This window comes from Bradyrhizobium sp. MI1.7, assembly GCF_055811795.1.
Window position 1 is genome coordinate 57458 of record NZ_JBVVPO010000019.1, and the last position, 57671, is coordinate 115128.

The window sequence follows — 57671 nt, forward strand, 5'->3', positions numbered from 1 at the left end:
ATGGCGCCCCATGACGGGGCCGGGGGAAGCTGGCCAAGCCCCAGAAAGGCCAGGCTCGCCTCGGCGAGAACTGCAATCGCCATGGTCAGCGTCGCCTGCACAATCGTGGGGGCAAGCACGTTCGGCAGCACCTGTCCGGTCAGGATGGCGAGATGGCCGAGGCCCTGGGACCGGGCCGCGGCGATGTAATCCTCGGTGCAGACAACCAGCGTCTCGGCACGCGCGACACGAACGAACACCGGCACGGCGGAAATGCCGATGGCAATCATCGCATTTTGCAGGCTGGGGCCCAGGAACGCGGCGAGCGCAATCGCCAGCACCAGAAAGGGGCAAGCGAGCAGCGCATCGGCGAAGCGCGAGATCACCATGTCGGTGAGGCCGCCGAAATAGCCGGCCATGAGACCAAACGGAAGGCCGATCAGCACCGCGACCGTCACGGAGACGATGCCGGCGGAAAGCGAGGCTTGCGTGCCGAAGATCACGCGCGACAGCACGTCCCGACCGAGATCGTCGGTGCCGAACCAATGTGCCGCACCGGGTGCCGCGCGAATCGCCATCCAGTCCGGCGAGTTTGGATCGTACGGCGCAATCCACGAGGCAAACACCGCCAGCACGACGAAGAACAGGATGATCGTGGCCCCGATGACGGCGGATGGTTCGCGCAACAGGCGACGAATTTCCGAAGGAGCGGCGGCGCGTGCCTGACTTGCGACCGGCACCGTCTCAATCGAGCTCATGACCTGAGCCTCGGATTGAGCAGCACATAGGCCACGTCGGCAATCAGGCTCATCAGAAGGAATACGGCTGCTGTGCAGAGCACGACCGCCTGAACCACGGCATAATCGCGGCTGAACACGCCGTCGACGACCATCTTGCCGAACCCCGGGATGGAAAAGACCTGCTCCGTCAACACCGCGCCGGCCAGCAGTTCGCCAAATTGCAGTGTGCCCAGCGTGACCACGGGAATCAGCGCGTTCGGCAACGCGTGACGCATCACGATGGTGCTTTCGCGGACGCCCTTCGCGCGGGCGGTGCGCACGTAGTCCTGCTTCATCGCCTCGATCATCGCGCCGCGGACATGGCGCATCATGATCGCAGCGGTGCCCGTGCCGAGCACCAAAGCGGGCATCAGCATCGAAAGCAGGTTGCCTCCCACGCTCTCGGACGGCGGAACGAAACCTCCGGCCGGAAGCCAGCCGAGATTCACCGAGAACAGAAGGATCAGCATGATCCCCAGCCAGAAATGTGGGATCGACAGTCCGGCAAGCCCGAACAGACTGGCGCCGTAGTCGAAGGGCGTCCCGCGCCCCAGCGCCGCGAAGATCCCGATCGGCAACCCGACGAGCAGCGCGACCAGCATCGACAGGATCGCGAGCTCAGCGGTCACCGGCAATTTTTCCGCCAGCATGGTGCCGATCGGTAATCGGGTGCGTACCGACGTGCCGAAGTCACCGTGCACCAGGGCTTTCAGCCAGACGGCGTATTGCACCGGGATCGGATCATTGAAGCGATACTTCTGCCGAAGATATTCAACGACTTCGGGATTACGCTCTTCTCCGGCGAGCGCCAGCGCAGGATCGCCGGGCAGCAGTTTCTGCAGACCGAACACCATCATCGACACCAGCAACAGGGTCGGCAGCAGGACGGCAAGCCGGCGCAGAAGCAAGCTCTTCATCGGGGCAGACTGGTCCTCACCAGGGCGAGCGCATCGGCGGGCGCGAGGCGTTGCGCATCAATTCACAGGCCTGACACCGACCAGACGCAACAGACCGTCCGGCACCATGACGATGCCGCCGACCGATTTGCGGGCCGCAAAGAACCAGTTCGGGTGATGGAGGGGAATCGACGAGAGCGCCGTCAGGTAAATGTCCGTCGCTTTGGCGTAGAGTGCCTTGCGCTTGGCTTCGTCAGCCTCGCCCCGGGCCTGGTTCAGGATCGCATCGAGATCCTTGTTGCAGTACTTGTTGACGTTCTGGGAGCCCGCGCAACTGAAAAAGGCGACCAGCGTCGGGTCCGGGTCAGCGCGGCCGCTCCAGTTGCCGATATAGGCTTCGAAATTGCCGTTCATGTAGCGCTCGATGGCCGTGGTCGTTTCCATGGGCAGCAGCTTGACGTCGAAACCGGCCTCGCCCGCCATCGACTGTATGATCTGTGCGACCCGGGAATCGCCGGCCGTATTCTCGTACTGGATCTCGACCGGCACGCGAGTCATTCCGGCGGCGGCAATCATTGCCTTTGCCTTGGCAACATCGCGAGCCGGCGCCTTGCGCGCGCTATCGTAGAACGGAGATGACGGCGGGATCATCTGGTTATCCGCCAGGAACTCGCCGTTGAAGGCGACGCGGTTGATGACATTGCGATCGATCGCCAGCTCAAAGGCCTGACGCAGCGTCGCGTTCTTGCCGAGTGGCGTATCGGCCTTCGCGCCCGCGCCGACATTGAACATCAGATGCGAGACGGCAAGTCCCTGGCCGGAATGCAGGGCGAGGTTGGGATCGTCGCGTACGGTCTTGAGATCGGTCGGCGCGATACGCTCCGCGAGATCGAGATCGCCCGCCCGGACACGCGACAACCGCACGGTCGAGTCGGGAACGTAGTAGTAGACGACCTCGTCATAGCCGACTCGTGCAGCGTTCCAGTAGCCGGGATATTTCTTGACGCGAATGAGGTCGCGCGACTTGCGCTCGGCAAATTGATACGGACCGGCACAGACCGGCGCGGCTGCAAATTCCCCGGCTTTCTCCGTGGCGGCCTTGGGCGAGACCATCATGCCGGCACGATCGCTGAGATTGGCAAGCAGCGGCACGAACGGCTCCGACAGGTTGAACTTCACCTTGTCCGCGGCAAGCGCTTCGACGCTCGCGACCGGCGCCAGCTCGGCCTTGCGCTTGGAATCCGGCATGGACTTCATGCGCTCGATATTGAACTTGACTGCCGCTGCATCGAACGCGGTGCCATCGTGGAACGTGACGTTCTGGCGCAGCGTAAAGGTGATCGACTTGCCGTCCGCGGACCACTCCCATGCCTCCGCCAGCTGCGGCACGATCTTGAGGTCGGGGGAGATATCGACAAGCTTGTCGCACAGCGCCGCAAACACGAAGCGGCCGGAGTATGTGCCGCTGAGTGCCGGGTCGAGCGCATCGGGATCGTCCTGAATGCCGACCCGCAATGTCGCGGCACTCGCCGAGACCAGGCCCGATGCGATCATCAGAATTGCCGCCAACGCCGTGCCCGTCCGCTTCATACGGAATTCCTTTCGTCGCACGCCTATCCCAAGGCTTCCAAGGCTCTGCTGTTGAAGGTCAAGACAAGCACGACTGAACCTATTTGTAAACATCTCGAACAAATCACCCTAGGATATAGAACTAAATTACAATACATCGCTTTTGAAGGCGAAAAATCCTTGCACCACGCCCCTTGACGGCAGATCATGCGACGTATTAGTTCGGCATATTGACTAATTGGATTGAGGCCCATGCCAGACGCCCCCTCATCGCCCGTTGCGCGACAGCAATCCGTGCGCCTTGTGGTTGAGCGCCTGCTGCGCGATCGCTCGGTATCGCGCGCCGAAATCGCCCGCAGCACGGGCCTGTCCAAGCAGACCATCTCCGAAGTGATGCGTGATCTCGAGCGCGACGGCTGGGTCCATGAGGACGGTCAGATTCAGGGCAGTGTGGGGAGAAGCGCCGTCACCTATGCGCTCCGGCCGGACGCCGCCTTCGTGTTGGGTATCGACCTTGGAGGCACGAAACTGCACGTCGCACTTGCCGATCTGCACGGTGAGATCGTCGCCGAGAGCATCGAACCGACATCCGGCGACGGCGGCGCTGCCGTGGTCGCACAGATCGATCGCATGAAGGATGCCCTGCTTCAGCGTGCGTCCGTATCGGCGCAACGCTTGCGCGGCGGCGTGATGGGAAGTCCGGGGATGGTCGACCCAGCGTCGGGCAGCATCGCCATCGCGCCCAATATCCCCGGACTGGATAGCCTGGACGTGAGGGCCGCGCTGCGCGAACGGCTCGGAATCGACGTCGCCATCGAAAATGACGTCAATCTCGCCGCAATCGGGGAGCATTGGCGCGGCAATAGCCGCAAGGCGCGCAGTTTCGCCTTCATCGCAGTCGGCACCGGCATTGGCATGGGCATCTTTTCGAACGGCTATCTCGTGCGCGGCGCACGCGGGGCGGCCGGCGAGATAGCCTACCTGCCGCTTGGGGGCGATCCCTACGATGCGCGCGGTCTTCGGTTCGGCACCCTGGAAACCGCGATCGGCAGCGCCGGCATTGTCGAACGCTATATCGCGCTCGGCGGCGCGCCCGGCAGTACCGTGCGCGATGTCTTCGATCGGCTCGCGGTCGAGGAGGCGGCGCGAGTGACGATCGACGAGATCGGCCGGATCCTCACGACCGCGATCCTGGCGGTGCACAGCATCCTCGATTCGGAAATCATCATCATGGGCGGCAGCATCGGCGCGCGGCCCGAGTTGAAGGTCCGGATCGATAAACATCTGGCACGCTGCATGCGCGAGCCTGTTCGTATCGAGCTCAGCGCGCTCGGCAATCGCGCCACGCTGATCGGCGCGATCGGCAGCGCGATCGACCTCGTGCATCGCTCGCTGTTTGGCATCGGCAAGGATGCGGGCCCACTGGCTCTTCCTTTCACGGCAGCAGATGTCGCGGCATGAGAGAGCAGGCGCCGAGAATCGAGATTGTCGGCAATGCCGCCGCCGTCGCGGAACGAGCAGCCGCGCTTGTCATCGCGCGGCTGCACGATCGACGGCCGGTTACCCTCGGTCTTGCGACCGGAGCGACAATGGCGCCGCTCTATGCCCGCCTTGTCGCCGCGACCCGCGCCGGCCTCATCTCATTCCGAACGGTGTCGAGTTTCAACCTCGATGAATATGTGGGCGTCGCCCCCCAATCGGCCGGAAGCTTCCATGCCTACATGCAGCAGCATTTGTTCGGGCATGTGGATATGGAAGCCGGTCGGGCAAAGATCCCCGATGGCACGGCCGACGACGTCGCCGCCGAGGCCGCGCGCTATGAGGCGCAGATTGCGGCTGCCGGGGGCATCGACCTCCTGCTCCTCGGCATCGGCGCCAACGGCCATATCGGCTTCAATGAGCCAGGTTCGGATTTCGCTTCACGTACCCGCGAGGTCAGACTCGATGAAGCAACCCGCATCGCGAATGCCATCAATTTTCCCGATCCGGCGTCGGTTCCCGAACGTGCGATCACAATGGGCATAGCAACAATCCTGGAGGCTCGGAGCATCCTCCTGATCGCCAAGGGGCCGGAGAAAGCAGCCGCACTCGCAGCCGCGATCGAGGGTCCGATCACAGCAGCTTGTCCTGCCTCGGCACTCCGCCTGCACGGCAACGTCGATATCCTTTGCGATGAACCGGCTGCCGCAGCCCTCGCCACGCGGCCCCACAACAACAATCGGAGAAGGGCATGAGCTGGGGACAGCGCGATTTCATGGTGCCGGGGCGCTCGCTGGCGGTGGGCGACCGGGGCATGGCCGCGACCTCTCATCCGGCCGTCACGCTCGCTGCGGTCGAGATCCTGCGCAGTGGCGGCAATGCGGTCGATGCCGCCATTGCCGCGATCGCCCTCCAGGGTGTCATTGATCCGCATATGACCGGCATCGGCGGCGACTGTTTTGCGATCTATGCTCCCGCCTCCGGCAAGCCCGTCGCTGTCAACGGCTCGGGCCGAGCGCCGGCGAAGGCCGAACTCGGCTGGTTTCGGCAACGCGGGCTGGCGTCGATCCCGGACGATTCACCCCATGCAGTCACAGTTCCGGGTGCGGTCGATGCCTGGTGCCGCCTCTCTGGCGACTATGGTTCAAAAGGCCTGGACGAGGTTCTGGCGCCGGCGATCCGCGCGGCCGAGACCGGCTTTGTGGTGACGCCCCGCGCCGCGCTGGATTGGGCACGCTACGCCGATCGCATCGAACGACATCGGACTGGCGTACCGGTCTATCTGCCCGGTGGCGCTGCGCCCGCCGTCGGTAGCAAGCTCAATCATCCCGCACTCGGCGCGACGCTGCGCCGGATCGCACGCGAGGGGCGCGCCGCGTTTTACGAAGGTGCCGTCGCCGAAGAAATCGTCGCGACATTGAAGGCGCTGGGCGGAATGATGCAGCTTGAAGATCTCGCAAGTGCCCGATCGGAGTACGTCGAGCCGATCAGCGCCGACTACCGCGATCATCAAATCCTGCAATGTCCGCCTAACGGACAGGGCGTCGCGGCGCTGCTGATCGCCCGCATCCTTGCCGGCTTCGACATGGCCAATCCGGCGCTCGGCGAGGCGGATCGCATTCACCTCCTTGCCGAGGCAACCAAGGCGGCCTACCGGCAGCGCGACGCGCTGGTCGCCGATCCGGAATTCCGTCCGCTCGATGTCGACTCGCTGCTCTCGGAGGCGTCAGTCGCGGCATTGCGCTCCTCCATCGACCGGAAGCGTGCCGGCGCATCAGCAGATTTTGACATGCCTGTTCATCGTGACACGGCTTACGTTGCGGTCGCCGACCGCGACGGCAACATGGTATCTTTCATCAATTCGCTTTTCTTCGCGTTCGGCAGCGGCATCTACGCTCCGCGCGCTGGCGTGCTATTACAGAACCGGGGTTCGGGATTCTCCCTTCTCGAAGGACATCCCAATGCGATTGCGCCGCGAAAACGTCCCTTTCACACCATCATTCCGGGTCTGCTGGCGAAGCATGGCAAGCCGATCATGGCCTTTGGCGTGATGGGTGGACAATACCAGGCGGCGGGACATATGCAGATCCTGAGCGGCGTGCTCGATCGTGGGCTCGACATTCAGCAGTCCTCGGATACGCCGCGCAGCTTTGCGTTTGATGGCACGCTGAGCCTCGAACCCACGATTCCCGGCTCCGTCGCCGACGAATTGATTGCGCGCGGTCATCGCGTGATCTGGGCGGACGAACCGCTCGGAGGTTGTCAGGCCGTGCACGTCGATCTTTCCAGGGGCGTCTTTCTCGGCGCGTCGGACCATCGCAAGGACGGCATTGCACTGGCGGCGTGACCAGGATGAGAATGACGTGATGTCGGATCGGGCAGCATGAGCGAGACAACAGAGGCGATCCTGTCGATCGAACGGCTGACGCTGGCGCTGCCCGCCGGCGGGGATCGCGCCTCTGCCGTCGAGGATGTTTCGCTTGCTCTGCATCCGCGACAAATTCTCTGCGTCGTCGGTGAATCCGGCTCCGGTAAATCGGTCTGCGCCTCAGCTGTCATGGGCCTGCTGCCCAGGGCCATTCGCCCGGTTGCAGGGGCCATACACTTTGAGGGGCGCGATCTGCTGAACCTCCCCGCAGCAGAATGGCGGACGCTGCGCGGGCGACGCATCGCGATGATCTTCCAGGAACCGATGACAGCGCTCAATCCTGTGATCAGGATCGGCGACCAGATCATGGAAGCGTTCGAGGCGCACGGACAATTCACGCCGACTGAGCGGCAAACCCACTTGCGCGCCCTCCTCGAAGAGGTCGGCATGCGCGACCTCGAGCGGATCATCCGCAGCTACCCGCATCAATTGTCGGGTGGCCAGCGTCAGCGTGCCATGATCGCAATGGCCCTTGCGCTCGAACCATCGATCCTGGTCGCGGACGAACCAACGACGGCACTCGACGTCACGACACAGGCGCAGATCCTTCGATTGATCCGGGACATTCAGCAGCGGCGCGGCATGGCGGTGCTGTTCATCACCCATGATTTCGGCGTCGTCGCCGACATCGCGGACCGCGTCGCGGTCATGGAGAAGGGTCGCGTCGTCGAACAGGGGTCCGTGGAGGACGTGCTCGAACGCCCGCAGCATCCCTATACGCGCCGGCTGCTCGCCGCGGTGCCCGGCGGGACCCCGCCGGTTCGGGTCCGGGTCGAGGACGAACCGATCGCCTGCGCCGCGACTGGACTTGCGAAGATCTATCGTGGCAGCGACTGGTTCAACTCGCAGACCGAGGTCGCAGCCGTAAAGAATGTGACCTTCGAAATCCGGCGCGGCGAGACGCTCGGCCTCGTCGGAGAGTCCGGCTCGGGCAAGAGCACGATCGGTCGGCTGGTGATGCGTCTCACCGACGCCGATGCGGGCGTGGTCCGTATCGGCGAGCTGGATTTCTCCGAGGCTCGCGGTGCCGGCCTGCGGGCCGCCCGCAAGCACGTCCAAATGGTGTTCCAGGATCCCTTCGCCTCGCTCAATCCGCGTCGCCGCGTCGGGCGAATTATCGCCGACGGACCGATCGCGCACGGCGTCCCGCCGGCGCAGGCCTTCGCGCGTGCCGGGGAACTGCTGGCGCTCGTGGGTCTCGACCCGAGCGCCGCGCGACGCTTTCCGCATGAATTCTCCGGAGGGCAACGCCAGCGGATCGGAATTGCGCGCGCGCTGGCGCTCGACCCGGAGGTGCTCGTGGCCGACGAACCGGTGTCAGCGCTCGACGTCTCTGTCCAGGCGCAGGTGCTCACCTTGCTCGAGACATTGAAGGTGCGGCTGCGGCTGGCGGTGCTGTTCATCACCCACGATCTCAACGTCGCGGCCCAGGTCTGCGATCGGATCGCAGTGATGCGCCTCGGAGAAATCGTCGAGATCAGGCCGACGGTAGATCTGCTGGAACGGCCGGAGCATCCCTACACGCAGGCACTGCTGGCCGCGATCCCGGGCAGGCAACGCAGAACGCCCACGTCGGTCTGAACCACCACATTTTCATTGAAGGAGGTCTCTGACATGCAGAAGCTCACGGAACTTCCAATGCTGCGCATCGGCCTTGTCGGCAGCGGCTTCATCGCCGCGTTCCATCTGCAGTCCATGCTCGGCGTGCGCAACGTCAGCGTCGGCGGCGTCTACAGCCGTTCCGCCGAGCGGCGGACACGCATTGCCGACAAGGCGCGCAATCTTGGCCTTGGGCCGGCGCATGTGTTTGACAGCATCGAGGCGATGGCAATGTCCGGCGAGGTCGATGCGCTTTGGCTGCTGACGCCGAACGACAGCCGCCTCGACATCATGCGCGAGATCCACCGCGTGACCAAGGCCGGGGCTCCCCTGCGCGCCATTGCTTGCGAAAAGCCACTCGCCCGCACGCTTGCCGAAGCACGGGAAATGCGCAGGCTCGTCCAAGATGCAGGCCTGCTTCACGGTTATCTGGAGAACCAGCTTTTCTCGACCGCGGTGATGCGCGGCAAGGACATCATCTGGCGGCGAGCCGTACCCGGAAGTGGACGCCCCTATCTCGCGCGTGCCGCCGAGGAGCATTCAGGACCGCACGAGCCGTGGTTCTGGCAAGGCGACAAACAGGGAGGGGGCGTGCTCTCCGACATGATGTGCCATTCGGTCGAGGTCGCACGCTTCATGCTGACCGCGCCCGGCGCAAAGCGCGACTCCCTACGGCTGGTCAGTGCCAGCGCCACGACGGCCAATCTCAAATGGACGCGCCCCCACTACGCTGCCGACCTCAAGAGGCGAATGGGTGTCGATTTCACCAAACGTCCGGTCGAAGATTTTGCGCGCGGGATGCTTACGATGGAAGATACCGACGGGCATCAATTGATGATCGAGGCGACAACCTCATGGGCGTATGTCGGCGCGGGCTTGCGCATCCAGCTTGAATTGCTTGGTCCCGAATATTCGATGGAGTTCTCCTCGCTCTCGACTGGCCTCAAGGTCTTCCTCTCCCGCGCGATCAGCGGATCAGAGGGCGAAGACCTCGTCGAGAAGCAGAATTCCGAGCAAGGTCTGATGCCGGTTGTCGAGGACGAAGCCGGCATCTACGGCTACACCGACGAGAACCGCCATATGGTGGAGGCATTCAGGCGAGGCATGAGTCCGGCAGAAACCTTCGATGACGGGGTCGGCGTCATGGAAATGCTTATGGGGCTCTATCGCTCCGCGGAACTTGGCCGGACCATCCACTTCCCCGATCCCGAACTCGAACGCTATGTCCCTCTCGTGGCGCGCTGACGGCGTGACGCCCTGCCCTCCAGGCTGAGGAGTCGAGATCATCGATGAGAAGCTCGGCTTCAACATCGCGTCTTCCCGAGGATGGCGCGCTGCTATTTCGCCAAGCGGAACTTCCCACCCTCGACCTTGATCAAAAAGGCTGAGCGTTCATCATAGCCGTTGTGGTCGGTCTTGCTCATGTTCGACAGCCCGTTGTTGAGATAGATGTTCTCCCCGCGCTCGAGTTCGTCCCGCAGAGCTGCACGAAACTCGGGCGTGCCCGGCTTCGTCGTCTTCAGCGCGTTCGGAGCAGCTTTCCCGATCAGTGCGACGACATCCCAGAGGTGAGCCGCGAACATATTGGGTTTCTGACCGTTCACCGCCTCATAGGCGGTCACGAACTGCTCCGTCGCGTGACGGAACGGATCTCCCGCCGGAAGATCGGCCGCAATGGTAAAGGCCTCGCCGGCAAAAATAGCGCCTTCGACGGTCGCGCCTCCGAGCTTGATGAACTCCTCGCTGGCTACGCCATGCGTCTGAAAGATCTTTCCGGTGTATCCGCGCTCACGGAGCGCCTGTTGCGGCAGGACCGCCGGGGTGCCTGCGGAAGCAATGAAGACGGCGTCAGGATTCGTCGACATCACCTTCAACGCCTGGCCGGTGACGCTGGTGTCCGCACGCGCGTAGACTTCATGCGTCGTCACCGTCAGGCCCAAGGTTGGCGCAAGGCGGCTCACCTCTTTATAGTAACCTTCGCCATACCCATCCGAAACACCGATAAAGCCAAGCGTCTTCGCGCCGGATTTCGCGATGTATTTGAGAATAGCGCTCGCCATCAGGTCATCGTTGGGGACGACCTTGAAGGCCCAGGCCCGTTTGTCGTCCAGCGGCTGAACGATGGCGGTGGCGGCCGCAAGCGATAGCAACGGCGTCTTCGACTCCAGCGCGACGTCGAGCATCGGCATGGTCACCGGCGTCAGAGAAGACCCGACCAGCACGTCGACCTTGTCCTGGATCACGAGCCGGCGCGCGTTCTGGATCCCTTTGGTGGAGTCAGACTCGTCGTCCAAGATGATGTAGGTCACCTTCTCTCCGCCGATCTCTTTTGGCAGAGCTGCGACAGTCTTGAGCTGGGGTTGCCCCAACGCAGATCCCGGGCCGGTGGCCGAAATCACAATTCCGACTTTAATTTCCGCATGCGCCGCGTATCCATAAAGTACGCAGGCCACAACAAGACAAACGCGCGTGAAACCGATCGTCATGCAGCTCCTCCCTGTCCGCCCCAGTGCTTCGGCCGGTTGCATCGGACCCCGCGGGGCAGCATCAAGGACCCGGAGGAGATCGTCCGATGTTCAAGCCCTGTCCCGGGGTTACGAGCAACCAGGCGAGCGACCCTAGGCGGATCGCAGGGCCGTGTCTGTCCCTATGCCTAGGGACAAGGACCAGCGTCTCAAGCCAGGCGCCGGCCCAAGCCGCAGGAGTACGGTTCGTTGCGTATGTTTTGCTTCGGACTATTGGCCTAACAGCTTCCTGATACCTGTCAAACCGGCACGCAGGAACGGATCTGAGTGGATGTAGAAATATTTGACGCCGCGCTCAAGCCGCTCGGCGCGATGCGAGCGCGGCGCGCCTCGATCAGGCAGAATGGGCACGCGACCTTACCAATGGTCCATGCCTGCGGCCGCCGGATGCGGTCATGCTATCGGCCCGATCGTGCGATCGGGCTACTCAGCCGAGGCGATCATCGATGTAGCGCCTGAGTGCGGACGCGGCATTCAGCATGTGCGCACGCATTCGGCGCGCGGCAGTCTCTCCGTCACCTTCCGCGATCGCCTGCATGATGGCGTCATGCTCGTCGCGGGACTTGCGAATGCGATCGCCCTGCCGCAATTGGGTGCGGCGGAAGGCGCTGAGCCGCGAACGCACGTCCTGCGCCTGCTCGGCGAGAAACGAGTTGTGCGTTGCGCGATAGATGCATTCGTGGAATTCGCGGTTGAACGTGTCATAGGCATCGACATCGTTGGCCTCGACCATCTTCAACGAGGCGTCATGGAGTTCGATCAGATGGCTCCGCTCGAGCGGGGTCATGCGGTAGGTCGCGAGCCTGACGCACATGGCTTCCACCTCGGCGCTGGTCTCGAACATGTCCATGATGCGCTCCGGCGTCATCCGCGCAACGACGAGGCCGCGGCGGCCGCGCACCTCGACGAGGCCGCTGACCACGAGCTGGCGAAGCGCCTCCCGCACCGGCGTGCGGGAAGCTCCAAAACGATCGGCAAGCTGCTGCTCTTCCAGGGCCGAACCGGCGACGAGCGCACCTGAGGCAATCTCGTCCGTGAGCGCATTCCGGATGCGATCGGAGAGCAGCCCGCCATAGTCCTCCGCGTCGACTGCGACCTTCAATATTTCTGCCATTCAGCCTCCCGTGATCGCGCGCACCGCGAAGTAAAGGATCGAGGGCGCGACCAGGCATCCGAGCCCGGTGTGGAATGTCGCCGTCAGCGCACCATAGGGCACCAGACGCCGGTCCGTCGCCGCCAACCCTCCAGACACGCCGCTGACCGTTCCCATCAAGCCGCCAAACACCATCGCGCTACGCGGATTGTTCAGGCCGATCATCTTTGCCACAAAGGGCGTGCCGATCATGACGATCACTGCCTTGAATACACCGGTCGCGATCGAGAGCGCAATAACCGGTGAGGATGCGCCGATCGCCGCACCCGTGACCGGGCCCACGATGTAGGTGACCGCACCGGCGCCGATCGTCGTCAGCGATTCCGCGTCAGTGTAGCCAAACGCCGCGGCGACGAACACGCCGAGAATGAACGGCACCACCGTTCCCAGTCCGAGTGCGACCGCACCGATCACCCCGGCCTTGCGCGCATGGACGACATCGACCTCGAAGGCGGTGGCGACGATGGCGAAATCGCGCAGCATCGCTCCACCCATCAGGCCGATCCCGGCCAGGGCCGGCAGGTCGGCCACGCCCTTCTCGCCGCCGGTGGAGATGCCTCCCCAAAAGGCTAGCGCAAGGCCCAGCATGATCGCGATCGCCGAGGCGTGAATGCGCCCGAAGGTGAGATATTTCGAGATCGCTCCGGAGATCCACATCAGGATTCCGACGACCGCGAACGCAGTGATCAGCGCATTGGCGGCGAGAATGTGAGACATCATGATCATCCGATCCTCCCGGACTTGAAGTGGGGCACAGGTGCAGCGAGCGCCTCGGCCTCTCGCGCCTCGATCTCGTCCATGGTCTCGACACGACCGCTGAACCGGCCGATCAGGGCCACCATCGCGAAACACACCGCGACCGCGCCGATCCCCGCAATGACGACAATCGGACCGCCTTTTGCCGCGGCGACCACATTCTGCTGCGCGGCCATGGCGACCACGATCGGAATGTAGAAGCTGCCCCAGAACTCGACGCCGGTCTTGAGCCCGTGGCTGAGTATGCCGTGCCGCACCAGCCAGAGCCGGGCCGCGATCAAGAACATCATGGCGATGCCCACGCCGCCAACATTGGCCTTCACACCGAGGGCGACGCCGAGCAGGTCCCCCAACAGGCCCCCTAAGAGGGTGCAGATCGCGAGCAGCGCTACGCCGGAAATGGTCACGGGCGCCTCCCCTCGGCGAGCAAGGCACGATCCCCAGGACTTGGACTACCTGCATGCATTCTCATCGTAAATTCCCTCCTGTGTATGCGAGTATCCATCGCTTATGGATTTGTGCATACACTAATTGATAAAAGGAGGCAATACGCATACATTAGGCCAATCGAAAGCCAACCCCGCATGCCAAGGAGCCGAAATGAGCGATTGGGGTATGCAAAAGGCCGCCCTGGCGGAGCGCCTGGCGGCCGGCGGCCAGCACGCGAAGGGCAAGATGGTGCCCATCGCGAACCTGCCGGCATTTCTGAAGGCGGTGATCCGGTCAGGGGACCGGGTGTGCCTGGAGGGCGATAATCAGAAGCAGGCCGACATCCTCGCCTCGGCGCTCGCGAACCTCGACCCCCAGGATGTCCATGACCTGCACATGGTGCAGTCGGGGGTGGTCCTGCCCGCACACCTCGACATCTTCGACAAGGGAATCGCGCGGCGCCTCGACTTCTCCTATTCGGGCCCGCAATCGGCCCGCATCGCGCGCATGCTGTTCGGCCGCAAGATCGAGCTCGGGGCCGTGCACACATACCTCGAGCTGTTCGCCCGGTATTTCATCGATCTCACGCCGAACGTCGCACTCATCGCGGCGGTGAGCGCCGACAAGGACGGCAATCTCTATACGGGGCCGAACACCGAAGACACGCCGACGGTGGTCGAGGCGACGAGCTACAAGAACGGTCTCGTCGTGGCGCAGGTCACCGAAATCGTCGACAAGGTGCCGCGCGTCGATATTCCCGGCGACCTCGTGCATTTCGTGGTCGAGGCCGGCAGACCGTTCTATGTCGAGCCGCTCTTCACCCGCGACCCGGCCGCGATCACCGAGACCCAGATCCTGACCGCAATGCTCGCGATCAAGGGCATCTACGCGCCCTACGGCGTGCGCCGGCTCAACCATGGCATCGGCTTCAACACCGCCGCGATCGAGCTGCTGTTGCCGACTTATGGCGAGAGGCTCGGCCTCAAGGGCAAGATCTGCACCCATTTCGCGCTCAACCCGCATCCCACGATCATTCCGGCGATCGAATCCGGCTGGGTCGACCAGATCCACTGTTTCGGCTCGGAAGTCGGCATGGAGGATTACGTCGCGGCGCGTTCCGACGTCTTCTTCACCGGGCCCGACGGCTCGCTGCGATCGAACCGCGCCTTCTGCCAGACAGCGGGCCTCTATGCCTGCGACATGTTCATCGGATCGACGCTCCAGATCGACCTCGAGGGCCACAGCTCGACGGTGACGACCAGCCGCATCGCCGGCTTCGGCGGCGCGCCCAATATGGGCTCCGATCCGCGCGGCCGGCGCCACCCGAGCGAACCCTGGCTCAAGGCCGGCGCCGAAGCCGATCCCGACTCCAACGCGGCGCTGCGCCGCGGCCGCAAGCTGGTGGTGCAGATCGGCGAGACCTTCGGTCAGCGCAATGCGCCGCTGTTCGTCGAGCGGCTCGATGCGCTCGACCTGGCACGCGAGCTCAAGCTCGATCTCGCGCCGGTCATGGTCTACTCGGACGACGTCACCCACATCGTCACCGAGGAAGGCATCGCCAACCTCTTGATGTGCCGTAGCAAGGACGAGCGCGAGCAGGCGATCCGCGGCGTTGCCGGCTACACCGACATCGGACGCGCGCGTGATGCGAAGCTGGTCGAACAGCTCAGGCAGCGCGGCGTGATCCGGCGCCCCGAGGATCTCGGCATCGATCCGCTCGACGCCGACCGGCGCCTGCTGGCGGCCCGCTCGATCAAGGACCTCATGCTGGCCTCCGGCGGTCTCTACCGCCCGCCCAGCCGCTTCCGCAATTGGTGAGGAGTTTTGCATGGAAAAGCTCAGCTTCAGACTGACTGCCCCGAGATGCGCCGGCGGCACCCGCCCCCAGGCGATCGTCGGCGTCGTCGCCTCCGGCAATCTCGAGGTCCTGCTGGAACGCGTCTCGCCGGCCGACATGTGCACGATCGACATCGCAACCGCAGCCCATGGCTTCGGCACGGTCTGGGACGCTGTGGTCCGCGACTTCGTCGCCCGCCGCTCTGCCGGAGGCTTACGCATTTCCATCAATGACGGCGGCGCGAGGCCCGACACAGTCGCGCTGCGCCTTGCGCAAGGCGTCCGCAAGATCGAGGAGCCCGAACAATGACAGCGGCCACAGCCGACAATGTTTCGCTGAGCTGGTACGAGGCCAGCGCCCGCCAGCGCATCGACGCGCTCGTCGACGCCGGCAGCTTCCAGGAATTCATCGGCCCCGAGCTGCGCGAGATGAGCCCGCATCTGGCAATCTTCGACCTGCCGGAACAGTTCGACGACGGCATCGTCGTCGGGCGCGGCCGCCTGGACGGCGCGCCCGTGCTCGTCGCGGCGCAGGAGGGACGCTTCATGGGCGGTGCCTTCGGCGAGGTCCATGGCGCCAAGCTCACGGGCCTCTTGCGCGCCGCGCGTGCGCTTCATCAAGACGTACTGATCCTGTTCGACACCGGCGGCGTGCGGCTTCAGGAAGCCAATGCGGGCGAGCTCGCCATCGCCGAGATCATGCGCGCGATCATCGAGGCACGGCGCGCCGGCATCCACGTCGTCGGCCTGATCGGCGGCCGTGCCGGCTGTTATGGCGGCGGCAGCCTGATCGCCGGCACCTGTTCGCACCTGATCGTATCCGAACAGGGGCGGATCAGCGTCAGCGGCCCCGAAGTGATCGAGACCAACAAGGGTATCGAGGAATTCGACTCGCGCGATCGCGCGCTGGTGTGGCGCACGATGGGTGGCAAGCATCGCTACCTCATCGGCGGCGCTGATGCGTTCGTCGACGACGAGGCGCAGGCGTTTCGTCAGGCGGCGGTCGACGCGCTCAAAGCCAACAGGCGATGCGACGTGGCGGTGCTCGAAGCCGAGCAGACGCGCCTCGAGCGGCGATTGCAGCGTTTCGGCGAGGCCGACGACGCCATCGAGATATGGCAGACGCTTAGCATCGACCAGCCGACGGAGATTCCCGCGCTTCCCACAGCCGCATTTCTTCGCGCGGCAGACAACAGGGAGAACGCCGATGACGCTCGATGACATCCTGGCCAGTCTCTTTCCGAACGGCAGCAAGATCGCAACCACGGGCGCGATGATCGCGGGACAGGCGATCCTGCCCGATGGAGGTCGCGTCCACGTGCTCGGCATCACGCAGGGTCAGCCGCTCGGCGTCGACGAGGCGATCGTGCTCGCAGGGCGCGTGATCGAGATCGTCAAATCCGGCGATCGCGCGCCGATCCTGGTCCTGGTGGATTCCGCCAGCCAGCGCATGAGCAAGCGCGACGAGTTGCTCGGCCTCAGCGAGTATCTGTCGCATCTCGCCAAGACCCTGCTGCTGGCCGAAGCCGAAGGACATCGCACCGTCGGACTGCTCTATGGCGGTAGCGCGGCGGGCGCGTTCATCGCCACCGCGCTCGCCACGGCTACGCTGGTGGCGCTGCCCGGTGCGCATCCCGCCGTGATGGATCTGCCGTCGATGGCGCGGGTCACCAAGCTGCCGATCGATGTGCTGAAGGCCAAGGCGGAAGCGACGCCGGTGTTCGCGCCCGGCCTCGACAACATGGTGCAGACCGGCGGCATTCACGCAGTCTGGGATGAAAATACACCTTTGGCGCCGCAGCTTGCCGCCGTGCTGCAACGGCCGCAGGGACAGGACGATCGCGCCCGGCTCGGCGCCGAGCGTGGCGGCCGGCGGAAGGCGGCCGAGATCGCCGATCGGGTTGTCACGCTCGCGGCAGCCGCGCATCAGGGGGCGCCACATGGCTGAAGCCCTCCAGCGCCATACGATGGTGACGGCCTCGGCCACCGGATGGGCGGCCGCGATGAGCCGAAATCCCGCGCTTGCCAGCGAGCCGATCATCGAGGGCTGGGCGCGCGCCGGCCGCCCGCTCGTGGTTCGCAGGCCGGCCTGCAACGATCTCGCAGGCATGATTCCGCTTGGCCTGCCGCTGCCGCCGAGCCACGGCAAGCGGCGTATCGCCGTCGCGCTCGCCCCCGGCGAACTCATCACGCATGCTCCGCCGCCATTGCTGGCGGATGCGGCAACATCGGCGCCGGCGTCGTGGCGCCAGACCATCGACCTGCTCGTCCGCCTTCTGCCGGAGACACGCACATTCGGCAGTCTGGCCTGGCAGCATCTCACCGGCCTGCCCTATCTGTCCGATGGATCGGACCTCGACCTGCTCTGGCCGCTGTCGTCGGCGAGGCACGCGAACACCCTGCCGTCCGACATCGCGCGGATCGCAGAGACGGCGCCGATGCGGCTCGACGGCGAGATCGTCTATCACGCCGGCGGCGTGCAATGGCGCGAGCTGACCGGCGCTGACGAGGACGAAGTCCTCGTCAAGGGCGCGGCCGGCGTTCATGTCACCATGCGTGCGGCGTTTCTCGCGGGTGGCGCGTCATGAATGTCGCGCTGAGATGGCAAGCGCCGCCGCAACGCGCGCTCCGCGCGGAGCAGCTCGGTCATCTCGCATCACTGTGCCTGAAGCTCGAAGTCGAGACCTATCCGAAGCCGGGGCTCGTCAGCCACGTCGACAACGGCGCGCATCGCGATATGGACGCCGGGCTCCTGTGCCGAAGTGCCGACACGCTGGCTCCGTTCTTCCACGACCTCGCAGCCGCGGGCGCCGAGGGCGCCGGCATGGACCGGTTGCGCGCGATCGGGGTTGCGGCGGAGCGCGCGATGTTGGCGGCGACCTCAGGTGTGAACACGCATCGCGGCGCGATCTTCGGACTGGGTCTGCTCTGCGCCGCGGCCGGGTATCGCGGCGCTCTCGGCATTCGCAAGCCGCTCGGCGAATTGGTGTCGCAACGTTGGGGCGACGCCATCTACGCAGGCCCGATATCCCTGCGTAGCCACGGCGCCGTGGCGTCACGTCGCTACGGCGCCGGCGGCGCCAGGGCGGAAGCGGCTTGTGGCTTCCCCTCCGTCTATGACATCGCCCTTCCCGCGCTGCATGCGGCGCGGACGCTCGCGCCTCGGGATGAGGAGGCGGTCCGGGTTCAGACCTGCATGGCGCTGATCGCAGATGTTGCCGACACCAATCTGTTGCACAGGGGCGGAGTTGACGGATTGCGCTTCGCGCAGGCTAGCGCATCCGCATTCCTTGCCGCAGGCGGAATCGGTTGCCCAGGCTGGCGCAAGCACGCCGACGGCATTCACCAGGCGTTCGTCGCGCGCAATCTCAGTCCGGGCGGATCGGCAGATCTGCTCGCCATGGCTCTGTTTGTGGACGCTCTCTTCGTCGATCGGCTGGCCCCCTGATGCTTGCACTGCTCTGCGGCGGACAAGGCACCCTGTCGGACAATATCTTCGATCTTGTCGCCGATCGGCCTGCTGCGGAATCGGTCTTCGCCGCTGCGACCGCTTGTCTCGGCGAAGATCCGCGGAAGTTCATCAGGACGCGCCGCGCGGACGAGCTGTCCGCCAACCATGCCAGCCAGATCCTAACCGTCACATCGGCGCTCGCGATCCACGCCTGTATCGCGGACTTGCTGACTGAGGGCACCGCTGTCACGGGCTACAGCGTCGGCGAGATGGCGGCCTGGAGCGTTGCGGGAATATGGACCGCCGCCGAAGCGTTGCGACTGACCGATATCCGCGCCCGATTGATGGACGGCGTGGCGGGGCCGGATGGGCGGCTCGGCTATGTCCGCGGGCTCGAACGAGCCACGCTCGAACACCTGCTCGAGACGCACCGCTGCGAGATCGCAATCAGGAATCCCGGCCTTCTTGTCGTGGTTGGAGGCGCGGAGTGCGATGTCATCGCCCTCTGTCAGGAGGCGACGACACAGGGCGCCGCCCGCGCCGGTCTTCTCGCCGTCAAAATCGCCTCGCATACGACGCGTCTCGAACCGGCCTGCACGCCCTTGCAGCAAGCGCTTGCGACCAGCAGACGCGCTCCTGTCGCAGACCAACGAACCCTCCTCGCAGGGGATGGCGGCGAGCGCATCTTCTCCGTGACCGATGCGACAGCAAAGCTCGCATGCCAGATCGCGCGCCCGATCGACTGGGCGGCGACGCTGGAGGCTCTCGTAGAGCTCGGGGTCGATCAAGTCCTGGACCTCGGTCCAGGACACGCGCTTGCCGAGATGACGCAAGGCTTCCATCCATCGATCCGCTGCTACGCCGCCGACGGATTTCGCACGATCGATGGTCTGCGAAATTGGGTTGTTTCCGAATAGGCAGGGCGCCCGGCGGCTCGCGATTGAGCGAACGCATGAAATTTCTCGAGAGAACTCGCCCTCGACAAGAGAAGCCTCCAGATACTCACCGCGATCGGTGCTGAAAGCTGTGGTGTTGAGCGACGCCAGGCATTGCCCCATAAGCCCTGTTGGACCCAAACCAGGGAGCCGCGCCGCCAGGGAGCTCGAGGCCCATTCTGCCTGCTGGCGTCAACTCGCCGCTGGCAAGCGAATAATAGCTGGGGCAGCAGCGCGGCCCACCGAATGGTTAGACTCGCGCTCAAGACGGAGACAAGCCCCAAAGCCATCAGCAGCATGCCAAGCCAGGTCCAAACCCGTCCGTCATCGCCCGCCTCTGCGGCGGAAAAGGCGAGCGGCGCCGCCGAGGCGGCAACCACGTCACTGGCGGCTGGCGCCTCAGCAAGGAGTGCCTCCACGTCGACCTGGCGCGGCGTGATCTCGTCGGCCGTGAGCCGGTCGCGTTTGGAAAGGGGGGCCGGCGACGCGCGGGTTGCGATCCCGGTGGCGAGGACGGGACTGGCATCAACCACCTGCGCGGGCACGGACGGGCTCGGCCGGGACGTATCCGCAGGTGCGGAGCGCGGCAGCTCCGCGCGCGCATCCACCACCGTCTTCCGCTTGCGCGCCGCGGTCTGGTTCTCTTCGGCCGCGGCGACACGATGTTTGGTGGCGCGTTGCTGAACCAGCTTCTTCGCCCTCTCAGTTCCTTCGGCGATCTGGAACCAGCATCTGCGCTGGCCTTCCACCCGATAGACCCAGTGCTGGCCATCGGCGGTCGACTTGCCGGGCCGCGTCAAGCACTCTGCTTCCGCGGAAGCGGGCGCAGGGGCTGTGGCGGGACCGGCATTGAAGAGTTCGGAAAGAGGCGTCGAAAACGCGGATGATGTCGAGAGACCTGCAATAAGCGTAAAAGCGGCGCAATAAACTCGCAAATGACCGGACATGGAAAACCCCGGTGTTGCGCCCCTGCCCGGACGGGAGCGTTGGCCGTGACCTAGGTCGCAATGCGACTTAAATCCGGCAACGCCGTGGATTCATTTTGGCCGCAGGCGATCTGGCCGTCAGCTCGATTGTCCATTTTCGCCATCCCCTCAAGGTCGCACTTTCAAGCATCGGCCCACGCAAAGTTGCAAAGGCTGTTTACCCGAACGGATGTAGCCGATGTTACGGGTGCCAGACGAAGCGCTATATCCGAACTGACGACTGGGCATTCGACCTTCCCGGGATGACAGTCTGTCCGGAGTGCAGAACCCGTCCGATCGCGCGGAGCGATTGCGATGAGGGAGGCTACGATGGATTTTTCGCGGATGTCGGATGGAATCCGGCTGCATCACGCCTCCCATCGCCACGATGGGTACGATGGTGACGACGAAGCGGGTCCGGCACCGAGCGCACCGTTCCTGACTGACGCGGTTGGCGGTGGCGCCCTGGTCCATGGTCCCCGCCCGTTTGCAGGTCAATTTGCAGATTCTGGAGCGCACCCCGCGAGCGCGAACACCCAGCATCATGACTCCGACCCGATTCAATCCAAACATCCCACGTCGGTGGGCGACACGGGCGGCCACGTCGGCAACCACGCTGCGGCGGGCCTGGATGCTTCGTCCACCACGCCCGCTTCCGGCGCATCACATCCCGGGATGGGCATTGCTGCGGTCGAGAGCGGAGCCAACACGGCCGGAAACGGCGGAGATGGCTACTTCTACGGAAGCATCATTCACGCGTCCCTGTTGATCTATCAACCGATCAACATCTCGGTGAGCTTGGGATACGGCTCGGTCGCCCTGGCCAACCAGTCCAACAATTTGAATGTCGATCAGTCCGCTTTTCAGATGGCCGGCGTCGGCGGCCATGGCGGCAATGACAACATTGCATCGGGAGGCAGCGTCAGTACGTCCTTAGGCGCCGGCGTGATCGCGAGCGGTGACAACGGCGCCGGAAACGGCGGCAGCGGCTATTTCTCGGGTGCGATCGTGGACGCTCCCGTGGTGATCTATCATCCGATCAATATTGCGGTGGCGGCCTCGGGCGGCACTGCGCATGCAAGTCAATCGAACACGGTGGATATCGATCAATCGGCCACTCAGATCGCGGGCGTCGGCGGAAGTGGCGGAAATGGCAATTTGGCCGCCGGCGGCAGCGTCATGACGCTCGACCCCAGCTGGGGATCAAGCAACGGAGGCGGCGTCTTTGGCGTTCAAACGGGCGGAAGCCAGGCCGGCAATGGCGGTGACGGCGTGTTCCACGGTGAACTCGTCCATACCTCGTTTGTAATGTACAACCCGATCAACATCGCAATCGCGGGCTATGGCTCCAGCACTTACGCGGTCCAGATAAGTGATGTCTCCGTGGATCAATCCGCGGTTCAGATCGCTGGCATTGGCGGGCACGGCGGCAACGACAACGCCGCAGCGGGTGGCCATGCAAGCCTTCTCTCCCATAATCTGTGGGGCGGCTCCGATACGATCGCGACCGGTTCGAACAGCGCAGGCAATGGCGGCAACGGCTATTTTGCCGGCAGTCTGATCGACGTCAGCGTGGCGATCTATGCACCCATCAACATCGCAATCGCAGGTCCCCATTCGACGGCCGTAGCCGATCAGGTCAACAACGTGCACATCGACCAGAGTGCGGTCCAGATCGCCGGCGTTGGCGGGGACGGCGGCCACGGCAATCTCGCACTGGGTGGCGATGCCGCGCATCTCTTGTCGGATATTCACCTGGTGGCATAACGAAACGTCGCATCGCTCGCATAGCCGATCGCATCGCGGCACGCGCCGTCGCCACTCTTCGCATGCAAAGCCCGCGCAGAGGCGCCTCTCCTGACGAAATGTCGTACTTTCGTACGTAGGCCCACCAAACCGGATGGTGTCCGATTTGACATCTATCGCCATCGCGCGTGGGCGGACCAGACTTGCCGCGCGCGTCCGCCTGATCGGGATGGATGTTGCACGACAGCCAACAAACCGACGGAGGCCTCAAATGATGCCAAAGGCAATCAACATCTCGGATACGATCAAAGTCAAATCGATCGACACCGGTGGTCAAAGTGCCGGAAATGGCGGCGACGGTACTTTCAAGGGAGCCATCATCAGCAAGCCGACTGTCAACTACGATCCGACCAACAAGGCGGAAGGTGCCGACGTGCACGTGAACACCGGCGATCACGTCAAACAGACGGCGGATTGGGATGCCGGCGGCGCAAACGCCAAGGCCTCGTATTTTTCGAAGGCCCATGGCGGAGACGCCGAGTCGAATGGAAGCCAAAAATCCTACAGCGGCTACGATACCTCCAAGGTCTACGCCAATACGGATGCCACCCAGATCAACAAGGTCATGGTGGACCAGCACCAGGAAGTTGTGGCCGGCATCGGCGGCGATGGCGGAGACGGCAACTTCGCATGGGGTGGCGGAGTGACCTTCCATCTCGATACGCTCTAACCAGCCGCTCGTCCGACTGGCAGGACCGGCGGCCGCGGCCGCCGGTCCTGGATTTCACGCCAATGATCTACCGATGCCGTTGCCGGATTGCGTTGGCCATCGGTCAAGCGCGCCGGACCTCGATTTCAGGCGGTGACGATCATGCTGATGCCGCCCATTCGGTTGCCTATCCTGCCGCAGATCGGGACGCCACTGCACGCGGCACTCCGGTCCTGCGCGGGACCGCTCGGTCTCGTATTCGCGTATAGCTGCAGCTACAACCTGCTCCTGTTTGCGCCCTCCATCTATCTTCTTCAGATCTACGACCGGGTGTTGTCGAGCCGGAGTGGCGACACCTTGCTCCTGCTCACGCTCATTGTCGCGATCACTGTGGTCGTCGGCGGCGTGTTCGATGCATTGCGGCGCGCCGTCCTGGGACGCCTTGGCGCCTGGCTCGACGATCGCCTTCGTCCTTGCGTACTTTCGGCCGGCCTCGAATCGGCGCTTCGCAGCGATTGGACGCAAGCGTCGGGCGCGTATCGGGATCTCACCGTGCTGCGCCAGTTCGTCGAGTCCGGCGCATGTCCGATGCTGTTCGACGCGCTCTGGGCGCCCCTGTTCCTCCTTGTCCTCTTTCTGATCCATCCCCTGCTCGGCGTGGTGGGCGCCTGTTGCGTCGCCTTCCTGTTCGCGCTCACGGTTGCCGGAGAGCTGGTCACCGAAGACGTTCTGCTCAGATCCGGCGCCGCGCTGTCCAGAAGCTGCGGCCGCCTCCAGACTGCAGCGAGCAACATCCACATGATCCGCGCCATGGGAATGTTCGATAGCGCTGCGCGCATGATCCACCGTGACGCGCAGCACGCCCGCAGAGAGCACGATGTGGCACTCCGGCGAGGCGAGATCGTCTCGCTGGCCACCAAGCCGGTTCGCGCGCTGTCGCAGGTCTTGATCATGGGGGCTGCCGCATGGCTTGTCCTCGATCACGGGAAGAGTCCGGCCATCATCTTTGCTGCCACGCTGATGTTCAGCCGGGCGCTCGCGCCGGTCGAAAGTGCGGTCGCAGGCTGGAAATCACTCGTGACGGCCGTGAGCGCCTGTCAGCGGCTCGGCGCACTTCTCGCCGCATTCCCCGCCGCCCGGCAGCAGAGCGCGGAGGTTTCTCCGCTGCAGGCGCCAAGCGGCCTCGTCGTCGACAATGTCGGCGTGAGGCTTGCGGGGACCAGCCATCTTCTGCTGAACGGTGTCTCGTTCACCCTCATGCCCGGAGAATGCCTTGGCATCATCGGTCCGTCCGGATCAGGCAAGTCCTTGCTCGGCCAGGTGATCGCCGGGCTGTCGATGCCAACGCATGGCCGTATCCTCCTCGACAATACCGACGTCTCGCTGCTTCGCGAGGGCCGAAGCGGCGACCGCCTCGGATATCTCCCCCAGGACATCAACCTGCTCGGCGACACGATCAACGACATCATCGCACGCCTTGAAGATGCCGACCGGCGGAAGGTCATCGAAGCGGCCAAGCTCGTCGGTATCCATGGGGCGATCATGGGCCTGCCGCTGGGGTACGACACGGTGGTTCAGAGCGAAGCAACCTTCTCGCGCGGGTATCGGCAGCGCCTCGGTCTCGCCCGCGCCTTTTTCGGCAGTCCACGCCTCGTCGTTCTCGACGAACCCAACGCCAGCCTCGACTATGGGGGCGAGCGAATGCTCCTGGATGCCATCGAGCGCATGAAGCTCGCAGGCGTCATCCTTGTCGTCGTCACCCACAGGATGGGTCTCCTCGCCGCCACGGACAAGATTGCCATCATGGAGGGCGGTGCGGTCGCCGCGTTCGGCGACAGCGAGGACATCTTTGAACGGCACCTGAGCCGACCCCAGGTTACTTCGCAGATAGCGCCATGATCTGGAACTCTCTCACCGTCTGGAAGCTTCCCGCCGTCTCGAGACTTCCCATGGTCTGGGACCAGCTCATGCGAGCGCCGGCGAGCCCGCTGCCCGCCCGGCGATCTGGCGTCGTGGTGACCGCAATCGACGATTTCGAGCCTCTGGAATTTCCATGGTGCTCGACGCCCACGCCGACCTCTCCGCGTGGAAGGCTTCGCGGTATCACCGTCGCGGGCAATCTGCTGGTGCTCTGCTTCATGCTGGGGCTTGGGACATGGGCGAGCCTCGCGCCGCTCGAGAGCGCCGCGATCGCGTCCGGCGTCGTGGAATCGGAATCGAGCCGCAAGACGATCCAGCATCTGGAAGGCGGTATCATCAGGAAGATCCTGGTTTCGGATGGCGATATCGTGCGCAGCGGCCAAACGCTGATCGAGCTGGACGACACCCGGGCCGGCTCGGAGATGCAAAGCCTCCAAGGCCAATTCTGGGATGCCGCTGCTCGTGCCGCACGGCTTCAAGCCGAGCAGCAGAGATTCGAGAGGATCGCAATCCCGGACGCGCTGGAACAGGACAGCAGGCAGAGCGAGGTGGCGGCCGCCGCGGTGTCGGCGCAGCAATTCATTTTTCAGGCACGCCTCCAGGTTCACGAGTCGCAGCTTGCGGTCATTCGCGAACGAAGGCGTCAAGTCGAGAAGGAGATCGAAGGTCTCAAGGCTCAGGAAACCGCCACCGGGCAACGGGTCGACATCGTTCGGGAGGAACTGGATATGGTCGCGACCCTCGTCAACAAGGGACTCGAACGGCGGCCACGGCTGCTGAACCTGCAGCGGGAGCTGGCCGACGTTGAGGGCCGCCGCGGCGAGATCGCCGCGCAGATTGCCCGCGCCGGGCAGGTCATCAGCGAACAGCAGGCCACCTTGTTCAAGCTCGAGAGCGAGAGGCAGAACGAGATCGCACAGTCGCTTCGTGAAGCACAGAACCAGATATTCCAACTCCGCGAGCGGTTGCTTGCGGCCAGAGATCAGCTATCGCGAACGGAGATCAAGGCGCCCGAGGACGGCGTGATAACCGATCTGCGGGTTCATACGGCCGGCGGCGTCATCGGAGCGGGCGCTCCGCTCATGGACCTGGTGCCCCGGCAAGACCGTCTCATCGTGACCGCGCGCCTGAGGCCCGAGGACATCGATGTGGTTCATCCCGGCCTCAATGCCGAGGTTCAACTCGTACCGTACAATCAGCGTCGCGTGCCTCGCCTGAAGGGAACCGTCGTGCACGTATCCGCAGACCGGCTGCTCGACAAGCGTACCGACCAGCCATACTACGCGACCAGGATCCGGATCGACGACGGACAGATCGTCGCGAACGACATCCAGATCGTCCCCGGCATGCCGGTTCAGGTGTTCATCACGACGGGGCGCGGCACCGTGGCTCTCTACGCGCTCAGGCCCCTGCTCGACAGCTTCCGTGGTGCATTCAGAGAGGACTGAAGCGCGATGAGATTGGGGTGAATCGTCATCGCGCCTTCCGGGTCCGGATCATGCATTAGGTCTCCGGCATGAGAGCCACGCCGGGGACGTGATCGCGACTCGGCGCGGGCAACCGGCCGCGCCAGCGGAGCACGGCCTCCGTGCGATTGTGCGCGGCACATTTCCTCATGATATGCTGAATGTGCATTTTGACCGTGCTTTCCGACAGGCCCAATTTGGCGGCGATCAGCTTGTTGGGCAGGCCGAGCTCCAGTTCCGCCAGAACCTGTTGCTCACGAGGCGTGAGATCGGTCACGCTCCTGTCGATAGCCACTCTGGCTCCCTCGTTCATCAGATATGCGGGCGCGAGCCCGCGCGCATCCGGCGGCTCGAAATCCGGTATCCTGTTCATCCCGGCCACAGGCAACGGCCTGTAGGCGCCGCCGACGAGAACAAGGCGCAGGCCGGCTATGGCGATCTCGATCGGTAGCGAGGTGGAAATAAAGCCGCGCACGCCCCGCTGCATCGCGGCCTGCACGGTCGGCTCGTCCTCGTGGTTTGACAGGACCACAGTGGCGGCGTTGGGACAACACTCCGCAACGAAGGCGAGATCATCCTCAACCGAGGGATCGCCGATGGGCTTGTCCGCGATACTCAGCATCACCAGACGAACATCGCGGGCTGACGTGCAGTCCAGGCCTTGGACCGATGCCATGTCAAGGATCTCAAGTTCGTCCAGCTCCCGCCTGAGGACGTGCAGAATGCATGTACGAGGCAACAGGAGCGGCTCGATGATCACCAGAACCGGCAAGTGAAGCGATTCATTGAGCCGTTTTGAAGCGTTGGTTATGTCGTGCATGATGTCCTCGAGATGAAAAGAACCTCCGCGATATTCCCATTCCGTATTGCGTCTCCCCTGCTCCTGCATTCAACCTGAATGCAGCATCACGAGAGCGGCGCAGTGCCGCCGCTAGTGCCAAATCCACTGCGGGGTCACCTGGCGCCTGGGTGGAAATTCTTTCCGCTCAAATCATTTCGACGCGCACCACGCCGTGGCGCAGTCGACGCATTCCCTCAATTGCAGATGTTTCGATACGCGGTTGACGCCGCCGACCCTGATTTGCCGTCGACGACATATGCTTCATCCTCCTTCACGAGATACAGGAACGGCCTCTCGCCAGTCTCGCCGCCTGACGCGCTTCTTCCTTTCACGCGGCCGCAAATCGTATCCACGGGGCGTCCAAACATGTTCTTTCGCATTGCGCGCTTCACGTCGCTGAGTTCGACCGTTTCCGGCCCCCTCATCTGCGTCGCGATCGCAACCTTCGCCTTGTCCAGAGCAGGGTCCGGCATTTCCGCGGGCCGTTCGGATGCCGGGACGCTGATGCTCGTCCGCGGGGACGCCGCTTTGGCAAGGTCGGTCGATCCGCGTTTCTTCGGAGATTTCGGAGATGATGTCTTGCCGGGCCTTGCCGGCGTTGCGGAACTCGATCTGACAGCCGCAGGCTCTTGCGCCAACGCCGTCGGCATTGGCTGCGCGGGTTGGGCGACAGCGAAACAGGGTCGTGACGCGCATCCGAGGAAGTACCCTCGGGAAGGCGCAAACCAGCCAAAGCCGATCAGGACTCCCGCCAGCACTCCGACAAAAAGCAGTCCCATCCGATTCCCCTCCTCCGGGAGCTCGGCTCGCACTCGTAACTAGGACTAATTCCGCGCTGGTGATCTATCTGTTGCGCAAAAGCATTAAGCGCCCATTAAGCGCGCGCCGTTGTCCGGCCCATGCCTGGATGGGCGGATTAGATCGGGCTCCAGACCCGTGCCGAAATGACCGCGCCGATTGCCACAATGTAGTCGTTTTTCTGAATTCGGCGGAGATCGCCACGCGAGGAGGACGTTCCCCCGCTTCGGACACGCGATCTGCAGGACGACGGCGACTTCGGCGGTCGGCCGACGACTTATCCGCCAAATCGCTTGATCAGCTTTGAGCCCTTGGCTGCATCGATCTGCTGGCCAGTCAAGTCGGAGCCGGCGCTCAATCCTTTCGTCATGAGGTTCTTGACGCGTTGCGCCGCCTGCTTCTCATTGGAATAGTCGATCTCGACATGATCGAGGCTCATCAGATGGCCAAGCTCGTGAGCCCAGGCGCGTCCATTGGCGTGGTCATTGCCATACCACTGGACGAAGCTTGCCGGCTCGGGTTCGCTATTGGGGTATGAACTTCCGCCGGCGGATAGATTTTCAATCGAATTGACGATGTAGATGTGGATGGCATTGTCCGGATCGTGCCGAGAGGCAAGAACACCCAGCAATCGCTGATCATTGCTGCGCGCGCTCTTTGCCATGTCGAGCGGCTTCTCCATCAAGCAATCGCTGATCACGAACGCGATCTTGGCCTTTGACCAGATCGTATTGACCACGTCGAGCGCCTTCTTGGCCGTGTCGCTGGTCCATTGCCCGGGCTCAACGACCCCCCTGTCGGCAAATGGCGTGATGTAAATCCTCAACGGAATGGGCATCAGCTTCTCCGAAGTCCGAAATTCCAATCGTGAGCGGTTTGTTTGACCCTTGTTAGCCACAACGGCGACTAACGAGCCACGTTTCGCCCGCCTCGTCGACTGAACGTGAATCGGGTCAGACGAGCATGTGCCCCTGGTGCGTGGGTCGGCCAATCCAGCTGGAAAATGTGTCGCGAAGACCCGGAAGTCTCCGCAAGGAAAGACTGGGGCCGGGCTTACGTTCAGAATGGCCGATGCAGACTCGAACGGCATGCTTGAACACGGCGCTACACGATATCGGCTGAAATCTTCAAGGCAGGAAGAACATGAATGGCATTCCGCCGCCTTCCGGCTTGTTGCTTGCGCTGGCCTCGGGTCTTGCGGGTCTTGCAGGAGCAGCCTCCCTCTCCCTTCGTTCAAGTCTTGCGGACGGGGCCTGACGGACCTTGCGCTTCTCGCATTCATCGTCGCCATTCAGAAAGTAACCCGCAGCGCAGGCAATCTTGACACAACGATCGCCGTCGCGCTTTAGGCCGGATCCGCAAATCAAAGGACAAACCCGCGCCGCCTTGAGCTTGATCGCATCGAGCGCATCGGCGCTCGCGGTCTTGGTATCGAACTTGGTGCCGGCGCTTTGATTGAACAGCTCAAGCGAGCGCCGCGACGCCGCATCCCACTCCCCACTGGCCGATCCCGTGAGGCAGCCGACCCGGCGCAATTCGCTTTGCACCGATTTTGCCAGCTCAGCTGGCGAAGGTGGCGGCACGGGAGCCTGTGGATTGGGGAGCGCTGCCACTTTTGTGTCCGTGTTTGCCTTCGCCTCTTGCGGCTGCCCTGTTGCTGATGGTGCGGCGTTCTTCGCGGCAGGTGCCGTTTCAGCCGCGACACGCCTTTGTTCGGCTTGAGCAGCCTGATGCTGCGCGGTTTCCTTGGCGGCCTCGGCGGCGGCCCGAGCTTCCTGCGCTGCCTTCAGATCCGACGCCGCCTTGGCAAGTTGCATCTGTTGTGCGCCCTCGTTGACGAGCCGCGCCTGCTCCTGCTCGGCCTGACGCGCCTTTTCGGCCGCAGCAACACGCTTCTCCTCCGCATCGATTTTGGCGAGCTGAAGCTTTGCGAGACTTGCGTAGTAACCATCCGGATACTGGACGATGAAGAAGTTCAGTGCATCCTTGTTGCCAACCTGCAGCGCGAGCTCGTAGTCGCGCCGTATTTCGGATCGCAGCGTTGGCGATGGAGCAGCTTCCTTCGCGGCCTCCTTGGCTGGTTCTCCGGCTGGTTCCCTGGTTGGCCCCTTGGCTGTTTCCTTGGCGGGCACCAGCGGCACGTCGTCGCCGCCAAGCGTGCCGTAAACATAGGGCTCCTGCCGATTGCCCGTTGCTTTCATGACGTCATCGCGAACGAAGCCGAACACCCTGCGCAAATCCAGACCCGGAGTCCCGATATATTTGACCAATGCGGCAGCGTAGGGACTGTTCTTGCTGTTGCCGTCCGACGCTGTCGAGCCAGCCTTGGCGGCGAAGGCAACCAGAGTATTCGCCGTCGCCGGCTCAATTCGGGCAAGGCCCCGGCTGATGGACCGCGAGCCGACCGTCCGTTTCATCTTTTCGGAGAAAGGATTGTTGCGGCAAGCGTCGAGGATCACAAGTCGCAGCTGCCTTGCAGGTTCAATGGCCAGCATGACACGATCGAGCGAAAACGCCTCATCGTACACATCCGTATCGCGCTCAAGGGTGGCGTCGACCGGGATCAGGTAGTTCGTACCTTCGATCTCCATACCATGACCGGCGTAGTAGATAACGGCCACATCTGCGTCGCGAGCCTGATCGGCAAAATCGCGCAGCGTGCGCCGCATCTCGATCGCCTGAAGATCCCGGCGGGTTTGCACAACGTCAAAACCTGCGTTCTTTAGTGTCGCCTCGACAATCGCAGCGTCATTGACGGGATTCGAAAGTGGCGCCGCGTTTTTGTAGGCAGAATTGCCAATGACAAGTGCGACGCGATTCCCCGCCCATGCCGGCTGACAGAAGAAGAGCAGCAGCACAGGAAGAAGGAACAAGATTCGGCGCAAATTCACGAATCCGTGCAAACCCATGGCAGTACTACTGTTTAATCATGCGCTTTATCATTCGTGTCGCCACGACAGGTTCGGTTCAATGACAACTCGACGATCCGGAAGGTCCGCGGAATGTGGAACCGCATGGGACCGGTTGGTGTGGCCGCGCCCGGAGATGTGGCCAGCCAATTGACCTCTCCGGAGGCCTGGCGTCTAGTGAGGCAGATTTTGAGCGAGCGAGATCACTGCTGTGACTGACGCGAAGGTCGGCCAGGAGGGGACAGCCAGGAACCGGATCGCCGGCGGCGTCAATCCATGGCTGGACTGGACCTCCAGGGTGGCCATCGTGATCGTCTATGGCGGGTCTGCTCTCATTGGCGCCGCCAGCATCCATCGCCTTCCGTTGGGCAGCGTGGACAACTTGCTGATGATCGCAGCCAGCATTGCCAACGTCCTGTTCCTCGGACTCGTTGCACTGACAACCATGACTCGGCTGGTCCCGACAATGAAGTCGAAGGGCGTTGAGATGCGGGTCTCGGCCTTGCTGGGCGCATTTCCGACCGTCGCACTCGCTTTTCTTCCGAAGGCAGAGCTCGGCCCGATCTGGTCGGCTCTGTCCACGACGTTGATCCTGGTGGGGATCTCGCTTTCTATCGTGGTACTCCGCTGGTTGGGCAAATCCTTCAGCATTCTACCGGAGGCGAGGCGCCTTGTGACGGAAGGGCCTTATCGAGTCGTCCGGCATCCCCTCTACCTATGTGAGGGGATTGCGTTGGTCGGTGTCACACTTCAGGTCCTTTCACCACTTGCCGTGCTCATCGCCATCGTGGTTGCGATGATTCAGTGCCGACGAATGATCAACGAAGAGCGGATTCTAAGACTGGCCTTCCCTGAATATGACGTCTATGCCGCGGCAACGCCTTTTCTGATCCCTGCAGGTCTGATCCCCGCGAGACTCGGGCGGCGAGCTCATCAGGCCGGACCGGAGCTCTCGACCAAGGCGATCGATCCGCACGCCTGACACCGCTCTTCACGTCTCCTCGATGTGCGGCTCAGCGGAACTCGAGTTCGAACCAAGCCGGAGGCCTTGTGCCGCGCTGCCACGAGCAGCCCCCAGAAAAATAACCGTTTTATATCAATATCTTATTTTGTGATCGCGCCCTCAGCAGAGCACTGGCGGGCGCCTATCATCCACATGAATCGGCGGACAGCGCCCGGCGCAATATCTTCCATGCCTTTTGAACGCGTCCGCATTTCGCAACAACACATAGGAATGGATCGGGCTCGAGTTTGGTACTGTATGCAGATAGGCAGCCGCCGGTAGCGTACGAATTCCAAAAGTCATTTCTTATGCGGCCATCTTCGCGACGTCACCATTCTACGGGCATAGGTTGGGTGTTCGCCATGAGAGTGTACAGGCACCTTCGAGTTTTGCTTCTTCTCGCCGCTTCGCTGTTCCTGGCCTGTCAGCCAGCCTGGGCGACAAAGCGCGTGGCTTTGGTGGTCGGCAATGCCAACTATCAAAACGCCCCTCTGCTCCCAAACCCGGCCAACGACGCTGCGGCCATCACCGCAACCTTGAAGGGGGCAGGTTTCGATGTGGTTGACTCAAGACTTAACCTCGCCGCGACCGATATGCGGCGGGCCTTGAGAGAATTCGCCGATCAGGCCCGCAATGCCGACATAGCCCTGGTGTACTACGCTGGCCACGGTATCGAGATCGACGGGACAAACTATCTGATCCCGACCGACGCCAGACTCGAACGTGACACGGACATCTATGACGAAGCATTCTCGCTCGACCGCGTCCTGCTGGCGATTGAGCCTGCGAGGCAACTACGCGTGGTGATCGTCGACGCGTGCCGCAACAATCCGTTTGCCGACTCGATGAAACGTACAGTTGCCTCGCGATCGATCAGCCGCGGACTGGCCAGGGTCGAGCCCACCGTCTCCAACACGCTGATCGCGTTTGCCGCGAAAGCGGGACTGACCGCACTCGATGGCAACAGCCAGAATAGTCCGTACGCGACGGCTCTCGTGAAGTACATCGCAAAGCCGGGGCTCGACTTGCGAAGGGCTTTCGGCTTCGTCCGCGACGATGTCTTGCAAGCCACGGGCAACCGACAGGAGCCCTATGTCTACGGCTCGCTCGGCGGCGAAGACGTTGCGCTTGTTCCGGCTACCAAGGCCGAGGAGCCGGTACAGGCGGCCAACCCCCAGTCGGAAATTCGACGTGATTACGAATTGGCCTTGCAGCTCCGCAACAAGCCTGCTCTGAACGCGTTCCTGACCCAACATCCGGACGGATACTACTCAAATCTGGCCAAGCTGCAGCTCAATCAGCTCGACGCCGAGGACGCACGTGTCGCGGCCACGGCGAAAGCGCAGGAGGCCGAGCAGCAGCGAGCTCGCCTGATGTCCCAGGGCGCCCAGCGTGCCGACCAGGAGAAGGCGGCCGCGGAGCTGAAGGCTGCGGAAGAGGCCCGGATTGCGGCCGAGAAGACGAAGCAAGCGGCGCAGGAGCAAGCCGCCGAGGCGGAACGGAAACGTATTGCGTCCGAATCTACAATCGTCGCTGCACTCTCCGGGAATAAGCCGGCTGTTGAGAGTACCGTCGCGGATAACCCAGCGGCCGCTACGCCCGCTGAGGACAGCAAGACGCCCAAGCTTGCCGCGCTGAGCGACGAGCCGCGCCAGACCGATATCGCAAAGGCCGATCTCTCCAAGTCCGTAGATATCGCCAAGTCTGTACAAGGCGAATTGAGCCGCGTCGGCTGCTTCACCGGCGCCGTCAATGGCCAATGGAATGCGGCCTCACAGCGCTCGTTGGCTCTCTTCAACCAGCACGCGGGAACCAAATTCGACGCCAAGCTCGCAAGTCTCGACGCGCTTGACGCAATCAAGCTCAAGCCGTCCCGGGTCTGTCCCCTGATCTGTGATCATGGCTACAAGGCCGACGGTGACCAGTGCAGCAGGATCACCTGTGCCGAGGGTTCGTTCCTCAACGACGACAATGAATGCGAGAAGCGACGCGGGAAGAAACCGGTCGCAAAGCGCAACACGGACGAGCGTCCGTCACGTGCGGATCGTTCGGCCCGCGAGAGGCCGGCGCCGGCAGCCGACGTTCCGCGGCGACAAGCAACTGCGAGGTCCGGCGGCGGCGGTGGTCAGGTCGTTTGCGATCAATCTCTGTGCCGTCAGGTCCGTAGTGGCTGCCACCTCGAATACCGTGGCGGCGGCGGCCCCGGGGGCAACGTGGGTAATGTCGAGTCCTGCAACTAGCAACGCGCAAGGCTGCCACGGCGTCATGGAAGGCCAGGAGGCCGCGCGGATCTTGGTGTCGAGAAGGTGTGACGGGCGGCAGAGCTTAACACTGGGTCATCCAGGTCCGTGCCTGGATTGGCCGAAGCGGAGCGACCTGCGTGGTTGCGTGTGAGCTTGAGCAAAAGGACGCCAACGCCTTTCCCGGGGTGACGCTCTTCACGAAGCGGCAGGCCCCCGGCATGAAGCCGACGGCGGTTTATCTTCCGCCAAAGCACCCAACAGCTGCCACCAAGTTCGATGTCGTGATCTGGCTTCACGGCTTCTATGTCAAAAACCATGAATTCCTCTTCCACAGCGATCCAGCGCGGCTGCGCGAACAGGTCCGGGATTCCGGCAAGGACGTAGTGCTTATCGCGCCGTTCCTGGGCTACGAATATGCCGTTGGCGACACCTTTGCCGGAAACTACAGCGTGTCTGACCTGGCAACCGCGAACTGGGGCGAACGCTATCTCGAGGAGATCCTTGGAGCTCTTGCCAGGTTCCTGGGTCTCTCCTCGACGTCCATTCCTCAGCTCCAGATCGGCAAGCTCATCATCGCATGCCACTCCGGCGGTGGTAACGGCATGCGCAACCTCGTCGGGAGCCTTGGAAAGTATCAGGGCAAGCTGACGGCCTGTTGGGGATTTGACTGCCTCTACGGTGCCAATGCGCGGCCCGATGATGCGACCTTCTGGTACCAATGGTTGTCCGGACAGAGCGGCCGGGCGCTCGAGATCGTGTATGGTCCATCAACTCTGCCGCAATCGGTGAAGCTGGACCTGATCGGGCGTGGGCTGGCGACGACCGATGGCAATCAAACTCAGCCTCAGCGCCCTGCCCTCAAGAACCTCAGCGTAAGCTTGGGTCATTACGATCTATTCCCGGCATTTGGCCAGATGGTCAGGGTCAACGATCTTGACCCGGCTTTCGTGGATCGCTTCATGATACCGCAGGTCGCGGACCAGCCGCGGCATAAGCCAGCGCCGCAGCGCGGGGAATTCCTCCAGCACGCAATTTCCAACGTTCGCAGCGCTTTTCCCTTTCCAAAGGACATTCATTACATGATCGCCCGGGGTGGCTTCTTCAGCCGACTGAGCAAGCTATAACCCAAGCTTCACAGGGCTCACTTGATGGAATAGGATTTGACGTCGAACGACCAATTGTTCGTCACCAGCTTTCCGCTGCTGTTGTCCGGCACGCGCAGCTCGCTGGTCCAGGCCGATAGATAGCTCAATGCGTCGGCCTGACCTTCCAGCTTGCGGGGCATGTCCGGCAAATCGAGCAACTGCACGCGTCGCTCGCTCAGGATGGCGATCATCACTGCGGACCCTGTTGGCGGTGCGACGACGTATTCAAAACCACGCTGTCGCGCCGCCGGGGCAGGAACAACAAATTCGACACCCGGCTTGACGAGATTGATGTCGCGTTCGTTCGACTGCGCCAATAGCTCGGGGGTCGGAAAGATCTGGGACATCCGCCCTTCCGCGTCGACGTCGACCAAAATGAGATATCCAGTCTTCCTGGCTGTAACGCCGAACGAGACCTTGCCGCCGACGTTGACGGTCTGGCTCGGCAGGATCTGAAGGGACACACTCGCGGTATTGGTCTGCCCGCGCACCGCTTGTACCGGCCAAAGCCAACGTGCGTACGTCGTGCCGACATGCAACGACGCCGTCGGCAATGGTGCTGCGGGCGCAGCTCCGCTACCCGCCAGTAGCAGCAGGAATGCGAGCCATGGTCGCGCCTGGCGGATCGGCCGAGATGACGGCATGGCCTGCTCCCCTAAGAGTCAGGGGGCACTGAAGAAGCCGATCGAGGCGATTCGCGCGTCTGCGGGCAAGTAACGCTCGAGACTCTTGATCACTTGCCCCGAGGCGCGACGCCGGTTGAACTGCATTAGGGCTGTCTCAAGATCTACCATGCGTTGCTGCGAGGTCACCGCAACGATCTGTTCCGCACCGAACGGCTCGCCGACCCTGAGCGGTAAGCGCAAACTCGCCGATCGGGCCAGCGCCGCATCAGAACCCACCGGATACAACAATTGGATGGTGCCATCGCCAGACACATTGAACAGCAGCACCGCCCTTGACGCCACATCAGACAGGTCAACTTCGACAGTCTGGCCAGCACGCTGTTGGCGATCGTCTGGCCAGATGCGCATGATCTGCGGCGACCGGGTCGCAATGCGTTTCAGTTCACGAATTGCCGCTGTCCGATCGACTACCGTCGGCAAGTTCGCAACGTCGATCCCGTAGGCGACCACGTCGCCCCACGCGATCACGTCGTGCGACACGGGATCCCAGATCAGGTCGGGATTGTCCGTCGGTTGAACCGCCTGCACGGGAACATCCTTTGGCTTCACGCTTGCAAAATAGCTTGTCTTGCCGTCGAGCGCCGCCAGCCGGATTGGTGCAGCGAGGCGGAGAGGCCCCGGCGCGTCGCCGGTCGGAAGTTCCTTGGTCGCCGCCGCGGCAAGGGTCGGAGTGGTTGGTGCCTTGGCCGTGACAGCCGGTGGCGCGGGCGCCTGTCCCTCGACGGCCCCCCCGGATCCGGCCGGACCAGAGGCAGCTCTCGCGGCCGGCCCCTGAATCAGCACGACACCGCGCGTCAATTCGAAGGCGACGTCGGTATCCGGCGTCTGAGGCGGCGATGATATGGTCACGATGTTCTGGCGCTGGTCCGAGAGCTGATAGACCACCTGTCGAACATTGCTGAAGAGCTCCTTGAGCGTCACCTTCCCATCGTGATTGATGTCTGCGCTCCCCTCCACCGCCCGCGCGACCGCATAGCTGAGAGCCCCGCGCAAGCCATCGATGCCAGGGATGCGGACTTCCGGCGCCTTGGTGTAGCGGTCCACCGCAGCCAGGAACGCCGTGTGGTCAAGATCGAGTTCTGACTTCGGATCGTTGCTGTCCGACACCGGCTTCAGTTCGTCGACCAGCAACGTGTAACGCGGGACCTGCCGGAAGCTCATCTCAGCGGCACGCGGATCGATATCGCGCACCATACCGCCACCGTGGCAGGTATCAGCCACGAAGATCACCCTCGCCCCGCGCAGCTCGAACTGCCGGATGAAATGGTTGAACTCACTGCCCAGAACACGTTCAACCGACCCGGTTGGCGTGGTTTCAAAGCCTGGCAGCAAGAACACGTTTTCCATTCCGTCCGGCTCCGAGCCCTTGACGCGCTCCGGCTCCTGGGTGCCATGACCGGCGATCGACAGAAAGATGAGGTCGTTGTTCTTGGTCCGCTCCACCAGTGCACTGATCTCGCGCAGGACGCTTGCCCTGTCGGCCTGGGCGTTCGTCAGTACGACGACGTCGCCAACCCCCATGTTTTTCAAGCTGGTCACGATGTCAGTGGCGTCAGCGACCGCGCCCTTCAATTTCCGCACGTGCTGATAGTCATCGATCCCGATCACGAGCGCGCGCACCGCCGCCCCGTCCGGATTGCTGATCGACAGTCCTCCTGCCGCATATGCGTGAGGGGTTATCAGCCCGATCAACGCAGCGAGCCCGATGGTGGCGCATAGCTGCCTGATCCCGCAATAAAATCCTCTGGGCATCCGCATCGTGATCCACCTCGACATCATGCCTACCCATTTTGTAGCTCTGGCGACACACCGGGTTCAGCGCCTTTTGCTTGCCGTTTTGCGGCCCGCCGGCGATTGTTCGGTCTCCTGATAGGCGCTCGCTGAAACTGCCGTCTGATCGTCCGCGAAGGCTCGAAAGCGGACCGGAACGTAGCCGCGCGAAAGCAGGCTCGCCAACGGGTAGACGTTGCGGCAGACGCGGCCGTTGCAGCCGCCGGTCGAGGATTCCATCACCTCGGCCTTGCGATCAGGCGTGAACCGCAGGAACAACATCACGTGCGAGCCCGGCTTGTTCAGCGCATCGCCCGGCCTCAGGTCCCAGGGATTTGCCACGGGGGCTGCGATCGCGGGGATAGCGGCAGTCGTGTAGTGGACGGACAGCCCCCACGCGGCGCTGACGAAGGCCGAACAGTCGACGCCAGCCACATCCGGCCGTGGCGCATTGCGAGTGCACACATTGCCAGCCAGCGTTCCGCTCTCGATCCGCTGCCGGAAGTTCGCGAGCGAACCGTGGCAGCCCCAGCAATAGGGTACGCCGCGGACCTCCTGATTCACCTTTCCCTGCAGATACCACGGCCGACGAACACGGCTGAAGCCGCTGCATTGGCTGTCGGGATCGTTGCCGTAATTCGCCTGCGTCAGCTTCCACTGGATGCCCTCGAACGCAAACGCTGTCTCGATCGCCTGCTGGCGATTGGACGGTCTCACGGCGGCCGACGCGTCAAATTTGACGCCGGATTGCGGTGCCGGCGCGGCTGCCGTTCGCGACGGCCGCACGTCGATAATCGAAGCGTTGGTCAGAGGCCTGAAGCCCACGCCGACCACTTCAATACCGTCCGGTTTGGTCCGCAGGAAATAGACATCGCCATCGCCCGAAACCGTTACGAATCGCCGGGTCAGCGGCGTGTTTTCCAAAGGAAGCTCATAGATTCCTTCGAGACGGCCGTTCGCGGCATAGCGTGCGACGAACGTAGAGGCATTCTTTCCCGATGGCGGGACGTCCTCCGCCAACACATAGAAGCGGTCACTGTTGTCAATCTCGAGAAACTCTACCGTGCCGAGCTGGTTGCGCACCCGCAGGCCGAGCTGGCCGATCGTCTCGTTGGTGACCATGGTCTGGATTTCGACCCGTACGCTGGCATTGCCCTTGTCCGGAATGATGTCGGCGATCACCGAGCCCTTGCTTCGAGTAGCAACATATTGCCGGTCGGGCTGCCGCGTCGTCTTGATGATGGCCGCGCGGGTGTTCTGGTCGAGCAGGTCGGTCGCGCTGCCTGGCGCCTGTGATCCCATCTGGGCAAAAGCGGAGACGGCGACCTGGTCGTCCGTGCCGCGGCTCGAGACCTCTTCAAGCTGGATCACATCACCACCGAGGCCGCGCGTGGATTGCCCCGGCGCCGCCTTCAGCGTCCGTACGCCGCCGTCCCAAACCATGATGTCGTCGTTGTGGACGACGAGATCCGTCGGCTGGACGTCTTTCGGCATATTGAGGACGTCAGGATCCGAGCTCGGCTGTTTCGGATCAAATTGGAGGATGCGACCGTTGATCTGATCGAGCACAAACAGGTTGCCCTGCCCATCGGCGCTGAGTGCTTGCGGTCCCGCGAGTTCCACGTCCTCGCTGGCCGGGACGATGCCGACCATGGAAGCAGCCGAACCGCCGGCAAAGCTGCGTACAACGGTATCGTCGGCGTACGCCTTGGTTCCAAGAATGCCAGCGCCAACAATGAAGACCCAGATCCAATGATTTGGACGAAGCATGTTCGCCTCAATGTACCCCGAACCGATCGCCGCGTCGGATCGACTAATCCGAGATGCCGTTGATGCGGCGCGTCAATTAGTGGTGAGCAATCTCAATCACGTTCAATCTATCACTGGACGGTGATAGTCCGAATGTCTTCAGCTTGCGGTGCAAAACATGGCCCGGAATAGATTTGAGCAGGTGAGCGAAGTCCAGCCCGACGCGATCACGCTTGTCCTGAAACGCGACAATGACGGCATCTCCGGATCGATCGTGCTGCCGGCCGCCGCGAGCGGGGGACGGCTGACCACCGACCAGGTCAGCGCGCAGTTGCCGGCTCAGGATGCTTTTCGCGGCGCGATCCGGCTGGCAAACGACGTAAAGCTCGCGCTCGTAGTGTGCGATCCAGACGGGGTCTGGAAGTCCGAGTGGGGCGATCTTTATCAGCCGATCGATTGACCCGCATCGGATGGAACCAGCATATGCTGCGACGCCGCATCGAGACTAGCTTGTCGAACGGACCCTCCCCCCGACCATCGTTCCGGATACGGGCCTTGATGGTCGCGCTGCTGGTTGCGACGGGCTGGCCGGCACGCGCCAACGACTCGGCTGCGGAATTGTCGATCGGCGGGCTCCAGTTCGTGCGCACCAATGACGTGGCCATGGAGAGCGAGAACCTTCGTATCGCGCTCGACAGGATTAGCGTTCGCTACCAATTCGCCAACGTCACCGCCAGGCCGGTCACGCTTACCGTTGCCTTTCCGCTGCCCGACATCGACCTGTCGGAGGCTGAGAACATCGCACTGCCGTCAAATGATCCGATCAACTTCGTCGACTTCGAGACCAAGGTCGATGGCAGCCCGGCGCCGCTGACCGTCGATCAGCGCGCCATGGTCGGCAACAGGGATGTCGGTGCCCTGCTCCGCGAACTCAAGTTGCCGCTGCTGCCGATTGGTAGCCGCGAGATCCGGGTGAACGACCTGCCCGAGGCGACCCGGGCCCGGCTCGTGGACGACGGACTTCTGATACCTGCGGGAAAGAGCGACAACGGCCGGCAGCAATATGCGCCGGGTTGGGTTATCAAGACCTCGGCCGTGCGCCAGCAGGTGTTTCCGCCCATGCGCACCGTCTTGGTCGAACACCAGTACCGGCCGAGCGTCGGCTCCAGTCCCGACACCATCCTGCGCTCGAGCCTCCGCCGCAGCGGCGCACTCGCTCAGGAAGTCGCCCGTTACCGGAAAGAGTACTGCGTCCAGGATACGTTCCTCGCCGAACTCGACAAGCGCGCGGGCAGTAACCAAACCAACAGCGCGAAGCTGCAGGAGCGGCGCATTTCGTATGTGCTCAAGACCGGCGCGAATTGGGCCGGGCCGATCCGCTCGTTCAAACTGACTATCGACCCAGGCGGCAGCGACCGCTTGGTGAGCTTCTGTCCCGGGCGGCTAAAGGCATCGTCTGCTACTGGAAACATGCTTGAATATACAGCAAGCGACTTCAAGCCGGATGCCGACCTGAAAATCCTGGTGATCGGAACATTCTGAGCGTGCCGGTCAATTGGTGAGCAGCACGTAGCGCGCGGCCGCGATGACGGTCACCTTGTTGCGCTGAGCCTCGCTTAGCGCCTGCAGAAAGAACGTGTCGGCAGCCATCGGTCGCGGCTGGCGCAATGAGTCCAGAACCTGCGGAACCGCCACGACCAACAGCAATTGCGGACCGCTCGCGCGCGCTGTCGGGAGCGTAAACGAAAGTGAGTCGATGCCCGGCTTCAGAAGGTAGGAGAGGCTCTGGACTTCGCCGCGATCTGACACCATGAGCAGCTCGACCACGCGGTTGGCAAAGTTCTCAATGGTCCCATTGAGGGTTTCGCCGCCCTTCAGCTCTGTCGCTGACAGGGTGATGCGTGGCATTCGCGCCTGATCGCTCCCGACCTGACTCAAGAACTTGACGGCAGGGCATTGCGCCTGGGTCACTTGCCTGACGCCGACCGAAGCTTCGAAACCCTGCTCACGCCGAAACGCTTTGTCGAAGGTGTCGAATGGGGCGGTCGAGGCACCGAACCCTTCGATGACAGCCGCATTTGGGCTCACAGCAATCGGCAAGACAAAGAAGCAGTCACCGCCAGAATATTGGGCCACGTATTTGCGGATGCGCTCAGCTCGCCCCGGCCCATCGAGCGCCGGAGACGGCGTTGCCGTCGGCTGCGCGGACAACTTCTCTGTCTCTTGGCGTCCGGGCTGTGGTCCAGCGGGCTCGACCTTCGGCGGCACCATTGTTCCAGCGAGTTTCGGAGGTGGCGGCAAAACCGCTGTGCCGGGCGCTGACCAGACCAGCTTGTAGAAGGCATATCCGCCACCGCCGACCAGCAGCAACAATGCCGCCACGCCCGCCCCCAGCCAGAGGCCGCGCGCGCTCCGCGCGGTCGACGGCATCCTGTCCTGCGACGCCGGCGCCGCGCTTTCCGGCCGCCGTAGCGGATCGAAGCCATATAACGGCGCGGCCGGTGTCTGGGCCGAACCGGTTGGCGTCCAGTTGGCGACCTCCCCCATGGTCGGGCGCAATGCCGGATCAGGCTGCAGCATCCGCTCCAGCAAAGGCCGGATTCGCATATCCACCGCACCGAGATCGGGCATACGCCGTCGCTTCTCCACCAGTTGAAACTGGCTGCCGCCCATGTCGAGTTTCTGCCCGGTCAGCGCATGGAACAGCACAAGACCGAAGCTGTAGACATCGGATTTCGCAGTCACGTCATTGCCGTACAACCCAACCTGTTCCGGCGATGCGTAATTGTCCTTGCCGGCGAAGCCCGAGCCGATGATGGTCTTGTCACCCATCTGGGTCGACCGCGCGATGCCGAAGTCGATGATCTTGGCCCGCCTGACGTCGTCGAGCGGAACGATGATGTTGTCCGGAGAAACGTCACGATGGATGATGCCGTGCTCATGGGCGGCCTCCAGTCCCGATGCGACGCGCTGCATCAGCCTGATCAGCGCCTCGAAGGCCAACGGCCCATCATCGAGCATGTTAGAGAGCGAGCGGCCATTCACGAATTCCATCGCGAGATAAGGTCGCTGCAGCACCGGCTCCACGGTAAACAGGAAGTAGCGAACGATCGCGTCATGCGGAAGATTGTGGAGTGCCGCGGCCTCTCGACGGAACAGCGCGAGCGCCGCCTCGTTGTCAACCATGTCGGGCAGCAGCATTTTCACCGCAACAGGCGATCCAGTCTGGATCTCACGGCATTTGTACACCTCACCCATGCCGCCCGCGCCGATCACCGCTTCGATCTCGTAAATGCCGTTGAGACGCGTGCCGGGCGGCACGCCGTGATAGGACGATCGGAACGGATCGTTCGGGGTCATGGTTGCGGCTCCCGATTGAGCGGAGATCTTGTCGGCTCCTGAGATCGTGGCGTCAGCAGTCGCACGATCACAATCGTCACGTTGTCGAGCCCGCCACGATCAAGAGCCAGCGCGAGCATGTCATCGCAAGCCGCCTGGGCGCGTCGCGTAGCCGCGTGCTGCAGGATCTCGTCGTCCTGCACGTGCCTGGTCAGGCCATCGCTGCAGATCACGAAGATATCCTCCGGCTCGGCCGGGCCTGTCACCACCTCAAATTCCGGATCATCGGCGACACCGACGGCACGAGTAATGGCATTGCTCGGCCAATCATTCACGTCTTCGCGCGAAAGCGCACCTTCGGCGATCAGTTCCTCCAGTTCGCTGTGATCATGCGACACTTGGCTAATTGCGCCACGACTGATCAGGTAGACCCGGCTGTCACCCGCCCATATGCAGGCATAGTAGCTATCGCGAACGAGCAGAACCGCCGCTGTGGTCCCGACGGTGGCCCCCTGTCGTTCATGACTTAGCGCCAGTATCTGCTGGTTTGCGCTGAACAGCCGTTCCTCGCATTCCGCCAGCAGGTCTGCGGCTGATTCTGGCGTGCCGATCGCGTCAAGCGACTGCACGACAATGCGACTGGCGAGATCGCCGGCCTCGTGACCACCCATACCGTCGGCGACCGCCCAAAGGCCGACGTCGGTTCGTACCAAACATGAATCCTCGTTCCGCTCCCGCACCCGTCCGGCATGGGTGACGCTACCAACATCGAACAAGGATGGAATATGCACCATCGCGTGTCATCCATTCCCGGATGCCGCGTGGCCGAGATCACCGGTCAGCAGCGTGATGTAGTGAAACGGATCTGGTAATCCGCGGCAACTCAGCGCCATTGGCGGAAAGCCTTCCCCTCCGGCGGTCCACCAGAAGCTGGCCGCGGCGTAGACCTGTGGGTTGGCGGCGCAAAGTGCTGCAAACGACCCCGCGAAGGCGTCGACCGCCGAAGCCCTTCCCATTGTCGCACTACCAAGCGACGTGATCGCCGGACCGCCGGCGATGGTCTCCTGCAGTCGTGGCACCGCAAGCTGATCCAATGCATCGGAGATCTGCTCGAAGGTTGCCGCCCGATCCAGGGTCGAAAGCATGAACGCCTCCACTTGCCCGAACCATTCGTCCTGCGGATCAATGCTCGGCGGCGGCAGCGAGACGGCCTCGCCGGTCACCGCATGCAGGGTCAAGGGATAGTATCGCCCCACCCCGTCGAGCGAGGGCATGATCGCACCCGCCACTGTCGTGCCGCAGATCGCGGCGCCGAGCCAAAACCGCCAGACCGGAGCGGTCAGAAAGGCCTGCTGCCATCCTGGGCCAAGCTGGTGGCGACTTGCTGACAGCGCGGCCTGTACCCACGGCTCCCAGGCTTCCAGGAAGCTGCGCGGGGTCGCGATCGCGATGAAATCGCGCTTGGCGCCGATCTTGCCGAATAGCCCGCAACGCATGGTCATATCCCGGTCGGGCAACGAAACTCGCGCAGCACTGACAGATTCAGCGGGTTGCGCAACGACCCAGTCGAAATTTGATAGTTGAGCTCGCGCCCCGCGACGATGAAAGTCGCGCTGGCCGTTTCCGCTTTCACAACCAATGAGCCCGCCTCTAGCATCCGAAATAACGACCAGGGACCAATGCGCTCGAGCACGGATGGCGCGCCGGTGTCGTTACTAACTGAAATTGCCGTTCGCGGCGCTGGGCCCGGCCATAGGACGGTCGTTGGCGAGTTGCTCTGAGGCGGTGGTGGTGGCGGTGGCGTCGGTTGCGGACCGCCGAACAAGGACGACGTGGCCGGTCCGGGAATGGTTGGGCTCGCAATCGTGGTGCCGCCGATCTCGGTCTTAACGGTCACGCCTGGCCCCGGTGCCCCAGGAGGCCGGATCGCGAAAGAAACGGCGGGCACACCGCCGCCCGTCTGGAAGAACGCATCCCGGATATAAGCCGCATTCTGGAATTGTTTGAGCGTGTCGGGCGAGAACGACCGACCAACGGGGCTCTCCTTGCGCCAAGCCCAGTCCGACCGCGACGTGTCGGCATAAGGTGCCAGGTACTGGGTGAAGAACTTGTCCATAACGCCGTTCGGACTGAACAATTTGGCAAAATCCGCCAGCGGGACTTCCTGGCCGCTGCTGCGGACAAACGGGTAGCGGTTGGTCACGGTCTGTTGGCAGACCGGCGTGACCTGATCGCGCAACGTTTGCAGGATTTGCCCAGCGGTTGAAGCCGCGATGCTGCCTTCGAACTCCGCGGCTGCAGCGCGCAGCATGTCGGAGAATGGCGGCGGCATGCGCGAGGCATTGTTGCGGAGCGCTGCGACCTGGGTCTGAAGCGCAGCCGTGGCCTGTGCTGTCAGTTGGGGATTCTCGATGATCAACGTCAGGTTCTGCGCGATGTCGTTCAGGTTCGCGACGGTCGAGTCGATCGGCCGGCGGGTGCTCTCGCCTTCGAGCGCCGCGTGGTAAGGTTTGAACTGTGCCTCGATCGTCGCGCCAGGCGGTCCATCCTGGGCATTCGTGAAGAGTGCCGGCGCCGGTGCGGCAGCTGGCGCCGAAGCGTTCGCCGGCTTCGCCCGTTCCTTGGTCAGCACCGTCTCATCGCGCACCGATTCCAGAATTTGCCGCATCGGCGAGGTCGGCGCCGAAAGCGCCCGCAGCACCTCGTATTTCGGCTTGTCGGCGAGCAGCTTCTTCAGGCGCAGGCTCCCGAGCGCCGTTCGCCAGGTCGTCACGAAATCGTTGGAATAGATGTTGAGCAGATCGCCGGCCAGATTGTCGTACTGCTGGTCGATGGCCGACTGCTGGCCTGCATCACCCAAAACCCATCGCTCCCGCTTCATCCGCTCAGACAATCCGGACAGCCGGGCGACGAACTTCTGATGGAAGCCGTTATACGTGAAGAACTCAGGTACCCGCACCGCGTCCAAAGGCTGCCCCGTCGTGGTTTCGAACACGACACCCATGTCGGGTCCGCCATGGCGGCTAGCGATCCAGTCGCCAGCGGTCGATGCGCGAGCCTCCGATTTCAGAAACTCGTAGGCACGTTGCGACACGCTCAGGCGCGCCAAGGAGCTCTGGGCCTGCTTGATCAACCGGCCGTCGAGTTCGACCAGCGGCTGCTGCTCGGTCTCGAGGTCGAACATTGCCACGAGGTTCTCGTCGAGCAGACGCCGCCCTTCCGCGTTGGTGGCGCCAGGATAGAGGTTGTCCGCCCAGTCACGTTGCATCCAGGAGCGGATCAGCTCGCGGTCCGGCGACTGCAGGCCGCCGACCATCAGATAGACCTTGAGCGCCTCGTAGACGAAGGCAGGTTCGTTGATGCGCGCATTGAGCTGCTCCTCGAGGCGATACAGCAGGCGCGGCCGGAACATGCGCTCAAGCGCCGTATGATAGGCCGCCTTCGAGGGCGACAGCAGCCGGGCGTGCTGACTGAGCCCGTAGCGAGCCGACAGAGGCACCGACTCGCCGCGCGATCCGTAGCCTGCCGGGGCGTTGCGCAGCCGGTAGAGCAGCGGCAGCACCTTGTCGAGATCATGATCGGCAATCAGCGTCTGCTTGATAAGTGGTGCGCCGGCGGCCGCATACTCGCTATCCGCCTGCAGGCTTTGCTCGATCAAATCGGAGTTCCGCTTGTAGCTCATCAGCCAGGCTGCGATCAGTCCGATCGAGACCAGGCCGATCAATGACAGGGCCGCGGTTTTCAGGATCAGCGCGCGGCGCACCGCGGCACGGTCGGTCGAGACCCAGTCGGCCTCGCCGATGATGACCTTGGAAATCAGATCGGCGAGGAAGAAGCTCTTGCCCGTGCCCGAATAGGATCCGGAACCGACCTCCTCAGCGCCGAACGTACGTGCCAGCGACCCGATCAATTGGTCGATCGGCGTGCCCTGCTGCGTACCCGAGGTGAAGTAGAAACCGCGCAGGTTCGCGTTCACGTGATAGCGCGTCGGCTCGAAGATCTGGTTGAGGAAGTCGTGGATCTGGGGCTTGAGCCGCGCCATCTGTGCCGGAAAGCCGAACAATTGCACGCGGTGCTGGGGCGTCGGCTCGTCCTGCAGACGGTCGAGCGTCTCCTCGCTCAGGCGCTCCAGCAGACGGTCGAACTCGACCGGGATCTGCCCCACCAGATTCTGGGTCTTGTCTGCGGTCTGGAACGTGGCACCCCAGACCTGGCGGCGGCCGGCCTCGCCGAGATAGGCGAAATACTCGGTGAAGCCGGCAACGAGATCGGCTTTGGTAAATAGCGCGTAGACCGGGAAGCTGACCTTGAGCCTCTGATGCAACTCGAGCAGGCGCATCCTAATGGCATCGGCGTGAAGTGCGAGTTCCTGCTTCGGCAGCGTCAGGATGTCTTCGATACTGATGGCGACAAGGACGCCGTTGATCGGCTGGCGCGACCGGCTTTTCTTCAGGATGTCCAGGAACGCCAGCCAGCTATCCTTGTCGGCCTTGCTGTTGGAGTCCTGGGTCGTGTAGCGGCCGGCGGTATCGATCAGCACCGCCTCCTCGGTGAACCACCAATCGCAGTAGCGCGTACCGCCGACCCCCGCGATCGCTGCGGGCGTCGCCCCGCGCGCGAGCGGAAATTTGAGCCCGGAATTGACCAGCGCCGTGGTCTTGCCGGCTCCGGGCGGACCGATGATGACGTACCACGGCAGATCGTAGAGATAGCCCGACTTGTTGCCGCTGGCGGTCTTCAGCGTCGCGAGCGCATCCTTCATGCGCTCCTTGAGCACCGGTTCATCGCTGACGGGCTGGTCCGCACCAGCGATGCCATCGGCAATCTCCTTGGCACTCTTGCGCCGCTTGAACAGATTGAGGCCAACAATGCCTGCCACGACCGTGGTGAGCAGCAGAATAGCGATCTGCCGGACGATATGGTTCTCCAGCGGCCGCCAGTCGCCGAACGCGATGAAGGGACCGGCGAGATAGATCACCGCTCCGAGCGAGCTGAGCCCTACTCCGTAGAGAACGATGCGAAGAATGTCCTTGGCAAGCATCTAACCGTACCTGTCGCAAACCACCTGACCCGGCGGTATCTGCCTATTCGCTGCGTTCGATAAAGATCTCGACGCGCCGGTTCTTGGCGCGTCCCTCGGGTGTCGTGTTGCTACCGATTGGCGCATCTGCTCCTTTGCCCTCGACGTCGACGCGCGAACCATCGGTCAAGCCAGGCTTCAGTGCCGCGGCAACCGCCTTGGCGCGCTCGACCGACAACTCGAAATTTGTCGGGAAGCGGACTGTGCGGATCGGCGAACTGTCGGTATGGCCAACGACCCGGATCCGTCCCGGCTCCTTGTCGAGGGTTGCCGCGACGCGGAGTGCGATCGGCTTGAAGCCGTCGAGGATGGTCGCCTGGCCCGACGCGAACAACGCCAGGTCGCAGACCCTGATCACGATGAAGCTCGGGGTCTGGTCCGCCGTCATGGCACAGGCGGTGTTCTCCTTCGCGAGCGCGTTGCGGATGCGTTGCAACTGGGTGATGCGATCCGGTGGCGGCGGAGGTGGCGGCGGCGGCGGCGGTGCAACGATCTGGCGCTTGAGCTCGATCGGGCCGGCCGGATGGAGCGCGAGCGCCACCTCGGCAGCATTCTCTGCCCGGCCAGCGAGGAGCGTCCGCAGGACGAAGTAGGACCCGGTCAGCAGCGCGGCCACGACAGCCGCGACGAGCCAGACCGGAACGCGCAGACGCTGCCGGCGCCCCGCCAGCGCTTGCCCGCGCCAGTTGGGCGACAGGTCGCTCATCGTCTTCGGCCGGACCCGGCGCAGCAATTCATAGAGGTTACGCTGGATCAGCTGCAGGTTCGCAAGTCCGCCCCCTGACGTCCGGTGAATGCCCTGAAAACCAAGCGCAAGGCAGGCGTGCTGAAGTTCGAGGACCGGATAGTTGACCAGTGGATCAACCTTCAAATGGTCGAGAATCTCAAAGAAACGGACGCCGCCGACACGCTCGCCGAAGAACCGGCTCAGCATCGAATATTGCGTCCAGACGTGGCGCTCCTCGGTCGGGATGTGCTGCACGATATCGTCGGCAGTGGCACACAGGATGTATTTCGCTGTGTTGGCCTGATGCTCGGATATGCCCGCGGAACGGATGTCCTTCTCGAAGAACTTGATCGCGTCTGCAACCTGCTCCATCAAACTCGCGAATGACGCGCGCATGAGCGCCACCCGCAACCGACCAAGCAGCTGCAGCAACGGGCCCGCAGCGCGCATCACTGGATTGGCATTTGGCGCGACGAGATCGTCGACGCGCAACGGCGGTCCCGGCGGTAGCATGGGCTGCTGCGCCTGGGCTGGCGCGGGTGTCGATATCCATTCCTCAGCGGGATGGCTGGCCGGCGCGGAGGCGTAGTTCGAGCCCTGCGGGACAGGAGAAAATGATGACGGTGGCGCCGGCGCGCCGGGAGAGGGTACCGGTGATGGCGAATAGCCTGGACGTGCCGCAGGGCCCTCGCCCGGCGGAGGCTGAGAGGTCGGCGCCGGCGGCAACTTCCCGCCGGGGTTGGGACGGATGATCGTCCGTTCGCCCCGACCGAAAGGATTGACCGGCTTGTCCCTGTCGCTCATGGCCTGTCTTCCAGGATGGCCCAAAGATACAGCTCAAGCTCCGGCCAGTCGCCGGAGAAATGCATTCCGATCGAGGCCGCCGTGCTGAACTCGGGCCACAGCGGCGACTTGCGGTCGAGATAGAAATAGACGTGATCCGTGATGGCCCGGATGTGCGGCGGCGGCGTCGGCAAATGCGCCAAGGTCAGGCCCGGCAGGTTTGCGTGCACGATCTCGTTCATCTTGGTGTTCGGCCCGACCTTGAACAGGTGCGGGAAATCGTTCTGGATCTCCACGAGCGGCCGCCGTGCGGCAACCTCCAGCACCAGGGTCGCGTTTCGGAATAGCGCGCGATCGCGGATCGGCGACACGAACGCATTCTGTGCGCGCTCGATGATCTCCAGGCGGATTGCCCGCCGGCCCAATCGCGCGCTCAAGAAGTCCTGGATGTCGCTCACCAAGGGTGTGAAGACGTTCTCGAGATCGTCGTGATCGTAAGCCGGATAGTTGCGCGCCCGCCGTTCCGCCGTAGAAAATGTCGCAAGTTCGCCCGCGAATCTCAGCAATTCCTCGTACAGGCGCTCGGGGTGCACGCTGCCGGAGCGCTGGAAATGAGTCAGGACGGGAATGGTACGGTTCAGCACTTGCAGGACCAGATAGTCGACACTCTGCAACCCACCGCCGGATGACGGATCGACCGCGTAACGCGCCAGCTCGTCGAGTTTCGTCTCAACCCAGCCGATGATGCGGTTGAGCCAGCCATCGATGATCGGATGCGCGGCGCAGATCAGCATCGGCGGCACGAATTTATCGTCGAACAGGATGTTCTTGTCGCGCACCTCGAGAATGCGCGCGATGCCGAGGCCCATGTATCCGGGCTTGCTGCTCTTGCGCAGTTCGAACGACAAGCGCGGATAAGCGATGTCGATCTCTTCCTCGATGCGTAGCGCAGAGGTCGAGTCAATGAAGGTTTCCGAACTACGAACATAACGACTGGCGCTGTCGGTGCGATCCTCGTCGACCTCGCGGGTGTTTGGCGCCGCGACCGGCATCATCAGCCAGACGACCTGGCCTGCCGCCGTCTCCGGCACATCGATCGCTTCGGGAATTTGGCTGTCCGCAGGGATATCGAACGGCGTACCGTCCGGCATGACGCCGGACGCATTGCGCACCGCGAACTTGCTCTGTTCGGTAAGATCCTTGTCGATCTCCAGCTGGGCAAAGCCCCACGGGTATGGTGTCGTGTAGCGAACGCGCTTTTCCAGCAAGTGTTCGATGTAGCGGTCGTTCTGCTGCAGATGATGCGGCCGCAGAAACAGACCTTCCGACCAGAAAACTTTGCTGTACCAAGACATTCCTACATCCACTTAGAAATTGTCGGCAGCCGCGTGGTCGCCGATAGTTTACTTTGAACCGGGCCTGTCACCGCGGTCGTAATAGTTCGAGAAATGCAACATAAAGGTTTCGATCGGCGCGCTGTTGTCGCGGCCGAGATGCGCCTTCCACCGCGTCAAGAACTCGTCCCAGAGTTTGCCCTTGTTCGTGCCGAGCCAGGAGCTTGCGCCACGCTGAAGCTCGAGCTCGCGGGCCATCAGCGTCGGATCTATGCCCGCAATCAGTTCATGGACAGCGTGCTGCATCGCCATATAGGTCTTCAACTGATGTGACTTGAGATCACTGAAGCCCTGCGCAAAGGCGCGCTGTGTGTCGAGGTAGCTGCGCGTCGGCGGCCCAAAGAGAATGCGCATCGCTTCTTCCGAGGTCGGCGAGAACTTCAGCGGATTATTTTCGAGGGCTTGGACGGTGGTTTGGCTAGTGCTACGGGTCAGCTGCTTGGCTTGGGTCCGCGCCTGCAGCAGCGCCATCAGATTATCCACGGTCATACGCAAGATGACGCCAAGCTGTTCGGCGAGTTCGGCATCGGACTTGCTGGCAAAGAAATTGTCCGGCAATCCTGCAGCGCGCGCCACCAGTCGCGCGAACTCGGGACCGCCGACTGGCTTGGCCGTGACAGGTCCCTCGTCTGCCGCTTGCGCCGGGCGCGATGGCGATGCTGGCGGCTGGGCAGCGGCTGGTTCATCATCAATCCATACCGACGGCCGGCGTGGGGTCGGCATGATGGGCGGGCGCTCGACTTGCGGTTTCGGCGCGTTGGCTGGACCGGCTGCCCAGTTCATGTCGTCGTCCTGCTCGGACGGTTGGTACGGAGACGCCGGCTGTGACCGTCGGAATGGGTCTACACCAGGTGCCGGGACGCTCGCCGCCCAATCCAGGAACCCCGGATTGACGGGCCGCGCAGCCTCGCGTGGCTTCTTCAGCAGTTGCGGATCGATCGGCGGCGGAATGTCACGATCGGCTGTCCAAAGCTCTCCGTAGTCGGCATGCTGCTGGACCGAGGGTTCGCGCAGTTGCGCCTCGTGGTTTGGGCTGCCCCCGCCAGCCTCATTCTCCAGCGAAACTCCGATGATGTAGTGGCCGATCGTGAGTCGGTCACCGTCGCGCAAGCGGTGCGGCCCCCGCATGCGCTGGTCGGCACCATTGAGAAAGGTGCCGTTGGTCGAAACGTCGTGCAGCCAATAGCCACCGTCGCGAAAGTGCACCTCGCAATGCTTTCCGGAAATCGTCCGCGCCGGATCCGGCAGCGTCCAGTCGAGGTGACGGTCCCGGCCAATATCGACTGAACGCCTGCCGGTGACCGTAAACGACACAGGTCCGCCATCCGGAAGGTTCGGTTCGTTCTCGATATTAAAGCGAAGCACCATCACATCGTCTCGTTAGCGCGGAGGGCGCGGTTCGCCGCGTGCCAATTGAATACCATCCTCTAGGCATGACGTCATTATCCGGTCCCGGGCGTCACGGGGGAGCCGGCAGAGGCCGATCAGCAGTGCTGCACGCACCGCCCGCGCGGCCTGATCTGGCTTAGCTTCCACGGGCGCAAATTCCGGGGGAACCACGCTTCCGCCGGACCAGCCGGCCGCCAGCGCCAGCCATGTCGCCGGCTGCTCGGGATCATTGGCATTGCCGACAGCCAGCGCCTTGTTCCGGGACTGCTCGTCCGGTTGCCGGACCCAGGTCTCCACAATATTGAGCGACCTGGTATCGCTGGCGTCGAAATGGTCGAACATCAGTCGCAGAGAGCGACATCCCCAGGCAACTGCTACGCGCCTGGGAAGCAGATAGGCACAGTAAGACACGGCCGGGTGCCAATTCCGCGCATCGGCGGCCTCCTGAAGGAAGTCCAGCGAAGGCTTGTCAGCGTCGGCTTTGCCGACATCATAACGCGCCAAGGGATAGGCCTGAAACAGATCCTGAACCGTACCGAACCGAACTTGTCCCATGACCGTCAACCAACAAGGGTTGGAGTACCGTGGGCGACCAGCGGACCACCGGCAGCAAGCGCCATGCCGGCCTGCGCCGTCATGGCGATCGTCGGCGCGTTGATGACGATGCCCGCCGGGGTCAGGATGATCTGACTAGGACCCACCTGTAGGGTGATGTTCGCATTGGCCATGAGCGTGATGCTGAGGCCTGCATTGACAGACTGGTCCATGGCCAAAGTGATGTGCTGACCACCCAACTGGATATCGAGCTTATCATTGCCGTTCTTGAGCGTGGTGTTGCGCGTGTCGCCGCCAAATGCAGCTTCGCCGATGGTACGTGTCTCGGTGTCGCGGACCGTTACGTCGTGGTCCTTCTCGGCATGCACCGTGATCTTCTCGGATCCCTTCTTGTCCTCGAAGCTCCACTCGTTGAAGCCGCCGCCACCTTTGGTGGAGTCCGACTTCAATCCCCCGATCGTCTTCTTCGACGGCAGATCGTAGGGCAGCTTGTATTCGTCGTTGTACACGGTGCCGATCACCAGGGGCCGGTCCGGATCCCCCTCCAGGAATTCGATAACGACTTCCTGTCCGACGCGCGGGATGATCTGACCGCCCCAGCGCTTGCCAGACCAAACCTGAGCCACGCGCAACCGGCACGACCGCTTCTTCTTCCGATCCCAGAAAAAGCGGACATAGATTTCGCCCAGGGACTCGACGTCGATTTCCTCGCTCGAATTATCGTCTTTGGTCACCACCTTGGCCGTCTGGATGCCGTTGATTCTTGGCTTCGGCGTCATCATCAGCGCTCGAAACGGCCGATCGCTAGGCAAGAACTCGTAGCTGCCGAAATAGACGTGTTGCCCTGCGTCGCTCGGACCGCCGGTGCGATAGGATTCGATCGAGAACGAGTGCACAGCTCGCACCACGAGGTATTCGACGTTCTGCGAGTCCTTGGAGTGCTTTTCGAGCTTCGTCAGCCCGCCAGGGAACAGGTTGACGGCGTCGCCATTGCCGCGGCGACGCCGATCCATCGCTTGCTCTGCCTGGAGCTGGATCTTCGCGTAGCGCTCCCCGTCGGATTTCTCCTTGAACTTCCCGGGATAGTCGTAAAACTCCATCTCCGACCGAGTGTAATGCTCGGAGCCCTTGGCGTCGCTGATCATCTGAGCGTTGGGCTTCTGATAGTTGTAATCGTTGAGTTCGATCTTGCCGGTACGAAATCGCCGCTCCGATACCCATTCATAGATGTGCTGCTCGCCTCGCCGGTCGGCACCCGCCAGCGGGATGTAGGGAATCGTAGCAAGACCATTGATCGGACTGTGCGACGATTTGGAGTCCGCCAACACCAGCGTGTGCTTGCCGCCCTCATGCTTGAAGAAGTAGTAGATGCCGTGCTGCTCCATCAGCCGGCACACGAAGTTCATGTCGGTCTCGCGGTACTGAACGCAATATTCGAGCTTCGGACAAGAACCCTCTTCGGTGAGTTTGGATTCATAGTCGGTGAAGCCGCGTTCGTTGAAGACCTCTTTGATGATGTCGGGCGCCTTCTTGTCCTGAAAGATCCGGCAATCGGTGGTTCGCGACAACAGCCATAACCAGGGCCTCAGCACGATCCGGTAGCTGAAATAGTCGTTCTTCACCCCGAGCCACTGGGCCTCCGTCAGAATGCCGCTGAACTCGCGCTCCTTTTCATGCAGCTTTATGGTCAGCGTGCACTGCTGGCCGATAGCGCGGTCGAAGTCGAGGTCGGCATCCTCACTGAGACACTCGATGCGATACTCGAACAGTTCGCTGAGACCTTCCGAGCCTTCGAATCCGGCAAAAACCAAAACGTCCTTGCCAAGAGGCGTCTTGAGTTCGCAGAGGCGGGTATCCTGAGTAAGCTGGCCCATGTGGGCTTAAACTCCCTCCTTCGATCGAATGACCCGCTGCAAAAAAGCTGATCAGACGTTATGCAAGAACGACGGAAATCCTGCGTGCCGCCGGCTGTGCCGGCAAGCCCGCCCCAGGGCTGGGCTTCCTGACGTTCCACAACGGCCGCCAAAGATCTACCCCGGGCCATCAAGTAGTCGGCTCCAAGAGCTTGCCGGTTCACGCGAAAATGGCATGATCTTCGGGAATGAACCAAGGTCGGCAGGCATCTGACCCATAGGTATAGATTCCGGATCATGCGCCCCCGCGCGATCCCCTAGTCGCCACGGGCTCGGCAGCGGGGCCGTGATCGAGCAGATGGACGGTCCGCATATGCTTGACGTCGCCTCCCTGACGCAGCCCATTGCCGCTGACGATCCCTGCGGACCGGATCTCGACGCCATCGGAGACGTCCAATATCTGAACTTCTTCGCAGGTGCGGAATCGCTGCTACCGATGTCGTTCTTCGAGGTCGTCAATGCCAACGGAGAGCGTGGACGCTTCGATCCAAAAGCGGTCGATTTTGCCGGCCAGTTTGCCGCCGCGCAGCCCATTCTGGCGCGTACCCGCGATCTGCGTCTGAACCTGCTGCTGGCCAAATTTTCAATCCTCAACCGCGATCTCGACGGCTTTCTCTGCTGCCTGAAGGCGACCAACCTGCTGCTGCGCGAGCAGTGGGAAGCGGTGCATCCGAAGGGCGAGGACGGCGACTACGCACTTCGCGCCGTCACAGTCGAGGCAATCGACGTGTTCCCGACCGTGATCAACCCGCTCCAGTTCCTTCCCCTGATCGAGAACCGCAGACACGGCAACCTCAACTACCGTGCCTATCAGATCGCTCACGGCGAAATTCCCGCCGGCGACGCCGACGCCGACGGGCCTGATCTGGCGGCCATCGAGCGCATCGTCAGCGAGACAGATCTCGACACTCTCAAGGCAGCCAGCGGGCGGTGCTCTGCGGTCGCTGCTGAAATCGCGGCCATCAAGCAGACCTGGCACGAGAAGTTGAACGCGGGGCAACCGATCAGCCTCGACAGGCTCTCTGGCTTGGTTAACGGCATGGCTGCCTGGCTTGCGGGTCTTGTCGCGTCGCGCGATCCGGCCGCGATCGCCGCAACCGCGGAAGATGTCGGTCCTGTCGATGCACAGGCGCCGTCAGACACGACCGGTGTGGTGACTTCATCCGCACAGGCATCTGCAGCGCTTGCAGCAGTGGCAGACTATTTTGCCCGAATGGAACCGTCCAACCCGGCACTGTTGCTGGTGCGTCAAGCGCAGGAGATGGTCGGCAAGTCATTTATTGAAGTCATGCGGATGCTGGTGCCTGCGCACGTGGGGAGCGCTGCGATCAACATCGGACGCGACAAGGTCTTCGACCTGCCGATCGAACGGATGGCGGAACTCGCCACGTCATTCTCATCGACGGCCGAGAACAACACCCAAGACATTGTATTTTCAGTGGAAAGCAGAACGCAAGCCTTGGGCCTGCTGGCGAAGGTGGCGTCGTTTTTCCGAACCGCAGAGCCGTCCAGCCCCATCCCCTTTTTGGCAGATCGCGCGCGCGACCTCGCGCAACGAGACTTTCTCAGCCTTTTGAATGATGTTCTTCCTGAGGGAGCGCTTAAAACAATCGACAGATCGCATTGAACCCAGCTTTCGCTCGAGGGCACTAAATGGACACAAGGATGTTTGCCGACCGCAGCAACTTGAAGTCCCCTAGCCGATCTGCGTCGCGCAAATTCGACGTCTAAAGCGATTTCGTAGTGAGGGAACCATGGCTACAGATAGCGGTCAAAAATTCATTCGTCGAAATCGCGCACCACGCGTGCACATCACATACGAAGATCCTTACGACGCCGAGCGGCTGATCGAACTGCCGTTCGTCATGGGCGTCCTCTCCGACCTTTCCGGCAATAACCCCGGCGTCGAGAAGACGAAGGTCGAGGAGCGCAAATTCCTCGAGTTCGATATGGACAATTTCGACAGCCGCATGGCGGCAATCCAGCCCGGCGTGACGGCGCGCGTCGCCAATCGTCTCAGCGACGGATCAGACGAAAAACTTTCGGTCAATCTGCGCTTCAACAAGATGGCCGACTTCACTCCCGTGGCCGTCGCCCGCCAGGTGCCGGCTACAGCCAAGCTGCTCGAGGCGCGCGAACAACTTGCCAACCTGCTGCGCTACATGGATGGCAAGGTAGCCGCCGAGGATCAGCTGAAAAAACTTCTGGCCGATCCTCAACTGATGGCAGCGCTTCGGGAACGCGCGATCAGCCAGTCGACCGAACCTGGCACCGAGAGCTAAGGAAGGAACGGGGACCATGGCAAAAGAAGCTGTTCACAAAGAGAGCACCACCCAGGTCAAGACCGTCGAAGCTGACGAGTTTGCCACTCTGCTGAAGCAAAGCTTCAAACCGCGCACCGAACGCGCAGCGACCGAGGTCGACAACGCGGTATCCACGCTCGTTCAAGAGGCATTGAAAGACTCGAGCGTCATCAAGTCGGACGTGCTCGACACGATCGAGGAGATGATCGCGCGGATCGACCAGAAGCTGACCGCGCAGATGAACGAGATCATTCACGCACCCGAATTCCAGGCGATCGAAAGTACTTGGCGGGGCCTCCACTACCTCGTCTTCAACTCGGAGACCGACGCCAACCTCAAGATCCGGGTCATGAACGTCTCGAAGACCGAGCTGTATCGCAATCTGCGGCTTTACCCCGATGCGCGCTGGGACCAGAGCCCATTG

At 62.8% G+C, this 57671-nt stretch carries 47 protein-coding genes (2 of these 47 running past the window's edge); 24 read left to right on the top strand and 23 right to left on the bottom strand.

The window, feature by feature from the left end; all coding sequences use genetic code 11:
- The 3 genes in view from AC0L3X_RS19180 to AC0L3X_RS19190 are tightly spaced (at most 57 nt apart) and all read right to left on the bottom strand, a layout consistent with a single transcriptional unit that may run on beyond the window.
- Positions 1-737, bottom strand: partial view of an ABC transporter permease gene (locus tag AC0L3X_RS19180; RefSeq protein ID WP_063981848.1) — the 5' portion only. The gene continues 136 nt to the left of window position 1, outside the view; the window shows 737 of its 873 coding nt (coding positions 1-737); the start codon lies at positions 735-737; its stop codon lies off the left edge, out of view.
- The gene (locus AC0L3X_RS19185) at positions 734-1675 is read right to left on the bottom strand and encodes an ABC transporter permease (protein ID WP_085402446.1); all 942 of its coding nucleotides are present in this window, start codon (positions 1673-1675) and stop codon (positions 734-736) included. Before AC0L3X_RS19185 ends, AC0L3X_RS19180 begins: the two co-directional genes overlap by 4 nt.
- 57 nt (positions 1676-1732) lie before the next feature.
- Entirely contained in the window at positions 1733-3244 is a 1512-nt protein-coding gene (locus AC0L3X_RS19190) for an ABC transporter substrate-binding protein (protein WP_063981847.1), read from the bottom strand.
- A gap of 282 nt (positions 3245-3526) precedes the next feature.
- Between AC0L3X_RS19190 and AC0L3X_RS19195 the strand changes: the two genes are divergently transcribed.
- The 5 genes from AC0L3X_RS19195 to AC0L3X_RS19215 are packed head-to-tail and all read left to right on the top strand — an operon-like array spanning position 3527 to position 9974.
- Positions 3527-4684 (top strand): ROK family protein, encoded by a 1158-nt coding sequence (locus AC0L3X_RS19195; protein ID WP_473316698.1) that lies wholly within the window; start codon positions 3527-3529, stop codon positions 4682-4684.
- Positions 4681-5457, top strand: coding sequence for a glucosamine-6-phosphate deaminase (gene nagB, locus AC0L3X_RS19200; protein WP_063981845.1), 777 nt, complete (start codon positions 4681-4683; stop codon positions 5455-5457). Before AC0L3X_RS19195 ends, nagB begins: the two co-directional genes overlap by 4 nt.
- Positions 5454-7049, top strand: coding sequence for a gamma-glutamyltransferase (gene ggt / locus AC0L3X_RS19205; protein ID WP_063981844.1), 1596 nt, complete (start codon positions 5454-5456; stop codon positions 7047-7049). The genes nagB and ggt overlap by 4 nt, the downstream gene beginning before the upstream one ends.
- A 36-nt stretch (positions 7050-7085) precedes the next feature.
- Positions 7086-8711, top strand: a complete 1626-nt coding sequence (locus AC0L3X_RS19210; protein WP_354102841.1) for an ABC transporter ATP-binding protein — start codon at positions 7086-7088, stop codon at positions 8709-8711.
- A gap of 33 nt (positions 8712-8744) precedes the next feature.
- Positions 8745-9974 (top strand): Gfo/Idh/MocA family protein, encoded by a 1230-nt coding sequence (locus AC0L3X_RS19215; RefSeq protein WP_473316699.1) that lies wholly within the window; start codon positions 8745-8747, stop codon positions 9972-9974.
- Positions 9975-10066: 92 nt separating this feature from the next.
- Here AC0L3X_RS19215 and AC0L3X_RS19220 read toward each other — a convergent pair whose 3' ends face one another.
- From AC0L3X_RS19220 to madL, 4 genes are all read right to left on the bottom strand, one after another.
- Positions 10067-11215 carry an ABC transporter substrate-binding protein gene (locus AC0L3X_RS19220; protein WP_063981842.1) on the bottom strand — a complete coding sequence of 383 codons (1149 nt, stop codon included), beginning with the start codon at positions 11213-11215 and terminating at the stop codon, positions 10067-10069.
- A gap of 466 nt (positions 11216-11681) precedes the next feature.
- Entirely contained in the window at positions 11682-12368 is a 687-nt protein-coding gene (locus tag AC0L3X_RS19225; protein WP_063981841.1) for a GntR family transcriptional regulator, read from the bottom strand.
- Positions 12369-13133 carry a malonate transporter subunit MadM gene (gene madM / locus AC0L3X_RS19230; RefSeq protein ID WP_063981840.1) on the bottom strand — a complete coding sequence of 255 codons (765 nt, stop codon included), beginning with the start codon at positions 13131-13133 and terminating at the stop codon, positions 12369-12371.
- Positions 13130-13570 (bottom strand): malonate transporter subunit MadL, encoded by a 441-nt coding sequence (gene madL, locus AC0L3X_RS19235; RefSeq protein ID WP_028149209.1) that lies wholly within the window; start codon positions 13568-13570, stop codon positions 13130-13132. Before madL ends, madM begins: the two co-directional genes overlap by 4 nt.
- Positions 13571-13763: 193 nt before the next feature.
- On the opposite strand from madL, the gene mdcA reads away from it, so the two are divergent.
- From mdcA to AC0L3X_RS19270, 7 genes are read left to right on the top strand one after another with little or no spacing between them, the layout of a single operon-like run.
- A complete protein-coding gene (gene mdcA / locus AC0L3X_RS19240) occupies positions 13764-15410 on the top strand; it encodes a malonate decarboxylase subunit alpha (RefSeq protein ID WP_231142817.1) in 1647 nt (548 codons plus the stop codon).
- Between the two features lie 10 nt (positions 15411-15420).
- The gene (gene mdcC, locus AC0L3X_RS19245; protein ID WP_063981838.1) at positions 15421-15738 is read left to right on the top strand and encodes a malonate decarboxylase acyl carrier protein; all 318 of its coding nucleotides are present in this window, start codon (positions 15421-15423) and stop codon (positions 15736-15738) included.
- Positions 15735-16649, top strand: coding sequence for a biotin-independent malonate decarboxylase subunit beta (locus AC0L3X_RS19250; protein ID WP_063981837.1), 915 nt, complete (start codon positions 15735-15737; stop codon positions 16647-16649). Before mdcC ends, AC0L3X_RS19250 begins: the two co-directional genes overlap by 4 nt.
- A complete protein-coding gene (mdcE, locus tag AC0L3X_RS19255) occupies positions 16636-17376 on the top strand; it encodes a biotin-independent malonate decarboxylase subunit gamma (protein ID WP_063981836.1) in 741 nt (246 codons plus the stop codon). The genes AC0L3X_RS19250 and mdcE overlap by 14 nt, the downstream gene beginning before the upstream one ends.
- Complete coding sequence (gene mdcG, locus AC0L3X_RS19260) at positions 17369-18016, top strand: malonate decarboxylase holo-[acyl-carrier-protein] synthase (RefSeq protein ID WP_231142819.1); 648 nt, start codon at positions 17369-17371, stop codon at positions 18014-18016. The genes mdcE and mdcG overlap by 8 nt, the downstream gene beginning before the upstream one ends.
- Complete coding sequence (gene mdcB, locus AC0L3X_RS19265; protein ID WP_063981834.1) at positions 18013-18876, top strand: triphosphoribosyl-dephospho-CoA synthase MdcB; 864 nt, start codon at positions 18013-18015, stop codon at positions 18874-18876. The genes mdcG and mdcB overlap by 4 nt, the downstream gene beginning before the upstream one ends.
- Positions 18876-19796, top strand: a complete 921-nt coding sequence (locus AC0L3X_RS19270; RefSeq protein WP_084795019.1) for an acyltransferase domain-containing protein — start codon at positions 18876-18878, stop codon at positions 19794-19796. Before mdcB ends, AC0L3X_RS19270 begins: the two co-directional genes overlap by 1 nt.
- Here AC0L3X_RS19270 and AC0L3X_RS19275 read toward each other — a convergent pair.
- Positions 19736-20761 (bottom strand): hypothetical protein, encoded by a 1026-nt coding sequence (locus AC0L3X_RS19275; protein WP_354132315.1) that lies wholly within the window; start codon positions 20759-20761, stop codon positions 19736-19738. The two genes, AC0L3X_RS19270 and AC0L3X_RS19275, sit on opposite strands and share 61 nt — an antisense overlap.
- A 348-nt stretch (positions 20762-21109) precedes the next feature.
- Here AC0L3X_RS19275 and AC0L3X_RS19280 point away from each other — a divergent pair, with 348 nt between their 5' ends.
- The 4 genes from AC0L3X_RS19280 (at position 21110) to AC0L3X_RS19295 (ending at position 26602) form a co-directional block, all read left to right on the top strand.
- Positions 21110-22546 (top strand): hypothetical protein, encoded by a 1437-nt coding sequence (locus AC0L3X_RS19280; RefSeq protein ID WP_231142823.1) that lies wholly within the window; start codon positions 21110-21112, stop codon positions 22544-22546.
- A 250-nt stretch (positions 22547-22796) separates the two neighbouring features.
- Entirely contained in the window at positions 22797-23255 is a 459-nt protein-coding gene (locus AC0L3X_RS19285; RefSeq protein ID WP_028150787.1) for a hypothetical protein, read from the top strand.
- A gap of 141 nt (positions 23256-23396) precedes the next feature.
- Positions 23397-25133 (top strand): type I secretion system permease/ATPase, encoded by a 1737-nt coding sequence (locus tag AC0L3X_RS19290; protein ID WP_063986187.1) that lies wholly within the window; start codon positions 23397-23399, stop codon positions 25131-25133.
- Entirely contained in the window at positions 25130-26602 is a 1473-nt protein-coding gene (locus AC0L3X_RS19295; protein WP_063981831.1) for an HlyD family type I secretion periplasmic adaptor subunit, read from the top strand. The genes AC0L3X_RS19290 and AC0L3X_RS19295 overlap by 4 nt, the downstream gene beginning before the upstream one ends.
- A 55-nt stretch (positions 26603-26657) precedes the next feature.
- On the opposite strand, the gene AC0L3X_RS19300 is transcribed toward AC0L3X_RS19295, so the two are convergent.
- From AC0L3X_RS19300 to AC0L3X_RS19310, 3 genes are all read right to left on the bottom strand, one after another.
- A complete protein-coding gene (locus AC0L3X_RS19300; RefSeq protein ID WP_063986186.1) occupies positions 26658-27440 on the bottom strand; it encodes a helix-turn-helix transcriptional regulator in 783 nt (260 codons plus the stop codon).
- 1096 nt (positions 27441-28536) lie between these two features.
- On the bottom strand, positions 28537-29097 hold the full coding sequence (locus tag AC0L3X_RS19305) for a hypothetical protein (RefSeq protein WP_473316700.1): 561 nt from the start codon (positions 29095-29097) through the stop codon (positions 28537-28539).
- A 289-nt stretch (positions 29098-29386) separates the two neighbouring features.
- A complete protein-coding gene (locus tag AC0L3X_RS19310; RefSeq protein WP_231142828.1) occupies positions 29387-31168 on the bottom strand; it encodes a caspase family protein in 1782 nt (593 codons plus the stop codon).
- A gap of 211 nt (positions 31169-31379) precedes the next feature.
- On the opposite strand from AC0L3X_RS19310, the gene AC0L3X_RS19315 reads away from it, so the two are divergent.
- The 3 genes from AC0L3X_RS19315 (at position 31380) to AC0L3X_RS19325 (ending at position 35538) form a co-directional block, all read left to right on the top strand.
- Positions 31380-32150, top strand: coding sequence for a methyltransferase family protein (locus tag AC0L3X_RS19315; RefSeq protein ID WP_063981829.1), 771 nt, complete (start codon positions 31380-31382; stop codon positions 32148-32150).
- A 383-nt stretch (positions 32151-32533) separates the two neighbouring features.
- Entirely contained in the window at positions 32534-34411 is a 1878-nt protein-coding gene (locus AC0L3X_RS19320) for a caspase family protein (RefSeq protein WP_231142830.1), read from the top strand.
- A gap of 140 nt (positions 34412-34551) precedes the next feature.
- Positions 34552-35538, top strand: coding sequence for an alpha/beta hydrolase family protein (locus tag AC0L3X_RS19325; RefSeq protein WP_063981828.1), 987 nt, complete (start codon positions 34552-34554; stop codon positions 35536-35538).
- 17 nt (positions 35539-35555) lie between these two features.
- On the opposite strand, the gene AC0L3X_RS19330 is transcribed toward AC0L3X_RS19325, so the two are convergent.
- The 3 genes from AC0L3X_RS19330 to AC0L3X_RS19340 are packed head-to-tail and all read right to left on the bottom strand — an operon-like array spanning position 35556 to position 39785.
- Positions 35556-36203 carry a DUF4384 domain-containing protein gene (locus AC0L3X_RS19330; protein WP_063981827.1) on the bottom strand — a complete coding sequence of 216 codons (648 nt, stop codon included), beginning with the start codon at positions 36201-36203 and terminating at the stop codon, positions 35556-35558.
- 18 nt (positions 36204-36221) lie between these two features.
- Positions 36222-38003 carry a caspase family protein gene (locus AC0L3X_RS19335; RefSeq protein ID WP_063981826.1) on the bottom strand — a complete coding sequence of 594 codons (1782 nt, stop codon included), beginning with the start codon at positions 38001-38003 and terminating at the stop codon, positions 36222-36224.
- A gap of 57 nt (positions 38004-38060) precedes the next feature.
- Positions 38061-39785, bottom strand: a complete 1725-nt coding sequence (locus AC0L3X_RS19340) for an NHL repeat-containing protein (RefSeq protein WP_063981825.1) — start codon at positions 39783-39785, stop codon at positions 38061-38063.
- A gap of 157 nt (positions 39786-39942) precedes the next feature.
- Here AC0L3X_RS19340 and AC0L3X_RS19345 point away from each other — a divergent pair, with 157 nt between their 5' ends.
- Both AC0L3X_RS19345 and AC0L3X_RS19350 read left to right on the top strand, forming a co-directional pair.
- Positions 39943-40224 carry a hypothetical protein gene (locus AC0L3X_RS19345; protein ID WP_028156828.1) on the top strand — a complete coding sequence of 94 codons (282 nt, stop codon included), beginning with the start codon at positions 39943-39945 and terminating at the stop codon, positions 40222-40224.
- A gap of 98 nt (positions 40225-40322) precedes the next feature.
- Positions 40323-41306, top strand: coding sequence for a DUF4424 domain-containing protein (locus tag AC0L3X_RS19350; RefSeq protein ID WP_063981824.1), 984 nt, complete (start codon positions 40323-40325; stop codon positions 41304-41306).
- A gap of 9 nt (positions 41307-41315) precedes the next feature.
- Here AC0L3X_RS19350 and AC0L3X_RS19355 read toward each other — a convergent pair whose 3' ends face one another.
- The 9 genes from AC0L3X_RS19355 to AC0L3X_RS19395 are packed head-to-tail and all read right to left on the bottom strand — an operon-like array spanning position 41316 to position 54905.
- Positions 41316-43124 carry a serine/threonine-protein kinase gene (locus AC0L3X_RS19355; protein ID WP_063981823.1) on the bottom strand — a complete coding sequence of 603 codons (1809 nt, stop codon included), beginning with the start codon at positions 43122-43124 and terminating at the stop codon, positions 41316-41318.
- The gene (locus tag AC0L3X_RS19360; protein WP_473316701.1) at positions 43121-43897 is read right to left on the bottom strand and encodes a PP2C family protein-serine/threonine phosphatase; all 777 of its coding nucleotides are present in this window, start codon (positions 43895-43897) and stop codon (positions 43121-43123) included. The genes AC0L3X_RS19355 and AC0L3X_RS19360 overlap by 4 nt, the downstream gene beginning before the upstream one ends.
- A gap of 6 nt (positions 43898-43903) precedes the next feature.
- Complete coding sequence (gene tagF, locus AC0L3X_RS19365; RefSeq protein WP_063981822.1) at positions 43904-44605, bottom strand: type VI secretion system-associated protein TagF; 702 nt, start codon at positions 44603-44605, stop codon at positions 43904-43906.
- Complete coding sequence (gene tssM, locus AC0L3X_RS19370; RefSeq protein ID WP_063981821.1) at positions 44602-48144, bottom strand: type VI secretion system membrane subunit TssM; 3543 nt, start codon at positions 48142-48144, stop codon at positions 44602-44604. The genes tagF and tssM overlap by 4 nt, the downstream gene beginning before the upstream one ends.
- A gap of 43 nt (positions 48145-48187) precedes the next feature.
- Positions 48188-49714 (bottom strand): type VI secretion system protein TssL, long form, encoded by a 1527-nt coding sequence (gene tssL, locus AC0L3X_RS19375; RefSeq protein ID WP_063981820.1) that lies wholly within the window; start codon positions 49712-49714, stop codon positions 48188-48190.
- A complete protein-coding gene (gene tssK, locus AC0L3X_RS19380; protein ID WP_014493496.1) occupies positions 49711-51048 on the bottom strand; it encodes a type VI secretion system baseplate subunit TssK in 1338 nt (445 codons plus the stop codon). Before tssK ends, tssL begins: the two co-directional genes overlap by 4 nt.
- A 48-nt stretch (positions 51049-51096) precedes the next feature.
- Positions 51097-52455, bottom strand: a complete 1359-nt coding sequence (gene tagH / locus AC0L3X_RS19385) for a type VI secretion system-associated FHA domain protein TagH (protein WP_473316702.1) — start codon at positions 52453-52455, stop codon at positions 51097-51099.
- A gap of 12 nt (positions 52456-52467) precedes the next feature.
- Positions 52468-53031 carry a DUF6931 family protein gene (locus tag AC0L3X_RS19390; protein ID WP_063981818.1) on the bottom strand — a complete coding sequence of 188 codons (564 nt, stop codon included), beginning with the start codon at positions 53029-53031 and terminating at the stop codon, positions 52468-52470.
- A gap of 5 nt (positions 53032-53036) precedes the next feature.
- Positions 53037-54905 (bottom strand): type VI secretion system Vgr family protein, encoded by a 1869-nt coding sequence (locus AC0L3X_RS19395; protein WP_063981817.1) that lies wholly within the window; start codon positions 54903-54905, stop codon positions 53037-53039.
- Positions 54906-55257: 352 nt separating this feature from the next.
- Between AC0L3X_RS19395 and AC0L3X_RS19400 the strand changes: the two genes are divergently transcribed.
- The 3 genes from AC0L3X_RS19400 to tssC all read left to right on the top strand — a co-directional run.
- Positions 55258-56571, top strand: a complete 1314-nt coding sequence (locus AC0L3X_RS19400; protein WP_085402486.1) for a type VI secretion system protein TssA — start codon at positions 55258-55260, stop codon at positions 56569-56571.
- A 127-nt stretch (positions 56572-56698) separates the two neighbouring features.
- Positions 56699-57226, top strand: a complete 528-nt coding sequence (gene tssB / locus AC0L3X_RS19405) for a type VI secretion system contractile sheath small subunit (protein ID WP_028156839.1) — start codon at positions 56699-56701, stop codon at positions 57224-57226.
- A 16-nt stretch (positions 57227-57242) separates the two neighbouring features.
- Positions 57243-57671 carry the 5' portion of a type VI secretion system contractile sheath large subunit gene (gene tssC, locus AC0L3X_RS19410; protein ID WP_071911365.1) on the top strand. Its footprint extends 1074 nt past the window's final position, so 429 of the gene's 1503 nt are visible here — the first part of the coding sequence; it begins with the start codon at positions 57243-57245; its stop codon lies beyond the right edge, outside the window.

Bases quoted from the DNA above. Each gene is read 5' to 3' on its own strand.
- AC0L3X_RS19185 (WP_085402446.1), bottom strand. From the start codon at position 1,675: ATGAAGAGCTTGCTTCTGCGCCGGCTTGCCGTCCTGCTGCCGACCCTG.
- AC0L3X_RS19190 (WP_063981847.1), bottom strand. From the start codon at position 3,244: ATGAAGCGGACGGGCACGGCGTTGGCGGCAATTCTGATGATCGCATCG.
- nagB (WP_063981845.1), top strand. From the start codon at position 4,681: ATGAGAGAGCAGGCGCCGAGAATCGAGATTGTCGGCAATGCCGCCGCC.
- ggt (WP_063981844.1), top strand. From the start codon at position 5,454: ATGAGCTGGGGACAGCGCGATTTCATGGTGCCGGGGCGCTCGCTGGCG.
- AC0L3X_RS19210 (WP_354102841.1), top strand. From the start codon at position 7,086: ATGAGCGAGACAACAGAGGCGATCCTGTCGATCGAACGGCTGACGCTG.
- AC0L3X_RS19215 (WP_473316699.1), top strand. From the start codon at position 8,745: ATGCAGAAGCTCACGGAACTTCCAATGCTGCGCATCGGCCTTGTCGGC.
- AC0L3X_RS19220 (WP_063981842.1), bottom strand. From the start codon at position 11,215: ATGACGATCGGTTTCACGCGCGTTTGTCTTGTTGTGGCCTGCGTACTT.
- AC0L3X_RS19225 (WP_063981841.1), bottom strand. From the start codon at position 12,368: ATGGCAGAAATATTGAAGGTCGCAGTCGACGCGGAGGACTATGGCGGG.
- madM (WP_063981840.1), bottom strand. From the start codon at position 13,133: ATGATCATGATGTCTCACATTCTCGCCGCCAATGCGCTGATCACTGCG.
- mdcA (WP_231142817.1), top strand. From the start codon at position 13,764: ATGAGCGATTGGGGTATGCAAAAGGCCGCCCTGGCGGAGCGCCTGGCG.
- mdcC (WP_063981838.1), top strand. From the start codon at position 15,421: ATGGAAAAGCTCAGCTTCAGACTGACTGCCCCGAGATGCGCCGGCGGC.
- AC0L3X_RS19250 (WP_063981837.1), top strand. From the start codon at position 15,735: ATGACAGCGGCCACAGCCGACAATGTTTCGCTGAGCTGGTACGAGGCC.
- mdcE (WP_063981836.1), top strand. From the start codon at position 16,636: ATGACGCTCGATGACATCCTGGCCAGTCTCTTTCCGAACGGCAGCAAG.
- mdcG (WP_231142819.1), top strand. From the start codon at position 17,369: ATGGCTGAAGCCCTCCAGCGCCATACGATGGTGACGGCCTCGGCCACC.
- mdcB (WP_063981834.1), top strand. From the start codon at position 18,013: ATGAATGTCGCGCTGAGATGGCAAGCGCCGCCGCAACGCGCGCTCCGC.
- AC0L3X_RS19270 (WP_084795019.1), top strand. From the start codon at position 18,876: ATGCTTGCACTGCTCTGCGGCGGACAAGGCACCCTGTCGGACAATATC.
- AC0L3X_RS19275 (WP_354132315.1), bottom strand. From the start codon at position 20,761: ATGTCCGGTCATTTGCGAGTTTATTGCGCCGCTTTTACGCTTATTGCA.
- AC0L3X_RS19280 (WP_231142823.1), top strand. From the start codon at position 21,110: ATGGATTTTTCGCGGATGTCGGATGGAATCCGGCTGCATCACGCCTCC.
- AC0L3X_RS19285 (WP_028150787.1), top strand. From the start codon at position 22,797: ATGATGCCAAAGGCAATCAACATCTCGGATACGATCAAAGTCAAATCG.
- AC0L3X_RS19290 (WP_063986187.1), top strand. From the start codon at position 23,397: ATGCTGATGCCGCCCATTCGGTTGCCTATCCTGCCGCAGATCGGGACG.
- AC0L3X_RS19295 (WP_063981831.1), top strand. From the start codon at position 25,130: ATGATCTGGAACTCTCTCACCGTCTGGAAGCTTCCCGCCGTCTCGAGA.
- AC0L3X_RS19300 (WP_063986186.1), bottom strand. From the start codon at position 27,440: ATGCACGACATAACCAACGCTTCAAAACGGCTCAATGAATCGCTTCAC.
- AC0L3X_RS19305 (WP_473316700.1), bottom strand. From the start codon at position 29,097: ATGCCCATTCCGTTGAGGATTTACATCACGCCATTTGCCGACAGGGGG.
- AC0L3X_RS19310 (WP_231142828.1), bottom strand. From the start codon at position 31,168: ATGGGTTTGCACGGATTCGTGAATTTGCGCCGAATCTTGTTCCTTCTT.
- AC0L3X_RS19320 (WP_231142830.1), top strand. From the start codon at position 32,534: ATGAGAGTGTACAGGCACCTTCGAGTTTTGCTTCTTCTCGCCGCTTCG.
- AC0L3X_RS19330 (WP_063981827.1), bottom strand. From the start codon at position 36,203: ATGCCGTCATCTCGGCCGATCCGCCAGGCGCGACCATGGCTCGCATTC.
- AC0L3X_RS19335 (WP_063981826.1), bottom strand. From the start codon at position 38,003: ATGCGGATGCCCAGAGGATTTTATTGCGGGATCAGGCAGCTATGCGCC.
- AC0L3X_RS19340 (WP_063981825.1), bottom strand. From the start codon at position 39,785: ATGCTTCGTCCAAATCATTGGATCTGGGTCTTCATTGTTGGCGCTGGC.
- AC0L3X_RS19345 (WP_028156828.1), top strand. From the start codon at position 39,943: ATGGCCCGGAATAGATTTGAGCAGGTGAGCGAAGTCCAGCCCGACGCG.
- AC0L3X_RS19350 (WP_063981824.1), top strand. From the start codon at position 40,323: ATGGTCGCGCTGCTGGTTGCGACGGGCTGGCCGGCACGCGCCAACGAC.
- AC0L3X_RS19355 (WP_063981823.1), bottom strand. From the start codon at position 43,124: ATGACCCCGAACGATCCGTTCCGATCGTCCTATCACGGCGTGCCGCCC.
- AC0L3X_RS19360 (WP_473316701.1), bottom strand. From the start codon at position 43,897: ATGGTGCATATTCCATCCTTGTTCGATGTTGGTAGCGTCACCCATGCC.
- tagF (WP_063981822.1), bottom strand. From the start codon at position 44,605: ATGACCATGCGTTGCGGGCTATTCGGCAAGATCGGCGCCAAGCGCGAT.
- tssM (WP_063981821.1), bottom strand. From the start codon at position 48,144: ATGCTTGCCAAGGACATTCTTCGCATCGTTCTCTACGGAGTAGGGCTC.
- tssL (WP_063981820.1), bottom strand. From the start codon at position 49,714: ATGAGCGACAGGGACAAGCCGGTCAATCCTTTCGGTCGGGGCGAACGG.
- tssK (WP_014493496.1), bottom strand. From the start codon at position 51,048: ATGTCTTGGTACAGCAAAGTTTTCTGGTCGGAAGGTCTGTTTCTGCGG.
- tagH (WP_473316702.1), bottom strand. From the start codon at position 52,455: ATGGTGCTTCGCTTTAATATCGAGAACGAACCGAACCTTCCGGATGGC.
- AC0L3X_RS19390 (WP_063981818.1), bottom strand. From the start codon at position 53,031: ATGGGACAAGTTCGGTTCGGTACGGTTCAGGATCTGTTTCAGGCCTAT.
- AC0L3X_RS19395 (WP_063981817.1), bottom strand. From the start codon at position 54,905: ATGGGCCAGCTTACTCAGGATACCCGCCTCTGCGAACTCAAGACGCCT.
- AC0L3X_RS19400 (WP_085402486.1), top strand. From the start codon at position 55,258: ATGCTTGACGTCGCCTCCCTGACGCAGCCCATTGCCGCTGACGATCCC.
- tssB (WP_028156839.1), top strand. From the start codon at position 56,699: ATGGCTACAGATAGCGGTCAAAAATTCATTCGTCGAAATCGCGCACCA.